The following is a 57,671-nucleotide window of genomic DNA, read 5'->3' as shown; positions in this document are numbered from 1 at the left end:
GAGGGCGGTCACCGCCCTGCTGATGACGCGCATGCGCGCGGCGTTGTCTGCGGCACTCGGCGTTGTGTCCAACGTCGGCTTGTTCATGTCGGCACCCGCACAGAAATCTCCGTGCGCCCCCTTCAGGATCAGTACGCGCCGATCGGAGGCCTCGAACGCCTCGAACGCTTCCGTGAGCAGGCTCCACGCAGTCGCAGGGACGGCGTTCTTGCGTCCCGGGTTGGACATCGTGAGCGTCCTGACGGCGTCTGTATCTGTGAGGGTGAGGAATCCGGCCATGGATCGCAGGGTAATCGACCCTGAGACCGGGTCGCCGGATCGGCCCCGTCCCGTCGATTCCTCTTCGGTGTCCCCCTTTCCTTCGCCGCGCATCGATGAAGCAGGCGCCCTTCGCTCACGCCAGGTCACCGTGCCGGAGCACTATGCTGCCGTCCGTGCCGTCCGTGCCCATCGCCGTGCTGATCTCAGGCAGCGGATCGAACCTGCAAAGACTCCTCGAAAACCAGCACACCAGCACATACCGCGTTGCGGTCGTGATCGCAGATCGAGAGGCGACAGGGCTCCGATGGGCCGAGGAGCACGGCGTCCCGACGGTGCTGCTCCCGTGGAACGACTTCCCGAACCGGCGGTCGTTCACGACTGCGGTGTGCGACGTCATCGACGAGCACGGCTGTGAGTGGGTGATCCTCGCCGGGTTCATGCGAGTCCTTGCGCCGATTGCGATCAGCCGTTTCCCGAACCGCATCGTCAACATCCACCCTTCGCTGCTCCCGGCGTTTCCTGGCGCACATGCGGTGGAAACGGCACTTGCGGCCGGAGTCGAAACGACCGGTGTGACCGTCCATTTCGTCGTCGAGGACGTCGACGCGGGCCCGATCATCGCCCAGCGCACCGTTCCGGTGCTGCCTGGAGACGATGTGGCCCGTCTCCACGCGAGGATCCAGATCCAGGAGCACGATCTCTATCCGGCGGTCGTCGACGCACTGGCCGCCGGACGTATCACTGTCAGCAACAACGAGGTGACCTGGTCATGACCGAACGTATTCCCATCCGCAGAGCTCTGATCTCGGTCTCGGACAAGACGGGTCTCGACCGGCTTGGCTCTGCTCTCGTCGAGGCGGGGGTGCAGGTCGTCGCCTCCGGGGGCACCCGTAGAGCGCTGACCGAACTCGGGGTCCCCGCCATGGCGGTCTCTGAGCTGACCGGATCGCCGGAGATGCTCGATGGACGTGTCAAGACGCTGCATCCGAAGATCCATGGGGCGCTGCTCGCAGACACGAACAACCCCGACCACCTGCACGACCTGGAAACCGCAGACATCGTGCCGATCGACCTGCTCGTGGCCAACCTGTATCCGTTCGCCGAAACCGTCGCATCGGGCAAGGGCGAGCACGAGATCATCGAGAACATCGACATCGGGGGACCTGCGATGATCCGCGCCGCGGCAAAGAACCATGGCCGTGTGGCGGTGGTTACAGACCCGTCCGACTACGAGTTCATCATCGAATCCGTGGCCCGAGGGGGCACCACGAGTGCCGAGCGACGCCGTCTGGCCACGGAGGCCTTCGCCCACACCGGCAGGTACGACGCACTCATTCACGCCTGGTTGAACGGAGAGGGCATGGGCGAGCACCTGCTCCTCGCCCTCGACCGGGTGAAGCCGCTCCGGTACGGTGAGAATCCCCACCAACGAGCCGCACTGTACCGACAGGCAGGAGCAGGGGGCTGGGTCTTCGACGCGCACCAACTCCAAGGCAAGGATCTGTCGTTCAACAACTACGCCGACGCCGAGTCGACGTGGCGCCTGGTCAACCGGATCGACCATCCAGGATGTGTGGTCGTCAAACATCTGAACCCGTGTGGCGTCGCGCAACGCTCCTCCGCCTACGAGGCGTTTGTCGCTGCCAGAGATTGCGACCCGCTCTCGGCGTTCGGCGGTGTCGTAGCGGTCAACGAGGCCCTCGACGGCGACACGGCATCGGAGATGGCCAAGATGTTCCTCGAAGTCGTCATCTGCCCGGCCATCACCGACGAGGCGGCGGCAATCCTGACCAAGAAGAAGAACCTGCGCGTCCTGATCGCCCGTCCTCCCGAACAACCGGTGCTCGACGTGAGAATGATCGGTGGTGGAGCGCTCGTCCAGGACGCGGACCGCCAGGAGATCGGTGAGTGGACGACCGTCTCGGTGACCCGGCCCACTCCCGAGCAGATCGGCCAGCTCCGACTTGCCTGGACGGTCGGAGCACACTGCAAATCGAACAGCATCGTGATCGTGCAAGACGATGCAGCCGTCGGCATCGGTGTCGGCGATCAGAGCCGCGTCGGGGCCGCCAAGCGGGCGGTCGATCAGGCCGGCGATCGGCTTTCGGGTGCCGTCGCCGCCAGCGAGGCCCTCATCCCGTTTCGAGATGGCCTCGACACACTGGCGGATGCAGGAGTCGTCGCAATCGTGGAGACGGGCGGCTCGGTGAACGACCAGGAAGTGATCGATGCGGCCAACGAGCGGGGCATCGTGCTGATGTTCACCGGGCGGAGGCACTTCCGACACTAGGGCCTGCAACATCCACCCGTTCTCGTGACGCTTCACGGGAATAGTCCTGACCAACCGTCACGAGAACGGGAAAAGGGTCGGCGTGCGGGCGTCTCGTGGGTACGATGCGCAAGTGTCCGACCCAATTCTCCAATCCGTCGCCGCCCATCTCGATGAACTCTGCACGGACTACGAGATAATCGACTGCGACCCCGATCTCGCCGACACGGCCGCCTTCTGCGCCCACTACGACTACCCACCCGAGAAGGCCGCCAACACCATCGTTGTCGCATCTCGCAAGCCGGCGGGAGTACACGCCGCCTGTGTCGTTCTCGCCACGACGCGCCTCGATGTCAACCACAAGGTCCGAGACTTGCTCGGCGTGAAGAAGCTCAGCTTCGCTCCCGCCGAGACAACGAAAGAGCTGACGGGAATGCTGATCGGAGGTGTGACACCGTTCGCGCTGCCCGAGACGATGCCCCTCTTCGTCGACGCCCGAATCATGGATCTCGACTGGGCCATCTTTGGCGCGGGGAGCCGCTCGGCGAAGATCAAGACCTCACCCGAGGTGTTCGCCCGGTTGCCCCACGTACAGATCGTGGAGGGTCTCGCCCTCGAGCCGTGACACGACCTACGCGAAGAGAATCTCCGAACCCGGCACGATCTCGCCGATCACCCACGCTTGATGATCGTGCTCGGCGAGCAGGTCGACCGTCCGCCGCCCATCGGCCGGATCGACGATCAGCACGAACCCGATGCCCATGTTGAACGTACAGAGCATCTCGGCCGGTTCCACTCGTCCGCGCCGCGCGATCAGATCGAAGATCGGAGGGACGACCCATGCCGTCGTGTCGATCGTCGCACCGAGCCCTTCGGGGAGTGCCCGGGGAACGTTGCCCGGGATGCCCCCACCGGTCACGTGAACGAACCCGTGTACGTCGACCTGGCCGGCAACGGCGAGCACGGCCGGCACGTAGAGCACCGACGGTTCCAGCAGCACGTCACCCACGGTCTGGTTCGTTCCGGGAACAGGCGACGCAAAGTCCTCCACGTCGAAGATCGAGCGCACCAGCGAGAACCCGTTCGATCGCACGTTGGGGCTTGCCACGCCGATGACCGCATCCCCGACGGCGACAGACGCCGGGTCGGGGATCGCCAACCGCTCGACCACGCCGATCGCGGCACCCGCCACATCGAACTGTGCAGGCTCCAGAACGCCGGGATGGATGGCCGTCTCACCGCCCAACAGGGCGCACCCGGCCTCGCGACAGGCTGCCGCGACCGAAGCGACGATCGCCTCGTCGCGCTCGGGATCGAGCGCACCGACGGCCAGATAATCGGTGAAACCGAGCGGAGCCGCTCCGAGCGCTGCGAGGTCGTCGACACACATCGCGACGAGATCCGTACCGATCCCCTCGAACCTCCCCAAGATTCGGGCGAGTTCGACCTTCGTGCCCACACCGTCGGTCGTCATCATGATGACCGGCTCGTCGTAGCCTGCAGGGATCGTCACTCCGGCGGCGAAGCTCCCGAACGTACCGACGACATTGGCACCCCATGTGGCGCGAACACACGCTGCGATCGTCTCGGCGAAACGATCGCCGGCCGCCACGTCCACACCGGCGTCGGTGTATGAGTTCATGCCTCCTCCCGAACGAACTTGTGGTTCCCGATCGCGGTCGGATAGTCGCCGGACAGACACGCCGTACAGAACGACTGGTTGGCGTTCGGCAGCGAATCGAGGAGACCGTCGAGGCTCAGGTATCCGAGCGAGTCGACCTCGAGAAAGTCCGCGATCTCTTCTTCGGATCGGTGCGCGGCAAGCAGGCTCGAACGATCGGACGTGTCCATCCCGTAGTAACAGGGCCAACGGTACGGGGGTGAGGAAACCCGCAAATGCACCTCGGTCGCCCCGGCACCGCGTACCAACTCCACGAGTTTGCGCGTCGTGGAACCGCGAACGATCGAGTCGTCGACGAGAATCACCCGGCGGCCGTCCAGCGTCTCACGAATCGGGTTGAGTTTCATCCGGATCCCCCGGTCGCGCACGATCTGCTCCGGCTCGATGAACGTGCGCCCCACATACCGGTTCTTCACGAGCCCGTCCCGGTAGGGGATCCCGGACGCCGCGGCAAACCCCTGCGCAGCCGGGATGCCGGATTCGGGAATCGGCACCACGACATCGGCCTCCACAGGGCTTTCTTCTGCCAGTCGGATCCCCATCGCCACCCGTGCACCGTGTATGTTCTGACCGGCGACGACGCTGTCCGGACGGGCAAAATAGACGTACTCGAATACGCACAGGCACGAATCGGCGGGCTCCATGGGGAATCGTGACTCGACTCCGGCGTCGGTGAGCACGATGACCTCCCCCGGTTCGATGTCACGCACGAAGTCGGCACCGACGATGTCGAGTGCAGCGGTCTCGGATGCGACGACGTGGCCGCCGGTCGGCAACCGGCCGAGCGAGAGCGGGCGGAATCCGTGGGGGTCGCGCGCCGCGGCGACGGTGGACTCATCCATCACCACGAGCGTGTAGGCGCCCTCGAACTCCGGCATCGCTTCGGCGATCGCATCGGCGAGCGACAGTCCCGGGTCCTGGAGGATCTTCTGCGCGATCGTTTCTGTCATCAGCTCCGAGTCGGTCGACCCCGGTGCAGACCCCAGCCGGGCGGCGAGCTCGACCGTGTTGATGAGATTGCCGTTGTGTCCGAGCGCGATGCTGCGGTCACTGAGCCCCCGGAACGAAGGTTGTGCGTTGTCCCAGGTGCTCGAACCGGTCGTCGAATACCGCGTGTGCCCGATACCGATCGAACCTTGCAGTCCGGCGAGTTTGCTCTCGTCGAATACCGTCGCGACCAGCCCCATGTTCTTGTACGCCGTCAGCTGTTCCCCGTTGCCGACCGCTATGCCGGCGCTTTCCTGCCCGCGATGCTGCAGTGCAAACAGCCCGAAGTAGATGAGGCCGGCGACGTTGGACCCCGGTGCGAAGGCTCCGAAGACCCCGCAGGCCTCTCCGGGGCGATCGAATGGGCTACCCATGGGCCGCCCCCGTCATCCTTGCAGCGATGGCGCCCGCCCAGGCGTCCCTCAACCGATCGAGAGGCACGCGCGATCCGTCGTCGAACTCCAGGTGATCCGAGACCGAGGTGATTCCCCACATCTCGAAACGACATCCGACATCTTCGGCGATGCGCACGACGTCCTGGACCCGCCGCTCCGGTACGAGGCACACGAAACGATGCGGGTCCTCGCCAAACGCCTCGGCGTACGACGGCGCGCCTATCGCGGCCCCGCTTCCGGCGGGAATGAGCAGCTCTACGAGCGCGACGAGGGCGCCACCGCGCGCCACGTCATGCAGGAGCGCCCCGTCGACCGTATGGGCAATCCGGATCGCCGTCTCGATCGACCGCCGGCCGACCTCCGCGTCGGACGGGATCGGACGGCCGCCATGTGTGCCGAGGACGATCTTTTGAAAAGCCGTCCCGGCGACATTCTCGCTCTGAGGCGGACCACACACGAAGATCGACATTCCGGGCTCGACGCCTCTCGCACGCACCCGAGGCATCGGATCGGCAAGCCCGAGCATGCCGACGATCGGCGTAGGAAAGATGTCCACTCCGTCGGTCTCGTTGTAGAACGACACATTGCCACCGACGATCGGCGTGTCCAGCGCCTCACACGCCTCCGAAAGACCGGCAAGCGTCTCGGTGAACTGCCACATCACCGCCGGGTTCTCAGGGTTGCCGAAGTTGAGGTTGTCGACGATCGCCATCGGTCGGGCACCAAGCACCGCGACGTTGAGCGCCCCCTCCCAGACGAGTCGAGCGGCGCCTCGCCTCGGGTCGAGATGACAGGTCAGACCGTTGCCGTCGGTGGAGACGGCGAGACCTTTCGAGGTCCCGCGGACGCGAATGAGCGAACCGTCGAGTCCGGGCCCGACGACCGTGTTGAGAAAGAGCATGTGATCGAACTGCTCATAGATCCACGACGGGTCTCCGAGAGAGGGATGACCCATCATTGCGACGAGGCACGCTTCCAGCGGGATGCCGGACACCTGATCTTCGTGTGCCCACAGATCGCTCATCCAGTCCGGTCTCGCAACCGGACGATCGAGCATCGGCGCATCATCGGAGAGACTCGAAGCAGGAATGTCGACAACGGTGCGCCCGTGATGCAGGACCCGCAATCGGTCGCCCGGCCGCACCGACCCGACGACGGCGGCCTCGATCTCCCACCGTTGGGCGACGGCAAGTACCTCATCGACGTTGTCCGGCGACACGAAGGCCATCATGCGTTCCTGCGATTCGGACATGAGCAGCTCGGAGGCGGTCATCCCGAGTTCGCGAAGATGGACGGCGTCGAGATCGAGATCCATACCCACCTGCGCCCTGGCGGCAGGCTCGCTCGCAGCACAGCTGAGTCCTGCAGCACCAAGATCCTGTACACCGACGACGAGATCACGCTCATACAGTTCGAGGCAGGCCTCGATGAGCTTCTTCTCTTCGTAGGGGTCACCGACCTGTACGGCGGGCCGTTTCGCGGCCGCCTGCTCGTCGAAACCGGTGGAGGCGAGCACGGACGCTCCCCCGATCCCGTCACGACCGGTCGCCGCTCCAAGGAGAACCGCGATCGACCCTGGGGGACCTGCGGTCCCAAGCACGAGCTGCTCCTTGCGCAGGATGCCAAGACACATCACATTGACCAGCGGGTTTCCCCGGTAACTGTCGTCGAACTCGACTTCCCCGCCCAGTGTGGGCACACCGACGGCGTTCCCGTACCCGGCGATGCCTGCAACCACACCACCGAGCAGATAGCGAGTGTGTGGATCGTCCAACTCGCCGAACCGGATCTGGTTCCACAGCCCCACGGGCCGGGCGCCCATCGTGAAGATATCGCGCAGGATCCCCCCCACACCGGTGGCGGCACCTTGATACGGCTCGACAAATGACGGATGGTTGTGGCTTTCGATCCGCAACGCCGCCAGCCAACCGTCGCCGATGTCGACCACTCCCGCGTTCTCACCGGGTCCAACCACCACCCAGGGCGCCTCGGTGGGCAGGTCCTTCAGATGGAGCCGCGAGGACTTGTACGAGCAATGCTCGGACCACATCACCGAGTACATGGCGAGTTCGGGATCGTTCGGCGGCCGCCCGAGGATCTCGGTGACCCGGTCGAACTCCTCGTCGGTCATGCCAAGGCGCCGATGCAGGTCAGTCATGGGCCGCCTCCGCAAGGCTCAGGAATGATTCGAAGAGCACTCGGCCGTCCGTGGAGGTCATGAAGTCTTCGAAGGCCCGCTCGGGGTGCGGCATGAGTCCGGCGACGTTGCCCGCGGCATTGGTGACTCCTGCGATGGAATCGAACGAACCGTTGGGATTGGAAGCCTCGCCTATCGTCCCGTCCGGACCGCAGTAGCGCAGGATGGTTCTGGGCGCCTCTTCCGCACGAACGTAGTTCCCTTCATAGGAGTTCAGCGGTATGCGCAGCACCTGCCCGGGCTTGGCGGCTCTGGTGAGCACCGAGTCTGTCGCCTCGACCCGCACGTGAACGGGACGGCAGATGAACCGTAGGTCCCGGTTGGCGATCAGCGCCCCGGGAAGCAGTCCCGCCTCGCAGAGCACCTGGAAACCGTTGCAGATCCCGAGGACGGGCACACCGGAGTCGGCGGCATCTGCCACGGCGTCCATCACCGGCGAGAACCGTGCAATCGCACCGGCGCGCAGATAGTCGCCGTGGGCGAAGCCGCCGGGCAGCACGACACCGTCCAAACCATCCAGAGTCGTCTCTCGGTGCCACACGAACTCGGTCTGCGCGCCGAGGAGCCCGAACGCGTGGGCGACATCGTGCTCACAATTCGTACCGGGGAATACGACGATGCCGACGTTCAAGCCACGATCTCGATGTCGAAGTCTTCCATGACCGGGTTGACGAGGAGCCGATCGCACATTTCGCGTGCTTGCGAGATGACCTCGTCTCGATCCAGGCCCTGCAGGTCCAGTTCGATCGTCCGGTTGACACGAACGGCTTGCACATCGGCGAATCCGAGATCGCCGAGGGCGCGGCGGATGGTGCTGCCCTCGGGATCGGCGATGTTCTCACGCCTCCGGATCGTCACGATGGCCTTCATCGCAGATACCCGTCGAACGAGGTCCCGGTGAGCCGCTCGAACGCCTCGACGTAACGGGCCCGGGTTGCAGCCTTGACGTCATCCGGCATCACTGGGGCGGGTGGAGTGTGGTCCCAGCCCGTCGAGTCGAGCCAATCGCGCACGTACTGTTTGTCGTACGAAGGCATCACGGCTCCGATCTCATACTGGTCGGCCGGCCAGTAGCGGGATGAGTCTGGGGTCAAGACTTCATCGATGAGCAGCAGCTCGTCACCGACGAAACCGAACTCGAACTTGGTATCCGCGAGCAGCACGCCTTTCTCGGCCGCCGCGGACGCGGCACGCCGGTACAGGTCGATGGCCACATCGCGAAGGCGTTCGTAGACATCGTCGCCGACCAGTGTTCGTGCACCCGCGACGGTGAGGTTCTCGTCGTGCCCGCTCTCGGCCTTCGTCGCGGGCGTGAACAGCGGCTCCGGGAGTTGCTGGGCCATCTGCAGCCCGGCGGGAAGATGCTCGGTGGTCGGCCCTCCCCCTGCCCGGTACTCGCGCCATGAGCTCCCGTACAGGTAACCGCGCACGACGCACTCCATCGGGATCACGTCGGCGCGGCGCACGATCATTGCCCTGCCGGTGAGTTCCGCCACTTCATCATCGGAGAGACCGATCCCACCGAGGTCCGTGGTCAAGAAGTGGTTGGGCGTTTCGAGGAAGTCGAACCAGTACAGGGACAGACCCGTGAGTACCCGTCCCTTGTCGGGAATCATGTCGGGAAGCACGACGTCGTACGCGGAGATGCGGTCGGTGGCGACGAAGAGCAATCGCTCCTCGTCGACTTCATAGATCTCGCGAACCTTGCCCGAGGCCACGTGTTTGAGCGCCAGCACGGGGCGATTGTAGAAGAACGAATCCGTGACCGCTGCTATTGGATGTGAATCTCCTTGAAGGACTCTGAAGCCAGGGTTTCACGGTACGACACGAGACGTTCCGCGAGGGCGGAATCGTCGAGCGCAAGGATCGAAATCGCGAGGAGCGCGGCGTTCGCCGCCCCGTCGATGCCCACCGTGGCCACCGGCACTCCGGTCGGCATCTGCACGGTCGCCAACAATGCGTCAAGCCCGTCGAGAGAGGCGCTCAGCGGGACACCGACGACCGGGAGCGTCGTTCGCGCGGCCACCACCCCGGCGAGATGCGCGGCCTTGCCGGCCCCGGCGATGATCACCCCGATGCCGCCGGCTCGTGCCTGGCCGGCGTGCGCCAGCACCCGATCGAGGCTCTTGTGCGCGGACATCACCAGCAGGTCATACGGCACACCGAAGCGCTCGAGGACTTCGGCGGCCTTCTCCATCACCGGCAGATCCTTCTCGGACCCCATGAGCACGGAAACACTTCTCATCCAGCAATGTCCTTTCGATACCGGCAACCGTCGAAACCGATCGTCGCGACCCGATCGTACGCTCGGGCACGGGCCGACGCCACGTCCGCTCCAAGTCCGATCACGCTCAGCACCCGGCCTCCGGCAGTGACGAGCCTGCCGTCGTCCTCACGCGTACCGGCGTGAAAGACGAGGGTGTCGTCCTGTTCGGAATCGAGACCGGTGATCTGATCTCCGCCAACGGGAGCCTCCGGATACCCGGCGGCCGCCAGAACGACGTTCACGGCAGCCAGGTCATTCCAGCGCGGTGCAACGTTGCCGGCGGTGCCGTCGATGCACGAGCCGATGAGCTCGAGCAGGTCGCCGTCGAGGGTCGGCAGGATGGCCTGGGTCTCCGGATCTCCCAACCGGCAGTTGAATTCGAGCACCTTCGGTCCCTCGGGAGTCAAGACGATCCCCGCATAGATGAATCCGACATACTCGATGCCGTCCTCCGACAGAGTCCCGAGAACCGGTTTGATGATGCTCTCGACGATGCTCTGCACCCAGGCGTCGTCGAATCCTTCGACAGGAGTGAAGGAGCCCATTCCTCCTGTGTTCGGGCCGGCGTCGCCTTCTCGGAGGCGCTTGTAGTCGCGGGCGGGACGCAACCCGATCACGTCGGTACCGTCGGTGAGCCCGAACACGCTGATCTCGTCGCCCGGCAGGTACTCCTCGATCACGACGGTCGAGCCGGCATCACCGAACCGTCCATCGAAACACGCCCGGACCCAGTGCCGGGCCTCGGCGATATCTTCGGTCACCAGGACACCCTTGCCGGCCGCCAGACCATCGGCCTTTACGACGAACGGACCGTCGATCCGCTCGAGATGCGCCAACGCTCCCCGGTCCTCGGAGAAGGTCTCGGAAGATCCCGTCGGCACGCCCGCCCTGGCCATGATCTCCTTCGCGAACGACTTCGAAGTCTCCAGCCGGGCGGCGGCACGATCCGGACCGAACACCGCGACGCCGGCTGCTCTGAGAGCGTCGGCGACCCCTGCGGCCAGCGGTGCTTCCGGCCCGACGACGACGAGGTCGACCTTCGCCGATCGGGCAAACGCCGTCACCGCCGCCGGATCGGAAGGGTCGACGCCGGTCTTCACCTCCCCGAGTCGAGCGAGACCAGGGTTTCCGGGAAGTGAGATCAGCCGCCGCAGACGAGGACTCCGGGACAGCTTCCATCCGATGGCGTGTTCACGGCCGCCTTTGCCGAGGAGGAGCACATTCATCGGGACAAGAGCATACCGGCTCGCTGCTCGGCCGCCTGCCTGCCACCGGCGCTCAGGATCCGCGCGCCCACTCGGCCCCGCCGTCCCAGAACTCCTTCTTCCAGATCGGAGCCCGGACCTTCAGCTCGTCGATGATGTATCGGGCAGCCTCGAAGGCCTGATCCCGATGAGCCGAAGAAACGGCGACCGCCACCGACGCCTCCATGAGATCGACGGCACCTGTGCGGTGGTCGACCGCGACTCCGAGCACATCCCAGCGGTCCCCGGCCTCCCCGACGATCGTCGCGATCGCATCCTCGACCCGTTCGGCGTACGCTTCGTATTCGAGATGCGTGACGCCCGTCTTCCCCTCGGAGTGGTCCCGAACGGTGCCGACGAACAGGACCGAGGCTCCCGCCGCGGGCGAGGACACAAAGGCCATCAGTTCGCCGTAATCGATCGGGTCGGGCAGGACCCGCACTCGTACGCGTACTCCGGTCATACAATCAGACTCCTATGAGTGATCGTACCGTCCCCCGAGACGAAGATCCGAGGGTTGCTCCACCACGGCCTCCCCTGCCGCCGGAGCAGCCGGTCCGGACTCTTGTCGCGCGCCGGCGCGGTGTCCTTCCGGCGGCGATCATCGGCGGCATCCTCGGAGCGACCATCGCCATGGCCGCCCTCTTCGCGATCGGCGTCCTTCCCCCTCAGGAAACGTTCATGACATCGACAGCGACGACACTCCCCTCGATCGCGCCGGCTCAGGCATCCTCACCTTCGACCGCGGTGGCGACCATCGCCGCCAGGGCGATTCCTTCGATCGTCACGGTCCAGATCGGAGAGGGCAACGGCCGCACCGACCCGGCCTCCGCAAGCGGCTCAGGGGTCGTGTACACGGCCAACGGATTCATCCTCACCAACAACCACGTGGTGGAAGACGCCGGTTTCGTGAGGACCGTGCTCTCCGACGGCCGCATCTACCAGGCCACCGTCGTCGGTACGGACCCGGTGACCGACTTGGCGGTGATCTCGATCGATGCGCCCGATCTCACACCGCTCCAGCTGGCGAACCCGTCCAGCTATCGCATCGGTGATCTCGCAGTCGCCATCGGCAACCCGCTCGGTCTCTACGGAGGACCATCGGTGACTTCCGGCATCATCTCCGCCTTCAATCGCGAGTTGGAGGTCACCGCGAACGAGAGACTCTTCGGCCTCCTCCAGACCGACGCTCCCATCACCCGCGGGTCCAGCGGCGGCGCCCTTCTCGACGCAACCGGTAGGCTCATCGGCATCACGACCGCCATCGGCCTCAGTGACGTGGGCGCAGAGGGTCTCGGCTTCGCGGTACCGGTCAGCATCGTCCAGGGGGTAGCGAACGATCTCATCCGTGACGGCGTCGTGCACCATGCGTTCATCGGCGTGCAGGTGGAACCGGCATTCGAGGACATTGGAGGCGCCCAGGTCCCGGAAGGCGCCCGTATCGTCTCGTTCGAAGGAAGCACGGGCATCCAGGACACGGAGACCAAAGTCGGAGACATCATCACCGCCATCGACGGCACCAGCGTCATCGGTGTCAACGACCTCATCGCCCTGCTCCGCACACACAGGGCCGGCCAGACGATCACGCTTTCACTGCTGCACAACGGGAATCCGATCGAAGTCGACGCCGTGCTCGGCGAGCGGCCGGACCAGCCATGAACGAAGACCTCTTCTCGCAACTGTTCGACCTGTTCAACCAACCGGGTCCGGTGAACTGGAAGCTGGCGGCCGAGCTCACCGGCCACCTCGCAGGCGGCAGGGAACCGATCGAGCCGCGAATAGCCGAGGAATACCAGCATCTGAGCCGTCTCGCCCAACTGCAGATCACCGGAGAGACCCCCCTGGATCCGGGAGCGTTCTCCGACGCGATCCCAACGGACCGGCGCGGTTGGGCAGATTCGCATCTGATGAGTTTTCGGTATCTGGTCGAACCGATCGCACCCAAGTTCGCAGAGGGGGCCATGCCCGGTCCTCTCGCCATGCTCGGTCCGGCACTGCTGGGTCTGCAGATGGGCATCATGGTCGGTTTTGTCAGCCAACGGACGCTCGGCCATTTCGATCTCGGTCTCCCAAGCGTGGAGGCCATGGATATCTCGTTCATCGTTCCGAACATTGAGGCGTTTGCCACCGAGAACGGCCTCGACCGCCGACAGGTGCGACTCTGGGTCGCCCTACGCGAGATCATGCACACCGCGCTCTTCTCGAAATCGTGGGTCCGGCCTCACTTCCTCGAACTGGTCGAGCGGTATCTCGACGGCCTCGAACTCGACCCCGAGGCACTCGCAGGGCGCCTCCAGGGATTCCAGGACCCCGAGCAGTTCGAGCAGCTCGTCGGCGAGTCCGGCGGGTTTTCCGGTCTGCTCACCACCCCGGAACAGCAACCCGACCTCGAGGCGCTCCAGGCGTTCGTGGCGATCATCGACGGTTACGCCGAATACTTGATGAACGGGGCGGCGGCCAGGCTGCTGCCCGACCTGGCCCGGATGCGGGAAGCGCTGAACCGCCGCCGATCCGAGCCCGCCCAGGGCGAGGAAGTCCTCACGACGCTGCTTGGTCTCGAGGTGCGGCCGAACCAGGAGATCGGTACGGCAAGTTTCTGTGACGAAGTCGCTCGCCGCTGGGGCGAGGACGCACTGACAACGCTTTGGGAGCAGCCGGCAAATCTGCCGACTCTGGCCGAACTCACCGATCCGGTCGGATGGGCTGCTCGAGTTCTGCTCCCCACCGAAGACCTCTGAACCCAGGGCTCGCAGGGGTCGTGACGACCCCCCTGAGCCCAGGGTTCACTGGAACGGGGTAGCGTTCGCGAAAAAGGAGGTCACCGTGTCGGCAACCATCGGCCAACCCGCGCCATCATTCGCCCTCGAGGATCAGGACAACAACGAGGTCACCTTGGAGTCACTGCGGGGCCGCAAGACCCTCATCGTGTTCATCCCTTTCCCCTTCACAGGGAACTGCGAAGCCGAGCTGTGTGCCATCCGGGACCATCTTGTCGACTTCAACGAGGTCGACGCCAACGTCGTGGCCATCACCTGCGACACCCGCCATGTCCATAAACACTGGGCGGACGAGCAGGGCTACACGTTCCCCATCCTCTCGGATTTCTGGCCACACGGTGCCGTGGCGAACGCATATGGATGCTTCGACGAGAATCTCGGGTGTGCCACTCGCACCACCTACGTTCTCGATGCCGATGGGATCGTTCGAGAGATCGTTGCCTCCGCCGGCCTTGGCATCACTCGGGACATCGCCGACTACGACACCGCCCTGGAGCACCTGTAAACGACGAAGGAGCGGACGGCCCAAACCATCCACTCCTTCAAGACCTCCTCAGAGGTCTAGGAATCTTCGCCGGAGTTGTCCTCGGGCTTATCCGACGCACCCTCGTCGAGACCCCGGCGGAACTCCTTGGCGGAGGCACCGAGCGAACGAGCGAGATCCGGTAGTTTGCGGGCTCCAAAGAGGAGCAATAGGACAACGAGGATGATGATCAACTCAGGCCCGCCGACTCTTCCTCCGAACATGTTTCACCTTCCGTATCAGAAGCTGATCCTACTTCATCTCGGCGACGACCTTACCGGCGGCTCGCCAAGACTCCCGATCCAGTCGGAGAACGACCTCGTCGACGCCCCGTAGCCGCCGAGCAAGCTCGCCCGACGTCAACGCGACCATGGTGGCGGTGATCCCCTCGCCTCGGCCATCGATCAATACGGCTCGTCGCAGCAGCGCGGGGTCCCTTCCGGCGTCACGACACGCCTGGTCGACCGTTTCGACCAGCGCCTCGTACTCCCCGGCGCACGTCGCCAACCACCCGTCGACGCCGGCCGCCAGGCCAAGTGCCCGTGTCCAGATCGGCATCCGTTCTCGTATCGGAGCCGGCAGCACCGGGGCATCCACGACCCGGAAGTGAGCACCGTCGTAGTTGACTCGATCGCCACCGAGCATGACTCGCATGAGCGCAGCGTCACCGGCGGTCTCGACCAGGACCCGGCTCCTTCCCCCGTTGAGCGCATCGAGAGACGCGACGGACTTGGCGGTGACAGGCGTCGGGGCGTCAAGAGCGACGACCAGTTCCGTTCCGGTGGTCGCCTTCGAAGCGGCTGACGCCAGCACGATCGGATCCCAGTCGGTCTCGTCGAGCCCGAACCACAGACTTGCGAAACCGGCTCTCTCGAGCGTGGCCATCTCCTCCGGGAACGCAGGATCCGGAGCGCCGGAGACCGCGACGCCGAAGCGCACGGTCACTCCAGAGAGAACGAGTCGATGAACTTCTGGAGGCGTTCCCGAGTCACGAACCGCACCCTCGGTTCTCTCTGCTCCAGGTTGTAGATGCTGAAGGGGGCAAACTTGGCGCTGACGAGCAGGCCCCTGTCGGCGCCGGCATTCAGAAACTCGACCATGAACGAGCGGATCGTCCCTTCGTCGAGTTCCGGATAGTCGCCAGGCCGGTAGACGTCCTCGCGCACGTACGTCGTCGTCCCCGCCTTCGTCGCCGTGTACACGGCGGGATCCTTACCGGGAGAGATCGAGTATCCGAACAGGCGCAGTATGCCCCGAACCATCTCGGCGGCAGTCATCGAACCCGGGTCGATGCCTTGGGCGCGAAGTCCGATGTCGAGGGCCTTCGGGATCCGCAACTCCTCACCGATCGGCCTGAGAGTGTTGCTCGCCGTGACCGCCACGAGCTCCGGAGGTGCGGTGGCCGGCTCCTCCTCGAACTGTTGATCGAGCGCGTCGAAACCGATGCTCGTCAGACGCAGGTGCGGCACGACCGGCAACGGAGGGAGCAACCCCGGCTCGGCGAGCGGCAGCTCCCCGACTCTGCGCGGCTCTCCTTCGCGTCCCGCGAAAACGACGACCTTGGTGACATCGTCGATGGGCAACGAATGCTGCTTCTCGTGCACGACCTCCAAGGCTTCGGAGAGGAGGAGTTCGACCAGGACCGGGTCGGTGTCACCAGGAGGCAGGGGAACATCGAACGTGACTCGAGCCTCTTCCCCACGTACATGAAACGCCGTAACCCGGGGACGGGGCCGGTCGAGATCGAGCTCGGGTGCCAGAGCACCATCGACCTTGAGCTGTTCCTTGAGCGCCTTCGTCCGGCGACTCAGCATCGTGCCCACGATCGCGAGAAAGACCGCCACCACCAGAAGAACCACACCGATGAACCCGAGTCCTTCCACCGTTTCTCCTCACCTCTGGATGGCATTCATGCTACCGCTGCCGGCTACCGAGCGAACCGCTCCGTTCAGGAGACTCTGCGTATCTTCGCCGCGCGTTCCTTGCGGATGCGCCGTCGCTCGCGTTCGGAGAGGCCACCCCAGATACCGAACTTCTCGCCCTGCTGGATCGCGAACTCGAGACATTCGAGACGAACCTCACAGGCACCGCAGATGGATTTGGCCTTTCGGGTCGATGCTCCCCGTTCCGGGAAGAACAGGTTCGCGTCGCCCCCCCTGCAGTTCGAGTAATCCTGCCAGGACAGATCTTCGACGGCGAGCGCCTCGATGAGACTCCTGTACAAGACCGCCCTCCAAGCGCCAAACGTGTAATTACATACATGTAATCAAACCCCGCGCGCGCTGTCAACCCCGAATCCACAAACAGCATGAAATACCGGAATCTCCAATGGTTTCGACGCGTCGGCAAAAAGCCTTCGAATCGAGGAGCGAGACCCTGCGGTGCTAGCCTCGCCGCGACCACTATCCCACTGTGCTGAGGAGGTTCGGAGTGACGACCACCCAACAAGGCACGGGCAAGAGGACGCCCAAACGGTACCGGACGTTCTTTGGCGAGTTCTACGGCTCGGATGTCGGGAAGAAGTGGGTCATGGCGGTAACGGGCATCCTCTTCCTGACGTATGTCCTCGCCCACATGATCGGGAATCTGAAGATCTTCCTCGGCGTAAATGCCGAAGGTGTCTACCACCTCGACGAGTACGCCGAGTGGCTGCGTTCGATCCTTCAGCCGTTCCTCCCCCACACCGTCTTCCTCTGGCTGTTCCGCATCGTGATCGCAGCGGCGCTCGTGCTCCATCTCCATGCGGCCTACTCGCTGACCGTCACAAACTGGAAAGCAAGGGGGTGGGCCACCAAACCCGTCCGTTACCGGACTCCGAGGGAGTATCTGGTCGCGAACTACGCGTCCAGGACGATGCGCTGGTCTGGCGTGATCATCCTGGCGTTCATCGCCTGGCACTTGATGGACCTGACCTGGGGCAACGTAAACCCCGACTTTGTGCGCGGCGCGGTGTACGACAACGTTGTGGCCAGCCTCTCCCGCTGGCCGGTGGCAACGTTCTACATCATCGCCAACATCCTGTTGGGCTTTCACATCTACCACGGCGCATGGAGCCTCTTTCAGAGTCTTGGGTGGAACAACACACGGTTCAACCCATGGCGACGATGGTTTGCCACGGCCTTCGCCCTGGTGATCGTGATCGGCAACGTCAGCATCCCGCTCGCGGTGCTGACCCATGTGGTCGGGTGAGCGGAGGGACATCATGATCAAACTCGATGCAAAGATCCCTGAGGGGCCGATCGGGGAGAAGTGGACGAACTATCGCTTCCACACGAAGCTCGTCAACCCGGCCAACAAGCGCAAGTACAAGATCATCATCGTGGGTGCCGGCTTGGCGGGTTCTTCGGCGGCGGCGACACTCGGCGAACTGGGCTACGACGTCGAGGTCTTCACGTACCACGACACGCCGCGACGAGCCCACAGCATCGCCGCCCAGGGCGGTATCAACGCCACCAAGAACTACACGAACGACGGCGACTCGGTGTTCCGGCTGTTCTACGACACGGTCAAGGGTGGCGATTACCGTTCCCGCGAGGCCAACGTGCATCGCCTGGCCGAAGTGGCCGACAAGATCATCGACCAGTGCACCGCTCAGGGGATCCCGTTTGCCCGTGAGTACGGTGGCACCCTGGCGAACCGGTCGTTCGGCGGGGCGCTCGTGTCACGAACGTTCTATGCGCGGGGCCAGACCGGCCAGCAGTTGCTGCTCGGCTCCTACCAGGCGATGGCCAATCAGATCCGCGCCGGCAAGGTCACGCTGCACACCCGAATGGAGATGCTCGATCTGGTCGTCCACGACGGCAAGGCGGTCGGCATCATCACTCGAAACCTGCTCACCGGCGAGATCGAGGGCCACTCCGCACATGCGGTCGTGCTCGCCACCGGCGGGTACGGCAACGTGTACTACCTGTCGACCAACGCCATGGCGAGCAATGCGACGGCCATCTGGCGGGCACATCGGCGAGGGGCGGCGTTCGCCAACCCATGTTTCGTACAGATCCATCCGACGTGTATCCCGCAGAGCGAGGAGTTCCAGTCGAAGCTGACACTCATGTCGGAGTCGCTGCGCAACGACGGGCGGATCTGGGTACCGAAGGACCCGAACGAGACTCGTCCTCCCAACGAGATTCCCGAAGAGGACCGGGACTACTACCTGGAGCGGCGGTATCCGTCGTTCGGCAACCTGGTACCCCGTGACGTCGCCTCTCGCAACGCGAAGAAGATGATCGATGAGGGACGGGGAGTCGGCCCGCGCAAGAACGGCGTCTACCTGGATCTCACCGACGCCATCAAGCGGCTGGGCAGGGAGACGATCGAGGAACGCTACGGCAATCTGTTCGAGATGTACGAACGCATCACGGACGAGAACCCGTACGAAGTGCCGATGCGAATCTATCCCGCGACGCACTACACGATGGGCGGCCTCTGGGTCGACTACGAATTGATGAGCACCATCCCGGGGCTGTTCGTGATCGGGGAAGCGAACTTCTCCGACCACGGCGCCAACCGTCTCGGAGCGAGTGCGCTGATGCAGGGCCTGGCCGACGGCTATTTCGTGCTCCCCTACACGATCGGCAACTATCTGGCCCCGTTGTTGGGAACCGAACCGATGGATGTCGCCGGCGAAGCCTTCACCAAGGTCGAGCGAGAAGTTCGTGATCATCTCGATCGTCTGCTCTCGGTCGACGGCTCACGGACCGCCACCTGGTTCAATAAGGAGCTCGGCAAGATCCTCGTCTCACACGTCGGCATGGAACGCAGCGAAGCCGGCCTCACCGAGGCCCTGGAGATGATCCGGAAACTTCGCGAGGAGTTCCATTCCGACCTGAAGGTGCTCGGCACGAACGAGAGCTTCAACCAGGCGCTGGCCAACGCCGGTCGAGTCTGGGACTTCTTCGAGCTGGCGGAGCTGATGGCACTCGACGCACTTGACAGGCGAGAGTCGTGCGGCGGTCATTTCCGCGTCGAGAGCCAGACCGAAGAGGGCGAAGCACTCCGCAACGACGAAGAGTACTCGTATGTCGCCGCCTGGGAGTTCAAGGGTATCGGCCACGAGATCGAGGAGGTTCTCCACAAGGAGCCGCTCGAGTTCGAGTACGTGGCACTCTCGCAAAGGAGCTACAAGTAATGGACGTCACACTCAAAGTCTGGCGCCAGGACGGGCCCGAAGCTCCCGGCAGATTCGAAACGATCCCCGTGCAAGACGTCAGCGAGCACATGTCGTTCTTGGAGATGCTCGACGTCGTCAACGAACGACTGACCACCAAGGGTGAAGAGCCGGTGGCCTTCGACAGCGACTGCCGCGAAGGCATCTGCGGGATGTGCGGCATAGTGATCAACGGCCATCCCCACGGACCGCAGGATGGAACGGCAACCTGTCAGCTCCACATGCGCAAGTTCAACGATGGTGACACCATCGTCGTCGAACCGTGGCGAGCGAAAGCGTTCCCGATCGTCAAGGATCTCGTGGTGGACCGCAGCCCGCTCGACCGCATCATCGAGGCCGGCGGATACATCACCATCCGAGCGGGCAGCGCCCCGGATGCAAACCTGATTCTGGTGCCGAAGCCTGCATCGGACGCAGCCATGGATGCCGCGGCCTGCATCGGATGTGGTGCCTGTGTGGCCGCGTGTCCGAACGGTGCGGCACAGCTGTTCACCGCTGCCAAGGTGTCGCATCTGAACCTGCTGCCGCAGGGCCAGCCGGAGCGCTGGACCAGGGTCGAGGCGATGGTCGACGAGATGGAGCTGTACTTCGGCTCCTGCACAAACCACGGCGAGTGTGAGGCGGCATGCCCGAAGAGCGTCTCGATCGACTTCATCGCGTTGATGAACCTGGATTACGTCAAGGCGAAGCTCAAGAACCGCAAACGGATAGGCCAGACGGTCCAATAGCCGCCGTCGAACCGGAGAGGGGCCCCGATCGGGGCCCCTCTCGTCTTTCGAACCCGTCGGTGCCGGCGATGGAAACACGGACGGGCCTGGCGTCGCCGGCGCTGCAAACGGACACAACTGCGCTTCTCACGGTCATCGCTCTTCCACCGGATCCCCCGAGATATCGCGCGCCTCGAGACATTGATCGCCAACTCCGATACCCTTCGCATGACCCCTTGCGGTCAACCGCCTATTGCAGTACTGTCACCACATAGAGTAGTGGTTTCCATCGGGGGGAATGTGCATGATCCGCACCCTGCCAACCGAATGAAGGACGACCACGGTGCAACCCTCATCGAGTTCGCCATCGTCTCGGTACTTCTCATTACCGTCCTGTACGGCATTATGGAATTCGGCCTGGCTTTCAAGGACTGGCTCTCGATCAGTCACGCGAGCAGGGAGGGTGCTCGGATCGGGGCCGTGGCAGGCAACGATTCGGCAGCAGATATCGCCATCCTACGATCGGTCGAACGCGCCCTCACCGCCTCGATGATGGGCGATATCGTCGACGTCACGATCGACGACCCCGATCACATGTCGGAGACGACCACCTACCGGTGGGACGGCACCACACCCTGCCGCTGGACCCCGTGTCCCGATCCGGACGACCTCTCCTATGTCCCACCCAACTGGCTTCCCTCCGGGAGAAAGATCGACACACCGACAGAGCGGATCGAGGTCACCGTCCGATTCCAGCACCACTGGCTCACGACGATGTATAACGATGGTATCTCCAACTGGACCAAGGCGGTCATCATGCGCATCGAGCCTCAGGTTTTTGGATCATGACCCGAAAACGGATCGGTTCCGAGCGTGGCGTCAGCCTGATCGAGACCGCCCTCGTACTGCCCATGTTGCTGATCCTCGCGCTCGGTGTCGCCGAGTTCGGATTCGCGTTCATCGACTGGCTGTCCATCTCCAACGCGGCGCGCACCGGAGCGCGTATCGGCTCGGCAGCCGGAACCACCGCCACGGCAGACACGATCGTCCTCAACGCGGTGGAACAGGCCGTGGCAGATATACATTCGTCTACGATCCAGGCGGTCTGGATCTACAAAGCCGACAGCAATGGAGATCCCGCCGACGCCACTCTGGGATGCGCCGTCGGCAGTGAAGGACTGTGTTCCACCAGCAATGTGTATATCCCCAAGGCCGGCGGGGGCTGGATGTGCATGGCGGTCAACGGCTGTCCCTGGACGCCCGCGCTCCGTGACAATCGCCTGCCGGGCCTGGATGAACTCGGTGTGCGAATCATCTTCGACCACACCTGGTTGACGAACTTCATGCCGCTTCCGGGCGGCCCGTGGTCCGACGACAGCGTGTTCCAGCTCGAGCCTGCACAGGGAGTGCCCTGATGAAGCAGCCGCAGACCGAACGCGGAGCCGTTCTCCCGCTGGTGGGCATCATGCTCGTCGTTCTGCTCGGGCTGTCGGCCTTCGCCACCGACCTCGGTTGGTTCTACCTCAACGCAAGCCGGGCTCAGCGCGCGGCAGACGCGGCTGCACTGGCCGGCGTAATCTACATGCCCGAGAAGTTCGCGACCGACGCCTCCAATACCGCACGGCAGGTCGCCACCGCCAACGGCTTCACAGACGGCGTCGGCGCCGCCGTCGTCACACCGGCCAGAGTCCAAGATGTCTCTGGCGCGAACGCGCCCTACGAACTGAGAGTCACGGTCTCGGTGACCGTCCCGACGTTCTTTCTCAAGGTGTTCGGCAAGGCCTCCCAGAAGATCACGCGATCGGCAATCGCCGAGTTCGTTCCCCCGCTGCCGATGGGAAGTCCCGGCTCGACCTTCGGGAACGATCCTCAGAGCGGCACCTGGGTCGGCTTCTGGGCCAACATCCACGGCAAGTACACGGACACGCGCATGGGTGACGCCTACTCGTCATGGTGTCCCGACGGAGCCGGCAGCGGCGCGAATTGCAGCACATCCCCCAATCCGTCGTGGCGGGACCGCGGGTACCTCTACGGCGTGGACGTGGCTGCCGGAACGTCGTCGTTCACCGTCAACACCCTCGACCTGGCCCTGCACACCCCCGGCGGCGATCATGAGCGCACCGGAGACCACAACGTTTGCGGCGGATGCGGCGGAGCGGGCCATACCGTCATCGCGACGCTCTACTACCCGGATCCCACACCGCTGGATATCTCCGACAACACACCGGTCCCCGGATGCAGCGTGACCAAGCCCCCCGAGCCGGAGCTCGCCGCCGGTGCCCCCTATGTTTGGGAATCGCTCTGTACGGTCGCCAATCCTGCACCGGGCATCTATCCGCTGGAGATCCGGGTCGACACACCGAGGCAGCAGGACGATACGGGCCTCAACCGCTACTCGCTCAACGTGACCGGTGTCGGAGCGACGCCGCGCCTCTACGGGATCCGTGACATCTCGATCTTCAACAACATCTCGGCGACGAGCGCCGACTTCTACCTCGCCGAAGTGGCTTCTTCGTACCGGGGAAAGACGTTCGTCGTCGAGCTCTACGACCCGGGCGACGCGCAGAACAATGTCAGCAACATCATCTCCTTCCTCGGTCCCGACGGAAGCCCGTGGTCCGGCGGGTGTCGCGTAAGCATGCGAAACGAGGTGACCGACAGTTGGTCGGCGCTCACCACCCACCCCTCGGGGACCTCATGCACGATCGACGCAACCAGACCGGCCCACGACTACAACGGCAAGTGGCTCAAAGCAGAGTTCGATCTCCCCGCCACCTATCCGGGCGGCTGGTGGAAAGTGCACTACGCGTATAACGGAACGACCCAGGACACGACGACGTGGCGTGCCTACATCATCGGCAGTCCCCTTCACCTCGTTCTGGGGAAATAGGGTACAGACGAACCCCTTGCCCGAGACCACGGACAGTGATATTCTGAACGCCTGACGTGGTTGTCATGTATGGGACCGGAAGGCCCGGAAAGCGCCCTCGCGAGCAGAAAAGGGATGAGGTCGTGATCAGCCTGCAGATCTCCCTCGACTCTTCTATTCCTTGGCATCACACTGCGTACGCGTCGCTGTCCGGTGGAAGGCGGCGATATCATGAGATCTCGTGACGACCGGGACATCGCCGTCCTCCGGTTCGCAACCACGTTCAAGGCCTTCGCCGTTGCAGTTCTCATCGCGTCGTGTAGATTCCATGGCTGGGCCAGTGGCGCGATGATGCCGCCACGCTGGGAGACAGCCCTGGGAGGAAACGAGTGAGACCTCTTCGCGGGCAAAACCGTCGCCAAGACGGAGCGACGCTCGTCGAGTTCGCCTTGGTCATGCCGCTCATCATGCTCCTCTTCATCGGAATCATGGAGTTCGGCATGTCCTTCTACGACTTCCTCACCGTCGAACAGGCCGCACGCGAAGGAGTCCGCACAGGCGCGTTCGTGGGGACGGCGCCAGACGCCGACTGCCAGATCATGACAAGCATCGTCGATTTTCTCCCCAACGGCTTCCTCGATCGCGTCGACCGCTTCGAGATCTACGAGGCGACCTCCGATGGTGACCAGATCGCGTCGCGCACGAACACATGGACCTACACGGGCGGCGATCCGGATCCGTGCGCCAATCCTCTCCTGAACTGGAGCGTCGTCGAACAGTGGCCCTCGTCCACGCGACAGACCGCTGCCGGTTCACAACCACTGGACATCATCGGCATCCGCATCCAGATGACGCACAATTGGATCACCGGCTTCCCGCCCTTCACCGGGAGCTACGTCATCGACGAGAGCACCATCCTGCGCATGGAACCGGAGGCGTTCGAATGAGGTCGCGACTGCGGAAACTCCTGCGACTCGAGACATCCGAGAACGGAGCCGTCCTCGTATGGGCGGCCGGTTCGCTCGTCGTGCTCCTCGCATTCGCAGCGCTCTCCGTCGACCTCACATGGCTGTACCTCAACTCGTCCAGACTGCAGAACGCCGCCGACTCAGCCGCACTCGCAGGGGTGGTGAACCTGCCCGGTTTCCTGGATCAGGCCCAGAACGACGCCGACGCCGCCGCGGCCGCCAACGGGTATCCGGGAGGAGGCGTCCAACTCATCCCACTCGCCGACAACAGCCTCCAGGTGGTGCTGACCACCACCGTGCCCACCTATCTCCTGCGCATCATCGGGTTCGACCAGTTCACGATCACCAGAACGTCGACCGCCCAATACATCAAACCCGTGCCGATAGGCAGCCCCGACAACTGCTTCGGCGAAGCGCCGGTCAATCCCCCGGGCACCAACTGCACCGGTGGAGATCCGAATTTCTGGGCCGCGATCTCCGGTCGTCTCACCAACAAGTTCAACGGGGATGCATTCGCGACCGAATTCTGGGATGACCCGTGGTCCGGAAGCCACTTCAACAACTCCCAGTACCGGCCGGCCGGCTACTACTACGGCATCGAAGTGGCACCCGGCTCTTCAAACCTCAAGGTTCACATCTACGATGCCGGGTTCTACGAACGAGGCAACTTCAGCTATCAGACGGGCGATCGCGCCCAAGACGATGGTGGAGGAACCGATACCCACTTCGAACTGTACGAGCCGGATACCACGCCACTCGACCCGACCGACAACCTTCCCATCGCCGGCTGCCGGTTCGACATCCCCAGCGGCTCCTATGCCTCCACCTACAAGAACCGCTGGGCAGAGCTCTGCGATGTCGGCGGCACGTTGACACCGGGCATCTATGTCCTGCGAGTCTGGACCACCGGAGATCTCGGCGGCACGAACCAGTACTCGGTCCATGCCTCGGTTTCCTCGGGATCGAACCCACACGTCTACGGCATCAACGACATCTCGATCTTCACCAATCAACCGGGCGCCACCGGGATACTGAACCTGGCGAAAGTCGAACAGCTCCATGCGGGCAAGAGGCTCGAGCTGCACTTCTACGACCCGGGCGAAGACAACGGCAACGCCTACATGACCGTCAAGATGCCCGATGGTACGACGGCCCAGTGCTCATGGTTCTCCGAGGATGAGAACGGCACCATCACCGGAAGCAGCAGCAGCGGGCCGTGCAGGATTCAGACCTCGGACGGCAGCCCCATCTTCAACGGCCAATGGGTCACGGCAAACGTCGAGATTCCGTCGAGCTACACGTGCTCATCCGATTGCTGGTGGTACATGGAAATCGAACTCAACCAGCCACACGACAGAACGACCTGGATGGCCCGGATCATCGGCAACCCGGTCCGACTGATCCCGAACCCTTGATGACACGATGAAGCGGATCCGCAACGAACAAGGCGTCGCCGTCATCGAAGCCGCATTGATCCTCAGCCTGCTGCTGCTCGTGGCCCTTGGGAGCGTCGAGTGGGGCATGGGGCTTCGCGACTGGCTGAGTGTCACGGCCGGCACGCGCGAAGGCGCTCGGGTTGGGGCGGCCGCCGGTGACGAGTCCGGTGCCGACTGCGCCATCCTCGAAGCGACCGCCGGGGCGATTCGTGACATCAGTGGCGCGGTCGTTGAAGTGTGGATCTACAAATCCGACGAATCCGGCACGATCGGACCCCGCCAACGATACCGTCCGTTCGTGAGCGGGGACGACGGAGCGTTCCTCCGCTGCGGCACATGGTTCGCGCTGGAGGAGAACTGGCCTGAGGCGGTGCGAGACAACGACGGATCCGACAGGGACTGGCTCGGAACCCGTGTGGTCTTCGACCATGACTGGCTCACCGGTTTCGCGTGGTTCTCCGGCTCCGTGTGCAACAGAGACCCTGTCGTCAACACCTGCTGGGCTGCGGACACGGTGATGCACATCGAGCCGGACCCGACTCCCTGAGCCGACAGGACGCTGTCCGAGAACACGCGAGGATCGGACCCTGGGACATCCTCGAGCCATTCGTTCCGGTGCGTCTTCGCCAGGTAGTAGCCTCACGCCGATGCAACCACCCCGCCTGATGCCTGCGCTCGTCACACCGTTCACTCGAACCGGTGATCTGGACCTCGATGCCCATCGACACAACCTGACCACACTCACCGAGCGGAAGATCAAAGGCTTCCTGATCGCCGGTTCGACCGGTGAAGGCCCCTACCTGGAACCCGGAGAGCGCCAGGCCCTTCTCGACACTGCACGGAACGCGCTCGGCAACAAGACCTTTCTGCTGTGCGGCATCGCCGCGGAAACGGTTCGAACGGCCGTCCGGCAGACCGCCGAGGCCGTCGAAGCCGGTGCCGACGCCATCCTCGCCATGACCCCGACCACCCTTGCCCGAGGCAACCATGCTGCCGTCCGCCGGTTCTTCCTCGCCCTGGCCGACGCCTCTCCCCTGCCGGTGATGATCTACTCGGTCCCTCCGTGGACCGCCTACGAGATCCCCACCGACCTGGTCGTCGAACTGTCACACCATGCCAACATCGTCGGCATGAAAGACTCCGGAGGCGACGTCGCGCGGATGGCCCGCCTCGTGCAAGAGACTCCGGTGGACTTCCTGTTGTTCACCGGAGCGACCCGGTCCATCACCTTCTGCGTGACTGCGGGTGCCTACGGCGCGATCACTGCCTCGTCCAACTACCTCACGGCCACGGTCCTCGACGTCATCGCAAAGACACGTCGGTCTCCCAGGAGCGCGCTGTCGGATCAGGCGGAACTGACCAGGATCGCCTCGGCGGTCGAGGCCTACAGGATCCCCGGCGTGAAGGCCGCCGCCGAGATGGTCGGGCTCCGACCCGGCTACCCACGGGTACCGCTCGCAAAGCTCGGCGCCAGAGATGTCAAGAAGATCAAGCGAGCCCTTCTGCCGATCCTGGGTGATTGACCAACCGAAGCACGCATGGGCTTCCATCTCATCGTCCGCACCCGGTTCGACCATGTCCGTCGATGGATGAGTGAGATCGTCCGGACACCGACTGCTTGCAATCGCAAGCACCGGGCCCGAACCCTGCTAGCCTGGCAACAGGGAGAAAGAAAGGAAGCCATGGCATTCACATTCCTCACCGACGAATGGGCCGCTGCCGTCACCGAAGCACTCAAGGCGAGCGACGCTTTCACCTCGGCGGCCAACATGAGCCTCCAGTTCGTCGTTACCGATGCACCCGAAGGCGAAGCGAAGTTCTACATGGACGCCACCGGCGACACGCCGGTACAGAGAATCGGCGCTATGGAGAACCCGGACGTCACGATCACATCCAGCTACGAGACCGCGTCGAAGATCTTCAAGGGCGATCTCAACACGCAGATGGCCTTCATGACCGGCAAGATCAAGGTGGCCGGCAACATGGCCAAACTCATGACCCAGCAGGCCGCCCTCGGCCATTACGCCTCGGCCACCGCCGGCCTGGACGTCGAGTACTGAGAGCCATCTGAACCCTGGGTTCGTAGGGGTCATCACGACACCCCTGAACCCTGGGTTCGCAGCGGTCATCACGACACCCCTGAACCCTGGGTTCGCAGACACGGAACAAGGAAGTGGGCGACCCCCGGGGGTCGCCCACTCCTCGCGCTTGCCGATCGCCTACTTGCGGCGTTTGGCGACCTCGTCCTTGAGGCCCTTCCCCGGGTGGAACTTCGGGACGAACTTGGTCTTGATGTACAGACTCTCACCCGTCGCCGGGTTCAAGCCCTTCCGGCCCGGTCGCTTCACCGATTCGAAGCTCCCGAATCCGGTCACCTGTACTCGATCACCCTTCTTCATGGCCTTGGTGATCTCACCGAACACCGTCTCGACCGCCGCGTGGGCAGCCTTCTTGCTGATGCCTGCGGCATCGGCGACCTTCTCTACGAGGTCTCCCTTGTTCATACGACCGCCTCCTGGCAGAGAACTACAATATTGTGATTCTGGCAGGACCACACCCCGATTACAACGAAAGCCCCCGCACATCGGGGGCTTTCGTTCCTTCCCGTGTGGTCACAGAGCGATGCTGTGCAAGTCTTCGATCTTGGCCTTGACCGCCACGGCGGCCTCTCGCAGTGCCTCCAACTCGGAGTCGGTGATGTCCAGTTGGACGATCTCCTCGACGCCCTTGGCTCCCAGCTTGGCAGGAACACCCAGGTACACGTCCTCGACACCGTACTCGCCAGACGTCCACGCGCACACCGGCATGACTTCGCCCGTGTCCTGCAGAATCGCCTTGACCATGTGTGCGGCCGCCGCAGACGGGGCGAAATAGGCGCTCCCGGTCTTCAGCAGCCCGACGATCTCCGAGCCACCTTTGCGGGTACGCTCGACGATCGCCTCGATCTGCTCCGGTGTCAACACCTCGGTCAGCGGCTTGCCTGCAACCTTCACCTGTGACGGCACCGGCACCATCGTCGGTCCGTGACTGCCCAACGTGAGCGCCTCGATCTCGAGCACGTCGACACCACTCACCTCCGAGACGAAGTGCACGAACCGTGCCGTGTCCAACATGCCTGCCTGACCCATGACCTTGTTGTGCGGCAGACCGGATACCTCGGCAGCCAGTGTCGTCATGTGATCGAGTGGATTGGTGACCACGACCAGCGTCGCCTCCGGTGAGTAACGGACGATCTGCTCGACGACACTCTTGACGATCTTGGCATTCACCTCGAGCAGGTCCATCCTGCTCATGCCCGGCTTACGGGGAAGCCCGGCGGTGATCACCACGACTTCACTGCCTGCGGTATCTGCGTAATCGTTCGTCCCGACGACCAACGTACGGTATTTCTCGATCGGCCGGGACTCGTTCATATCGAGGGCAAGCCCCTGTGGAAGACCCTCGACGATGTCCGTCATGACGACTTCGTCGGCAAGATCCATCTGGGCGATGCGCATCGCCGTCAGCGACCCGTACTTGCCCGCCCCGACAACCGTGACCTTTCTCATAGTGCCAACTCCTTGGCTCGCGACCTCTCACTCAAGGCTAGTGCAATCAGAACCTGTCTCAGCCGGACACAGACAACGCCCGAGCATGCTCTCGATGGCATCGATCAATCCCCGCCTGCATCTACCATCTGCCACCGTGCGACGCCTTCTCATCCTCATCTTCGCAACCATGGTCGTGGCCTGTGGGGCCCCGGTCACGACGAGCTCGACCACGGCTCCGGGATCATTCGACCTCAACGATACCGACCTGCTCACCCGCCTCGGATCGCCTCCGTTCACCGACGTCGTGTGGCAACGCACGGTACACGACCTCACCGTCGTCGGGTCACGGCCACATCCCGATCCGGCCGAACTCGAGCTCCTCGACGCCGCACTCTCCGATCTGCCCGAAGCACTCTGGGAGATTGGCGCCCCACGATCCATCATCCGTATCGGATCGGCTCCGGAAGAAGAGCACGTCGGCAACGCCGTCGCCTTCACGAGTGGACCCGACATCTACCTCGTCGACCGGACGTTCGAACCCAACAGGGGCCGCACCACCCGCCTCGACCTCGCACGCGCCCTCGCCCACGAATTCGCGCACGTGGCACAGTTTCGCGCCCTCGACCCCGCCTACATCCAGGCCGCACTCGACGGCGACATCGCCCGCGTCGACCCCGCCGACGGATCGGACCTCGTCATCTCCTTCGCCGGCCGGACCGGCTGGATCAACGAATCCGCCGATCCCCTCCACGCGGACTGGCGACTCGAAGGTCGGGCGGCGACCGAGTACGGGCGAACCGGACCGGCCGAAGACATGGCCGAATCGGTTGCCATGCTCGTGCTGGGTCGAGCCAACTGGATTCCACCGGACCATGGCGAATGGGTGGCGAAGTGGCTCGACACGTCGATCAGGCGACTCGCCGCCGGCAACCCGTGGATCCCTGCCGGTTCCGCCGAAGTCGCCGCCGACAAGGACCTCTACGACAAACAGGCCGCAGACAAGGCGGCACCGCGTGCCACCCACACCGAGGCCCATTACTTCACGCTCCCCGCAAGCGCTCCGAGCCATGTCGCCCTCGGCGCCGACATCGAGCGCAAACTCCTCCAGCGAGGCTTCGGAGGCAGCTTCACCCGGATCAACGATGACCGGCTCCCCCACTACCAGGGCAGTTTCTCCCGCCCCGACGGTGTCCGGTTCTGGGTCGAACTGTGGGACTTCCGGGAAGCGACCGGCTTGTCGTCGACACCCGCCGTCCCCATCCTCGTGTACGTCGAACTCTGGTAGCCCAGCCGGCGGCAGATCTCTGCGAACCCAGGGCTCAGGGGGGTCGCCACGACCCCTACGAGCCCAGGGTTCAATGAGGTGCGGCTGATCGCCGACCACCAGGTCTTACAAACCTCGAACATCTCGCTCACAGTGAGCACACAGCCGCATCCGATCCTGTCTTCAGATGATGAAAGGAGACAGAATGCGATCGAGAGCCGGCCTCTGGGCCACCGTCGCCGTAGGCGGCGCCCTGGCATTGACCGCTTGTGGGCCGATCACCGGACCGCAGGCCGTCGCAGGGACCTCCGCCGCCACGACGCAGTCCCAGCCGGCCGCACCAACTACGAGTAACCCGGCCACCGTGACCACGCAACCCGATGGAGCGGAGACGGCAACCACGCAACCAGCGGGAGCGGCAACGGCGGAAACGGCGACGACGCAACCCGCGGGAGCGGCAACGGCGGAGACGGCAACCACGCCTACAACCACGACCACGGCAGCACAACTGACCGAGGAAGACGTCACTGTCGACCTGAGCGACATCGATGACATGCTCACAGACCTGGATCGCCTCTTCGGCGACCTGGACTCCAGCTTCAACCAAAACGAAGGAGATGCAACCCCATGATCAAGAGAACCATCACTGCAGCCGTGGCACTGAGCCTCGTGCTCGCCCTGCCAGGCGTTGCCATGGCAGAGACCGCCGGTGAACCGGCCTCCGGCGGAACGGTCGCCGAGCAAACGGTGGACACCCAGCGGCCCGGCGTCGTCGACAGGATCAAGGCACGCGCCCAGCGGGCCATCGACAGACGCTTTGAGACGATCGACAGGCTACGGAGGGCCCTCAACGAGAGAGGGCACACAACCACCCGCCACAAGGCGGACCTGTTCGTCGATCTGAACCAGGCCGAAGCAGGGCTCCGGACTCTCTCGAGAGAGATCCAGGCGGCGACCACGGTCGATCAGCTTCAGGTCCTCGTGCCCAAGATCGCCACCGACTTTCGGATCTATCTGGTCGTTGCACCGAAGATCCGCGAAGTGATCGCCGGTGACACGGCCGTCTGGGCAGTCAACAACCCGGCAACGGACGCGTACGAGAGGATCTCTGCAGCCGTCGACAGGGCCGATCAGGCCGGCTACGACGTGACCGAGGCCCAGGCCGCGCTTCAGGAAATGATGACACACATGACCAAGGCCGAAGCGTACGCCGGCCCGGTCCCGAACCAGGTCATCGGCCTGCAGGCGAGCGACTGGGAGAACCCGGCCAGGACGCTGCTCAGACAGGGACGGGACAGTCTCATTCAGGCGAGGGACGAACTCCGGGCGGCCAGGGATTCCGCCAAGGCGGCGGTTCAGGCGCTGCGCGACGCGATCCGTGACGCGTCGACCGACGCCGCTGCGTAACCGCACCCGAAACCGGAATGTGTTGAGCCCCCTTCAATGGGGGCTCAATGCTGTACGGTTGCTCTGAGAGGTGTTCCATGGATGCAACGCATCGCAGGTTCGCGACCGAATGCTTCAACGCAGCGTGGGACCTGCTCGAGAAGCCGGACCGCACTCCCGAGGAGGTCGATGAGATGCTCGATCTCGCCCATGCCTCCCGTTGGCACTGGACTCAGACCAAGGATTGCACCCCGCGAGACCTCGCGGTCGGGGCGTGGCAACTCTCGAGGGTGTATGCGGTTGCAGGCCGTCCGGACGAGGCACTCCATCATGGACAGGTTTCACTCCGTCTGTGTCAGGACAACGACCTCTCGGCCTTCCATGAAGGCTATGCATACGAGGCGCTCGCCCGGGCTGCATCCGGCGCCGACCGGGCACGATACCTCGCCGACGCTCGCGACCTCGCGTCGAGAGTGGAGGACCAAGAGCACCGCGAAGCACTGCTGGCGGATCTGGCAACCGTGTAGACGCCGAGACGCAAGCCACTTCCCCCGCCACGGGAGGCAAAGTCGGGAAGGCGCCTTCACGCCTCCCCGAGAACGTTTCTACATCCGTTCGACCATCGCCTGCGCGAACTCGGATGTCTTCACCTTCGTCGCGCCGTCCATGAGACGGGCGAAGTCGTAGGTGACGATCTTGTCGGCAATTGCGGCCTTGAGGCCTTTGACGATCAGATCCGCCACGTCATCCCAGCCGAGATACCGGAACATCATCTCGCCGGACAGGATCAGCGACCCAGGGTTCACCTTGTCCATACCGGCGTACTTCGGTGCGGTTCCGTGGGTCGCCTCGAACAGTGCGATCCCGTTCTCGTAGTTGATGTTGCCTCCCGGGGCGATCCCGATCCCACCGACCTGCGCGGCCAGCGCATCCGAGAAATAGTCGCCATTCAGATTGAGCGTGGCGATCACCTCGTACTCCGCCGGTCGGGTGAGAATCTGCTGAAGGAACGCGTCGGCGATCACATCCTTGACGAGCAGCTTGTCGCCGGGCTCACCCCCACAGTCTTCCCAGCTCACCGCGACGTCGGAGAACTCGTCCTTGACGAGCTCGTAGCCCCACGTGCGGAACGCGCCTTCGGTGAACTTCATGATATTGCCCTTGTGGACGAGCGTCACCGACGTACGATTGCTCTCCAACGCATAGTTCATCGCCGCCCGGACGAGACGCTTGGACGCCGTCTCGGACACCGGTTTCAGGCCGAGGCCGCTGTCGGGGCGGATATCCCAGCCGAACCGGGACTTCATGAACTCGAGCAGACTCTTCGCTTCCGGCGAGCCTTCTTCGAGTTCGCGGCCTGCGTAGACGTCCTCGGTGTTCTCACGAAAGATCACCATATCGACGAGTTCGGGATGCTTCACCGGCGAGGGGACACCGTCGAAATACCGTACGGGCCGCAGGCACACGTACAAATCCAGGGTCTGCCGGAGCGCAACATTGAGGCTTCGAATTCCACCGCCAACCGGTGTCGTCAACGGACCCTTGATACTGACCAGGTACTCGCGGAACGCGTCCACCGTCTCCGAGGGAAGCCACTCGCCTGCCTCGTCGTACGCCTTCTGACCGGCAAGTACCTCTTTCCACCCAATGCGGCGATGACCGCCGTAGGCCTTCTCCACCGCCGAGTCGAAGACAAAGCGGGATGCCCGCCAGATGTCGGGGCCGGTACCGTCACCCTCGATGAAGGGGATGATCGGATTGTCGGGAACGACGAGTCCGTCGGGTCCCATCGTGATCGGTAGCGCCATGTTGATCTCCTTTCAGACGGATTATCCCACGTGCATTCGGGCCGCAGTCGCGGTGTTGCGCATCAGCATGGCAACGGTCATCGGCCCGACCCCTCCAGGGACCGGGGTGATCCATCCCGCCACTTCGGCGACCGCGTCGAAATCGACATCGCCGACGAGTCCTTCTTCGGTGCGGTTGATTCCGACGTCGATGACGGCGGCCCCAGGTTTCACGTCGTCTGCGCCGATCATCTTGGCTCTGCCGACCGCAGCAACGAGGATGTCTGCCTCCCGCGTGACTTCGCTCAGGTTGCGAGTTCGGGAGTGCGCCATCGTGACTGTGGCATCGGTGCCCTTGAGGCCCAGCAGGAGACCGAGCGGACGTCCCACAAGAAAGGACCGCCCGACGATCACCGCCCGAGCACCCGACGTCTCGATGCCGTAGTGATCGAGGATGCGCATCACACCCTGAGGTGTGCACGGCACCAGTCTGGGCCGTTCCAGGGCGAGAAGGCCAAGGTTGTAAGGATGGAGCCCATCGACGTCCTTGCCGGGGTCGATCAGGGAAGTGATCCTCTGCTCGTCGAGATGGTCGGGCAAGGGAAGCTGCACGATGATTCCGTCGACGGCGGTGTCGGCGTTGAGCCGGGACACGAGCGCCTCGAGATCATCCTGGGTGACATCTGCGGGGACCTCGTTGTGAATCGAAGTGATGCCTACCTTGCCCGCGATCCGCCGCTTGCTGCGGACGTACACATGAGACGCCGGATCGTCGCCTACCAGCACCGTGGCCAGCCCCACTTCTTTCGGTATCGTCGCAACCATCTCGGCGACCTCTTCCCGAACGGCCGCCGCCACTTCTTTTCCGTCGAGTATGCGGGCACTCAATGGGGATACCCCCCTCCTAACCGTAGGCCCGTGCATCTCCACGGGCGTGCTCTCGATTGCTCAGAACGAAACGGCCTGCATGAGCCTGGTCTCGATCTTGTCCAGAAAGGAGGCCGGCTCCGGATCGATGGCGGCTCGGAGCGGAGACGCGTAGTACGCATCGGTGAGCGCGCCGATCCCGCCGGGCTCATCCGTCGAGACGATCCAGACGAACTTGTTCTCCTCGGGAATGGTCCACACCCCCACGACGTCGAATCCGACGCTGCGACGGGCTTCGACAACCGCTGGAAAGATCGCCAAGAACTCGCTCATCTTCCCTTCGGCCACCTCGTACATGCGGAGCTGGTATTCCTTGGCCATTGCCTCTCCTTACTCCTTGTGAGCCTAACCGCGACGTCGGTGGCCGAATCCGTGTCGACACGAGGCGGCGCGTGTATAGGCTCCCTGGATGCCCAAACTGCTGACGAGACGCTTCACCCTTGCGTGGCTTGCGAATCTCTCCCAGGCGATGGCATGGGCACTGTTCATCCACTTCCCCGGATTCCTGCTCGGGCTCGGGGCGAGCGAGGTCGAGATCGGTCTGCTGATAGGACTCACCGCCCTGGCGTCGGTGGTCGTTCGCCCGTGGGTGGGCCGGGCCATGGACGTCTACGGACGTCGTCCTGTGATCATCGTCGGAAACCTGGGCAATATCGCCACGCTCACCCTGTATCTGACGGTGACCGGTCTCGGCCCATGGATCTATGTGGTACAGATCCTTCACGGCTTCGCGACAGCTCTGCTGTTCACGTCACTGTTCACCTATGGGGCAGACCAGGTACCGTCTGCGAGAAGGACGGAAGGGCTCGCCCTCTTCGGGGTCTCCGGGCTCCTGCCGATCGCCCTCGGCGGTCTGCTCGGCGATATCATCCTCGGAGCCGGACCCTTCACCCACCTGTTTCTCACCGCACTCGGATTCGCCGGGTTCGCTCTTCTCCTCTCTCTCCCGCTTCACGATGCTCCCAGAGGCACGTCGGTCCCTCTGCGCTTCTGGGCATCGGTGACAGCCCCCGACCTGCAGCCGCTGTGGTGGCTGACCTTCGTGTTCGCGGTGGCGCTCACCGCCTATTTCACATTCCTGAAGACGTTCGTGGTCGAGACCGGGATCGGATCGGTTGGCGCATTCTTCGCCGCCTACTCGGGTATCGCAATCGCGCTGCGCCTCTTCGCGGGCTCCCTACCCGATCGTGTGGGCCAGATGAAGGTGCTGTACCCGGCGCTCGCCTCGGCAACGATCGGCTTCGTCGTGCTCGCACTCGCCGGCAGCGGCACCGCGGTCGTCGTCGCCGGTCTCCTGTGTGGAACAGGACATGCGTACGCGTTCCCCATCATGCTCGCCCTGGTCGTGACCCGTTCCCGAAAAGCCGACCGCGGCTCTGCCATCGCCATCTTCACCGGTCTCTTCGACCTGGGTGCCCTCATCGGCGCGCCTGCACTCGGCGCGGCGATCCACTTCGGTAGCTACCAGACGATGTTCTTCACCGCGGCGGCCTGGACGCTGCTGGGCACGGCCGTGTTCGCCCACTGGGATCGGAGACGGGAACGTGCTCGGCCCTCCACGTCGGCACCGACATGACGTCGTACGGCCGGCAGAAATGAGTTTCCTGTCAATGCAAGCGTCGGCATTCGACGCCTGCATTGACAGGAAAGCGGGTGTCACCAGGCGCCGCCGCCACCACCCCCGCCGCCGCCACCTCCGCCGCCGCTGAAACCCCCTCCCCCGCCGGACGACGAGGGTGCGGCGAACGCACCGCTCAGAGCACTCCCAACAGCGGCGAGCGCGTTGGTGCTGTGTCCACCGGAGTACCCCTGGGTTCCGTACCAGTACAGACTGCTCTGCTGCTCCAATTCCGGGGGCGCCTGCAACCGGGCCGCCTTCAGGACGTCCTCGGCGACTCCGAGCGCCACCGCGTAGACGAGGTAACGATCCCATAGAGTCAGGGAGATCGCCGGCGCTTCCTCGAGACGACTGAAGTCCTGCAGATACCGCCGGAACGCCTCCCAACGAACCGCCAGTTGCGCACCCGCGCCGGTGCGCTTCACCCAACCCTTCCTGGCGACGGCAAACACGCCGAGGATGGTCGAGTTGACGAAGAATGCCAGCAGCAGACCCGGAACGAGGACCGACCCCCACCTGCTCTCCGACAGTGGGGCAAGCGCGAACATCCCGATGAAGATCAGCCCGAACATGACACCGCCGATGACCCACATCGGCTTGGTGCCGGAGGTGTCCAGCAGCCTTCGACGGATCAACGCCTTTCTGGCTTCCTTCTGGAACACCTTGTATGTCTCGGCATTCGCCGCAGCGTCCTCTCTGATCAGATCTCTGAACTCGGTCAGCGGCTGGGGACCCGAGGCAAGGACTCTCTTCATCACCGTCACAACGGGGCGCTCTGCGGCGGTCAGTGCCATGCTCGTGTCACCAAGTCCGATCTCCAGGTCGGAGATCTGCTCGGTTCGCAAGCCACCCCACGTCTTGCGCTCGATCGTGACGGGCCTCGCAGTCAGAACACCTTTACGGATCAGATCGAACATGGTTGCGGTGAACTCCGGGATACCGACCGTTCCCTGGGAGAGAAGCCCACCGACGATCACCGGCGGATCGTCCGATGGCGGTTCCTGCTCATACTCACGGTCATAGTCGACTCGCGGCTCTCGACCGTAGCGCAGGTAGAGCCAGGCGACGGCGCCCAGTGCGGGTACGAACGTGATGGCCACGAGGGCGATGGCCAAGAAGCGCATCGCGGCTCGATCGCGAGAAGCGCGAGCTGCTTCGGCCTTCTCCTCCGCGAGGATCTGTGGCAAGCCGTCCCCTGCGATCTCGGTCGCGCCGGATGTCGAGCTCAAGGCGGATCGTGGGAACACGACGCGCATCTCGACGAACTGTTGGGCCGGGATTCCGCTCGCCTCGAGTGTGGGCGAGGCGCCGCCCGCGCCGAGAGAGGTTGAACCGTTGACACTCGCTGGATGCCCCCACACCCGGACATCGGACGGCGTATCGGGCAGGGTCATCGTCGCAGTGAGCGAGTCGAGTCCGCCTTTCCACTGGTCGCCCCACACCTGGAGGTTGACATCGACGACATCGTCATAGGCTTTGGTCAGCCCGAGAAAGCGATATGACACCGTGAACGTACGCTGCTCGTTGGCTGCGGCATAGTGCCAGACGATGCGTACGAGGTTGCCCTGCCGTACGACGCCGAATGTGTCGGGAGCGCCGGCGGAACCGAGTTCTGCGGACGCACCAGGTTGATAGACGGTGCCGTCTTCCGACACCGATACGTCGACGATCTCCTCACCGGGGCCGAGGGGAATATCGCGATAGGCGCCGCCGAATGCGCCGTCGAAGTCGAAGGTGATGCGTTCGGTCACGAGAAGGGATCCATCGGTCTGCACCTGCACCTCGACGACGGCGCGCGTCGTGTCGAATCCTCTGGCCGCGGCGGGACCGGCAAGGACGGCGACGGCAAGGGCCGCCAGAAGTGTGACGACACCGATTCGGCGCACGATCAGAAGCTCACCTGAGGGGCCTGGTCGGCCTCATCGGGTGCATCGAAGTACTCACGCGTCTCGAACCCCGCAATTCCGGCCACGATGTTCGACGGAACGGTCTGAACCCGGTTGTTGAGGCTCAGCACCGAGTCGTTGTAGATCTGGCGAGCAACCGCGATCTTGTTCTCCGTGTCGGTGAGTTGGGCCTGAAGCTCGGAGAAGTTCACACTCGCCTTGAGTTCCGGGTACGCCTCGGCGAGCGCGAACAGTTGCCGCAGGGCAGCGGTCAGCATGTTCTCGGCCTGGGCCTTCTCTTGGACACTGCTCGCGGCCATTGCCCGGTTGCGGGCGGCGACAACCTGTTCAAAGGTGGATTTCTCGTGAGCGGCATACCCCTTGACCGTCTCGACGAGGTTGGGAATCAAGTCGTACCTACGTTTGAGCTGCACGTCGATCTGCGCCCACGCGTTGTCGGTGCGGTTCCGGAGCTTGACCAGGCTGTTGTACATGCCGAAGAACCACACGGCAAGCGCGACAACGATGATGATGAACACGGTCACGGTTTCCCTCGCTTTGGTGACGTTCCACGAGTCTACGAGAACCCCCTTCAAGATTCTCGTCAATGGACGCGTCGCCATTCGACGCCGGCATTGACGAGAAAAGAGAGGCTGAATTCCCGTCAATGGACGCGTCGCCATTCGACGCCGGCATTGACGAGAAAGGAGGGTATCTACCATGCGCCGGTGCTCAGAGCAATCACCCACGTTCGATCGTTCACGCGTGATTCGCGCTGGTTCCTCGTCGCCGCGACGCTGTGGGGTTTCTCGTTCAGCGTCACCTGGCTGCTGCTGAACTTCCTGTTCGAGGGCCTCGGTTTCTCCCAGACCATGGTCGGCATCGCCAACGCCGTGCCCAACCTCGTCGCCCTCATACTCGCCCTCCCCGTGGCTCGCCTCTCGGAACGCACCGGGTACGTGCGCATGATGCGGATGGGAGCGTTCGCCGCCGGTCTGGGTCTCCTGGGGCTGTCCCTTTCACACAGCATCGTGCCCGCGATGATGTCGATCTTCCTGATCGGGCTCGGCGGCATGGCCTTCTGGGTGGTGCCGAGCCCACTGATGACCGCACTCGAACCGCAGGCGAACCGCACGTACCTGTTCTCGGCGCAGTTCGCGGCAAACCTCGTCGCCGGGTTCTTCGGCAGCCTCGCGGGTGGCTGGCTCCCGTCGTTCTTCGCCAGGATCGGCGGCTTCGATCCGAAGAGCCTCCAGGCAATTCAGTGGACGGTCATGGTCGCCGCAGTGCTCTACCTGATCACCGCGCTCCCCCTCTGGAAGCTCACCGAAGTCAGGCCGGCGGAACCGATAGGGGGCAAGCTGTGGCATATTCCTCGCCCCGCCAGGAGGATCATCCTGATCCTGCTGGTGCCAAACATCTTCATCGGTCTCGGTGCAGGGTTGATCATCCCGTTCCTCAACATCTTCGTCGAAGGCAAGTTCGGAGTGTCCTTTGCAGCCCTCGGTGCCGTCTTCGCATGGTCCCAGCTGGGCATGGCCGTTGCCGTGATGCTCCAACCGATCGTCGCAGAGCGGTTCGGCAAGACTGCGAGCATCGTGATCGTCCAAACGCTGTCACTGCCATTCATTGCGATGCTGGGTTTCTCCGGCAGCTTCGCTGCGGTCGCCATAGCGCTGTTCGTCCGGTCGGCGTTGATGAACGCAGCCAACCCGATCTACGCCGAGTTCACGATGGGACAGGTCAAGGAGGCTTGGCGTCCGTCGCTCGCGGCAGCCGAAGCGATGGTCTGGACGGCCGGGTGGACCGTCGGACCGTTGTTGTCGGGCTGGATCAGAAGCAAGCTCGGTTTCGGGCCGGGATTCGCCGTGCTGTTCGTGGCGATGTTGATCCTTTACGGCACCGGCATCGCATACACCTGGTTCGTGCTGCGCCCGATCGAGAATGCCTGACCCGTTCTCGTGACGCTGGACAGGAATAATCCCGCCGAAGCGTCACGAGAACGGGTGAATCAGGATCCGAGCAGCTCCTTCATGGCCACACCGATCATCGTCGGATCGTCGAGAACGGTGACACCGACGGCCTGCAGCGCCTCCATCTTGGCGGCCGCGGTGCCCTTGGAACCGGAGATGATCGCCCCCGCGTGGCCCATCTTCTTGCCCTTTGGCGCCGTGACCCCGGCGATGTAGGCAGCCACCGGTTTGGTGACGTGCTCTCTGATGAACTCGGCAGCCTGCTCCTCGGCATCTCCGCCGATCTCGCCGATCATCACGATCCCTTTGGTATCCGGGTCTTCCTGGAACAGGGCCAGGACATCGATGAACGTCGTGCCGGGCACCGGGTCTCCTCCGATGCCGATGCAGGTCGTCTGGCCGAGCCCGTGCGTTGTGAGCTCATGCACCGCCTGGTACGTGAGCGTGCCGGAACGCGACACGACTCCGATGTTCCCTGGCGCGGTGATCGAATCGGGCATGATGCCGACGTTCGACTTCCCAGGTGAGATGAGCCCGGGGCAGTTCGGACCGATCAACATCGTGTCCGGCATCGTCTCCTTCAGATAGTTGAAGACCTTTGCCTCGTCCTGGGCGGGAATGCCTTCGGTGATACACACGATCACATCCACGCCCGCAGCGGCGGCCTCGAGGACGGCGTCTGCAGCGAACGGCGGCGGAACGAAGATCAACGACGTGTTCGCACCCGTTGCCTCAACGGCCTGGGACACGGTGTCGAAGATCGGGATGCCGGACACTTCCTCGCCGCCCTTGCCGGGGCGGGTTCCGGCGACCACATTCGTCCCATAGTCACGGTTGCGTAGCGCGTGGAACTGACCTTCCTTGCCGGTCAGACCCTGCACGACGACCTTGGTGCTTTCATCGATGATGATCGCCATCAGCCCACCTCCCCGCCTGCGAGTTGCACGGCTTTCTCGGCTGCCTCCCGCATCGTCGCCGCGGGAACGAGCTTGTCGGACTGCACTCTGCCAAGGATCTTTCGCCCTTCTTCGGCGTTCGTCCCGTCGAGACGGACAACGATCGGCCACGGAAGATCGAGCCTCTCGAACGCTTCGAGGACACCCTGGGCGACGAGGTCACAGCGGGTGATCCCACCGAAGATGTTGATCAACACGATCTTGACCGACGCGTCCTCCATGAGGACTTCGAGGGCGTTCGTGATCGTGTCGGCACCTGCACCGCCACCGACGTCGAGGAAGTTCGCAGCCTTGCCGCCGACGAGCGACACGACGTCGAGAGTCGACATCACGAGACCGGCGCCGTTGCCGATGATGCCCACATCACCGTCGAGCTTGATGAAGTTCAACCCGCGTTCCTTCGCCATTCGCTCGACCGGCGGGATGACGTGCTCCTTGGCGAACGCCGGAAAATCCTTGTGTCGAAAGAAGCCGTTCTCGTCGAGCGTCACCTTCGCGTCGAGCGCCATCACCTCGCCATCCTCTGTCAGAATCATCGGATTGACTTCAACGAGATCACAGTCGAACTCGACGAACGCCTGGTAGAGCTTCTTCAACAAGGCAATGGCACCGCGGGCGGCCCCCGGGTCGAGTTTGGCGCGGTAGACCATCTCGGTGGCAAGCCAATTCGGCAGACCCATGACCGGGTCGATGTGCACTTTGACGACCGCGTCCGGTTCGGTGGCAGCGACCTGCTCGATCTCCACGCCACCCTTGGCGCTGATCATCCCGAGATGCTTCTTGGCCGAACGGTCCAGCGTGAACGACGCGTAGTACTCGGCCTTGATCTTCGAAGCTCGTTCGATCCACACACGATGGACGGTGTGACCTTTGATGTCCATGCCGAGGATCTTCTCGGCCCGCTCATACGCCTCATCGGGAGTCTCGGCAAGCTTGATACCGCCTGCCTTGCCTCGTCCGCCTACCTGCACCTGCGCCTTGACCACCACGGTTCCGCCGAGCTCACGGGCGGCATCCCGTGCCTCCTCGGCGGTGGTGGCCGCCCGGCCATCGGGGACGGGTACCCCGATGCGGGCGAACAAGGACTTCCCCTGGTATTCCAGAAGGTCCACGAATCTCTCCTCGTCAGTGTTCTTGTATGTTGCTCGCTACCCAGTCGGTGATCTCGGACAGCGGTGTGCCCGGTGTGAAGATGCCGGACAGACCGGCGTCTTTCAGCTTGGCGATGTCATCATCGGGGATGATGCCGCCACCGAACACAACGATGTCGTGGATACCCTGCTCGGCGAGAAGTTGCACGACGCGTGGAAACAGCGTCATGTGGGCACCGCTGAGGACCGACAAACCGATCGCGTCGACGTCTTCCTGGATGGCGGTATCGACGATCTGCTCGGGAGTCTGGTGCAGACCCGAGTAGATCACTTCGTTGCCGGCATCGCGAAGCGCCCGAGCGATCACCTTGGCCCCCCGGTCGTGCCCGTCGAGGCCGGGCTTTGCGATCAGGATCCTGCGTGGCATTGCGAACCGAAGGTTACTGCATGACGCCCCGAGCCCCGCATTGTGATCGGTGAAAGTGACAGCTCACACCGACTGTCGGCGGGCTCGCTCGTGGCCGACACTCCTCCACCACGCTCGCAGGGACGCCCGGGCACTGAGCTTCGGCGCCCCCACGCGTTCGATCACACCCGCCTCCGCGAACCAGCGGAAGACGTCTTCGATCGTGTCGCGAGTCGGACGAGGCATGTACCCGAGCGTCCTCGTCGCCTTGGCGTGGTCGATGTGACGGTAGGTGCGCAGGGCCCGGACCGACTCCGAGGTGAACAATGGGTTCCTCCCCAGGCGGTGATCGACGAATCCGACGAGGGGAGCGCCGAATCTGGCGATACCCATCGGGATGACCGGCGGAAGGCGCGCTCCGGTCACCGCGGCGACCAGCTCCGCGAGCTCGCGCATCGACTGCCAGTGGCCGGCCGCGATGTAGGACTCGCCAGATCTCCCTTTTGTCTCGCCGAGCAGCAGCGCCTCGGCGACGTCGCGCACGTCCACCCAGTTGAACCCGCCGTCGGGAAGGACCGGCAGCCGCCCGGCTCGCAACATCAGCAGGACTCGGCCCATGCGCGACGGCTGGAAGTCGTACGGCCCGATCACGCCGGTCGGATTGATGGTCACGGCATCGAGACCTCGTTCGACCACCTTGCGTAACTCGATCTCACCGGCTGCCTTCGATCGGTCGTAGGCGGCACGCCCGCCGTTCGAGGGACGGGCGCGGCGCTCGTCGACGGCTCGGCGCAGCGGCAGCGGGTCGAACGCGTGAATGGACGAGCAGTGCACGAATCGATTCACCCCTTCGGCCAGGGCGGCTTCCGCGGCGTTGCGGACTCCTCCGACGTTCACGGCGACGACTTTGCCACCGTAGCCGCCCTCGATGGAGATGATGCCTGCCAAGTGAAAGACCGTGCCGGCGCCTCGGAACACCTGGCGCAGCGACTCCTCATCGAGTACGTCGCCCGTGACACGTTCGATGTCGAGTCCTGCGAGAGCCGGAGCGGGATCGTCCGGAAGCAGCACCACCCGAACCGGGCGCCCATCGGCGACAAGGCGCCGAACGAGGTTGGCGCCCAGATGACCGGATGCTCCGGTGACGACGGCGAGGTTGTTCAACGGTTTGGCCTTTCCCTAACAGTTTAGACCACGGTTTGGCATACGAACCGGACCAGAGCCGGCCATGAGACTCGATCCTCGAGGATGGAATCGACCGAGGCGACCCGGGCCCGGCACCTGTCGATTGGATCGCCGAACGGTTCGACGACGTGCAGGACCGGGTCGCCGAGCACCTCAATCGATACCCCGCACACGCATGGAACAAGCGGTGGCCCGCTACCGTTGGACCAACACGACCGATCCGGAGCCATCATGTCATCACGTCTGCACGCCGTCGCCGCCCAGGGTCAGAGCATCTGGCTCGACTCCATATCCCAAGAGCTCCTCAAACCCACCGGCCTGCCACGAATGATGGACGACGACGCGATCACCGGCGTCACCTCCAATCCGTCGATCTTCGCCGCGGCGATCATAGGATCGGCCGACTACGACGGACCGCTTGGTGACATGGCCGGTCGTGGTGCATCGACCGACGAGATCTACACGGCCCTCGTCACCGGCGACATCCAGGCCGCCTGCGATGTGATGCGTCCCGTGTTCGACCGCACCGACGGTGTCGATGGATACGTGTCGGTCGAAGTGTCACCGGACCTGGCCCACGACACCACTGCAACGGTCGCCGAGGCGCGCGGGTGGGTGAAGCGGGTCGACCGCCCGAATCTGCTGATCAAGGTGCCCGCGACCGTCGAAGGCATCCCCGCCGTCCGGAAACTGATCGCAGAAGGAATCTCCGTCAACGTGACCCTGATCTTCGCCCTCGATCGATACGGGGAGGTTGCGGAGGCATACCTGGGCGGCCTCGAGGGCCTTGTCGCCGTCGGTGGCGATGTGTCGCGTGTCGCGTCGGTGGCATCGTTCTTCGTGTCCCGGGTCGATACCGAGGTCGACAAACGGCTCGAGGGCATCGGAACCGATGACGCCCTGGCGCTGCGCGGCAAGGCTGCGATCGCCAATGCCCGGGCCGCGTACGGCGCGTTCCTCGAGACATTCTCGGGAGATCGCTGGCAGGCGCTCGTGGCCAAGGGTGCCCACATCCAGCGTCCGCTCTGGGCAAGCACCTCGACCAAGAATCCCGCCTACAGCGATGTCATGTACGTGGAAGATCTCGTCGCCCCGAATACGGTCAACACCGTGCCCATCTCCACGATCGAGGCGTACCAGGACCACGGCAACCCCGATCCCAAGGTGTTCACGAGCACCGATATCGCCGCTGCCGTCAAGACGCTCGATCAGCTCGCGACGGTCGGTATCGACTACGAGGACGTGGTACAGGTTCTCGAGGACGAGGGCGTGCGCAAGTTTGCCGACGCCTATCACAAGCTCCTCGCCTCGATCGACGAGAAACGGTCGGCGCCGGCCTCCTAGCCCGTTTTCCTGTCAATGCAGGCGTCGCATACCGACGCTCCCATTGACGAGAAAAGGGGAGGGTGTTTTCCTGTCAATGCCGGCGTCGCATATCGACGCTCCCATTGACGAGAAAACCGGTTACTCCTTCTTCAGCGGCGCCCAGGCGAGCAGCAGGCGCTTCTCGCCCATCCCGTCGAAGGCGACCGTCGCTTCTGCCCGGTCACCGGAGCCGACGATTCGCCGCACCGTCCCCGACCCCCACTTGTCGTGGCAGACCCGGTCGCCGATCACGAGATCGAGCACGCCGACCGTCTCACGAGGCCTGATCTGCTTTCGATCAGGCCGCCGCCGGCCCCGCTTGATCGTCTCGGTCAGTGAGTCGGGGATCTCGGTCAGGAACCGGCTCGGCGGGTTGTAGTTCGTCCCGCCCCACAGCATCCGACTCCAGGCGTTCGTGACGAACAGACGGTCCTTCGCACGGGTGATGCCCACATAACAGAGCCTGCGTTCCTCCTCGAGCTGGTCCGGGTCACTCAGCGATCGGGCATGCGGAAACACGCCGTCGTCCATGCCGATCAGGAAGATCACCGGAAACTCGAGACCCTTGGCCGTGTGCAGCGTCATCAGCGTTACGGCCTCGGTACCCTCGTCGAGTTCGTCGAGATCCGTGACGAGGCTGATCGACTCGAGGAACAACTCAAGTCTCCGAAGCCCCGGCAACTCGTCCCACTCCTCCTCATCCACAAGCGTCCCCACGGCACCCGCCTCGTACTCTTCGACGACCGACACCAGCTCCCGCAGGTTCTCGACCCGCCCGAGCGCTTCGATCGTTCGCTCCGCCTCCATTTCGGCCAGATACCCGGTCTCGGCCAGTACCGCTTCCAACGCAGCCTTCGCCCCATCCGCGGCATGTTCGCGCAGCATGCCGAGTAGCGCGACAAACTCCTTGATCTGTCTGCGGGCCCGGACCGCCAGGTGTGGCTCATCGTCGACGGCGACAAGGGCGTCGTGGAAGCTGATCCCGCGGCCTTGAGCGAAACGATCGACGTGAGCGATCGAGGTGGAGCCCAGACCCCGTTTCGGAACGTTGATGATCCGCTTGAGGGCCACCTCGTCGTCGGGGTTGACCAGCACCCGCAGGTACGCGAGGACATCCTTGACCTCCCTGCGTTCGTAGAACTTCACGCCGCCGACCACCTGGTATGGGAGGGCGTAGCGAACGAACACCTCCTCGAGCACCCTGCTCTGCGCATTGGTCCGATAGAACACCGCGACATCGGACGCCGTGTACCCGGCCTCTTCAAGGGAACCGATCTGCTCGGCGACAAACGCCGCCTCGTCGTGTTCATCCTCCGCCTGGTAACGCACGACCGGTTCTCCCCGACCGCGGTCGGTCCACAGATGCTTCGGCTTGCGGGCGACGTTGTTGGCGATCACCGAGTTCGCCGCCTCGAGGATCACCTCGGTGGAGCGGTAGTTGCGATCGAGGACCACGACCTTCGCGTCCGGGTAGTCCTTCTCGAAGTCGAGGATGTTGCGGATGTCCGCGCCCCGCCACCCATAGATCGATTGGTCGCTGTCGCCGACGACACACAGGTTCCGGTGACCGGCGGCGAGCTGCTTCACCAGCATGTACTGCGCTCGATTCGTGTCCTGATACTCGTCGACCATCACGTACTGCCAGCGGCGCTGATAGTGCTCGAGCACCTCGGGAAACGCTCCGAACAGCTCGACGGTGACCATCAAGAGATCGTCGAAGTCCATTGCAGAGGCCTCCAGCAGTCGCTGCTGGTAGAGGCGGTAGACGTCTGCAACCTGTTCGTGATAGAACCCGGCACCCTGCGCCTTGTGGGTTTCAAAGTCGATCATCTCATTCTTCGCGTTCGAGATCGCCGCTCGAATGCTCCGCGGAGGGAACCGCTTCGGATCCATGTCGAGATCGCGTATGCACATGGTCGTGAGCCGCAAGGCGTCGGCGCTGTCGTAGATGGAGAACCCCGACCGATAGCCGAGCCGATGTGCCTCCCGACGCAGGATTCGGGCACAGGCACTGTGGAACGTCGAAATCGTCATCGCCCGCACACGGGATCCGACCAGTACCTCGGCCCGATCGCGCATCTCACCCGCAGCCTTGTTGGTGAACGTGATCGCAAGAATCGACTGAGGGGGTACACCCATATCGTGGATCAGATGGGCAATCCTGTAGATGAGCACCCTCGTCTTGCCCGACCCGGCACCCGCCACGACCAGCACCGGGCCTTCGGTGGCCGCGACCGCATCACGCTGCACCGGGTTCAGGTCGTCGAGCAGCGATGAGTCGGTCAGGGAGTGCTCGCGCATGGTGCCGATGGTACCCGTGCTCTGTGACAGTCCGACCGGCGACAGGTGACACCGACCCGAAGGTCGCTTCAGTGACCTTCGTGGGCGGACCGCAGTTCGTCCGGATGACGGACCGAGGCCTCCGCTCCATCCTCCGGGACACCGGCCAACGCGATGGTGAAACAGAATCTCGATCCGGTCGGAAACCGGTGCTCATACCACAGGTCCCCGCCCATCGCCTGCGCCAGCTGCAGGGCAATCGGAAGCCCGAGACCGATCCCCTGATCCGATCGTGCGTCTCCCTTCGACCTTTGCTCGAAACGGACGAACATTCGGTCGACTTCTTCGTCCTGGATGCCGGGACCGTTGTCGGACACGACGACAAGGAAGCGACGCCCGTACGGACTGCCTTCGATGAGCACCTGATCGCCGCCGTACTTCACCGCATTCTCGAACAGATTGCGAAGCACCTGAAACACCCGCCTCCGGTCGGCGTTCACCATGACCCCGCCCGGGATCGCAACGGCTGCCTCCCGCTTCGCCCCAGGAGGGCTCACCAGACTGACCACCTCGTGAGCGAGCGGCGCGAGTTCGAACTCCTCCGGGTGCAGGGGCAGCCTTCCCGCCTGGAGACGAGGAAGCACGAGGATATCTTCCACCAATTCGTGCAGGTGCTGCGCCTGGTTGCGGATGATGTCGAGGAACTCGTCGACCTCTTCCTCCCTGCTCGTACGCCAGGATTCTCTGAGGGCTTCTGCGAAGCCGGCGATCGATGTCAGCGGCGTTCGTAGCTCGTGACTCACCATCGACACGAACTCGTCCTTCATCTGTCGGGCTCGTTCGGCCGACTCTTTGGCCGCAGCCTCTCGTGTGCGGGCCGCCGCGTTCGACCGGAGTGCCCAGATGACAGCCGCGATCGAGAGAACGACCGCCGTTCCCGCAACGAAGTTCAGCATCTCCCTACACGCCTCATGAGTGGGTTATCGACGGGAAACAGGCCCCGATTGAGGGAAAAGAAAGATGGACGCCGCCCCGGCAGTCTTCCCGGCCTCATGGAGTGTCACCGAGAAGCGCTCGAGGCATCTACCCTTGGAGGTCTCCGTAGAGGGACGACAGGCTGAGCCGCGCCTCTTGCTCCAGGAGTTTCTGGTGATACGAGGCCGAGTCGACCACGGCCGCAATGGGAAACTCCACCATTCTCAGCGTTCGGGCCACCTGCGGTGTGAACTCGCCGGCACGCCGGGAAGCGAGGGCCAGAATCCCCAGAACCTCCCCACGGGAGCGAAGGCCCATCGCGAAGAACGACGGCCAACCCTGCCCGGAGTCCGTCCAGCCGAACCCCGGCGGCTCGGCGAACCAGACCCCCAGTTCGTCCGGGCTCACCTTCACCGCCGACAGCTGATCGAGATGCCCTGCCACGAGACGCTTGAACTCGTCGAACTCGCCCCGCGAAAGTGTGCTCTCGAGGCGTGCCGCCATCCTCTTCTCCGAAGCAAGCGCGATCGCGGCGACGTCGAAACCGACGAAACGCCGAAGAATCTGCAGCAGTTCGCCGAGGGTTCCGGCGAGGTCCCCCGGACGGGTCGCCATCGTAACGATGTCGTTGATGATCGTCGCGTCGAACAGCTTGCGGTCCAGAAGATCCGTAACTCTCGCCAACACGTCGACGGTGTCGAGCTGCTTGGGCTCCTGATCGCGATTCAGTTCCGAGAGGGCTCTGGTCGCTCTCGCCGATCGGATGGCCCCCACCAGATCCTGCCCGAGCGATTCCTTGGTCAGATAGCCGTCCGCACCGGATTTCTCGCTCCAATAGCGATCTTCGGCGGAATCCAGGGCCGTGAGAATCAGCACGGGGATGTGTGCGACCGTGTAGTCCTCCTTGATGAGACGACAGACCACGTAGCCGGTCATCTTCGGCATCTTGATATCCAGCAGTACGAGATCTGGAAGCTCGGCGTAGAAAGCCTTGATCGCCTCGAAGCCATCACTCGCGGTGACGACTTCGAACCCGGCCTCGGAGAGAAGCGAGGTGACTACCGCCCGAATGACCGGACTGTCGTCGGCGACGAGTACCTTCACGGACGAACCTCCAAAGAACTCCCATTCCTCAGTGCGAGAAGAGAGGCAAGTGTCGACACGAGCAACCCCTGACGAAGGTCGGATTTGTCGAGATAGGCGTCGACGCCCGCTTCCCACGCCCTCGACTGGTCGGCCGCGGTCGCCACACCGGAGATCATGATGACCGGAAGCGCAGGGAGGCGCCTGCGAACCGCCTTGACGAGTTCCACACCGTCGGGTCCGGGCATCGCAAAGTCGACCACCAGCGCATCGAACGCCTTGGCTTCGAGCTGCTCCAGGCCCTCTTCGGCGTTGCGGGCAACGACAACGTCATACCCCTGGCTGCCGAGGACCGCGGCGACCAGCTGACGGACACCTTTCGAGTCGTCGACGGCCAACACGCGCGGCCGCTGCCCGTCGGGAATCGGGAGCGCCCGAATCTGATCTGCGAGTCGATTCGGATCGACGATTGCGACGACCTCACCGCCGCCCAGCACGGCTGCTCCGGTGAGGTACGGTGCTCCCGCCAGCAGCGGACCGAGGCCCTTGACGGCGACCTGGCGTCTCCCGAGCACCTCAGGGACGGTGACCGCCGCCCTCCCTGCCCGGGTGGCCAGCACGACGACTTGCTCCGTCTCTTCAGGAAGCCCCGCACCGATTGCAGCGGCAAAGGAACTGATCGGGACACGTTTCCCCTGGTAGATGAGCTCCATGCGATCCTTGCTTGGCCGAACGTCCGCCCCGGCAGTCGGCACCGTGGCGATGACCGCGGCCGCCGGGATCCCCCAAACTCTCCCCTCTGATCGAAGGAGAACGAGGTCCTGGAATGACCACGACAACGGCAGCGTCAGCAACAGCGATGTACCCTTGCCAGGACGCGACTCGATGGTGATACCACCATTGACGCGGTCTGCGAGTTCGGCAACCAGGGCCAGACCCGCTCCGTCTCCACTCAGATCGGATGGCTCCACAACGGTCGAGAAACCCGACCGGAACAGCAGGCCGGAGAGATCGGATCCGACCTCACCCGGGTCGATCTCGTGAGCGATGGCGGCATTGCGAACCGATCCCCAGTCGATTCCGCGACCATCGTCCTCCACAGAGATGCGCAGCTGACCGTCCGAAGCTGCAGCTCTGACGACGACATGGCCGGTCGTCGGCTTCCCCGCCTCCGCGCGCTCTGCCGCGGACTCGATCCCGTGGTCGACCGCATTGACCACGAGGTGCCGGAGGGGCTCGCGTAGATGTTCGAGGATCTGACGATCCACCTCCACCTCTGCACCGGTGAGCTCCAGATGAACCTCCTTGCCGGTTCGGCGAGCCAGATAGTGGACGAACTGCGGGAAGGTCGACGTAACCACCCCGAACCGTTCGGAAACCAGCTCCAGGGCGCGATCCTGCAGATCCCGGACTGCATCGTCCACCGACTCGACCGCCGACTCCCATCGGGCAGCGAGGGATGCGATCTCTCTCGGGTTGCCGGCGGTGAGTCGAAGCGCTCGTACCGCATCGGAGAGGGCGTCCGCATCCAGCCTCGCCTCCGCGGCCCGGTTGATCATCCGATACAGCTTGTTCGTGTCGACCCGCGTCGCCGTACCGATGAGTCCCCGTTCGACTGCCGACAGAAGACCTCCGAGATCAGCAGGTGTGGAAGGATCGACTGCAGGAGCGTCCTCCGCATCCGAAGGCTCGGGCTCCGGAACGCTGACCGGTTTCTTGACGGCTGCAATCGCTGCTCGAAGCTGGGGAGTACCTCCGACCGGATCAACATCGAGGGTCGGAATCAGCAACGATGCTGCCTTTTCGAGAGATGCCGCAAGGTCGGCGATGGCACCACTCTGAGAGCCATCTCCGATGGATCGCCATGCGAACTCGAGGACCTCGCCGGCTTCGCCGAGCGCATCGAAGCCCATCATTCTCGATGATCCCTTGACGGTGTGGGCGTCACGAAAGAGGTCGGAGGCGTGCCTGGGGTCGACACCGCCGGACCGCAGCAATCGCGCTCCCTCAACCAGATGTCCGGCCCGCGAGACGAGTTCCTCACGAAAGATGGCCAGCAACTCGGCGTCGCCGCTCAACTCCACTCCAACACCTTCTTCTCGATCATCACGCGTATCGGCGTGCGCAGACACCTACTTGAGGCGCGTGTCGGGAACTTCGGCAACTGTCGGCCGTCGGGGCGCAGAACCGAAACAAGGCCATCTGAACCGCGGACAAGAGGATCTGGATACATGTCTCGCCGGAACCGGGAACTTCACTCCCACTCGATCGTCGCCGGCGGTTTCGAGGAGATGTCGTAGGCGACCCGGTTGACTCCCGGAACCTCGTTGATCACACGGGACGAGATCCGTTCCAGCACCTCGTAGGGCAGACGCGCCCAGTCGGCCGTCATAGCGTCGTCCGACGTCACCGCTCGCACGACGATGGGGTACGCATAGGTACGTCCGTCTCCTTGCACCCCGACGGTGCGCACCGCAGGCAGCACGGCGAATGACTGCCACAGCTCCCGATACATCCCCGCCCGACGCACCTCCTCGATAACGATCGCATCGGCAGCCTGCAGAACCGCCAGACGCTCGCGGGTCACCTCCCCGATGATGCGCACGGCCAGGCCGGGTCCGGGGAACGGCTGTCGCCACACGATCTCCTCCGGCAGCCCGAGTTCGGCGCCGATCGCTCGCACCTCGTCCTTGAACAGGTCCCTGAGCGGCTCGACCAGCTCGAATTGCATATCCTCGGGCAGCCCTCCGACATTGTGGTGACTCTTGATGCGCGCAGCGTCTTTGGTCCCCGACTCGATGATGTCCGGATACAACGTCCCCTGGACGAGAAACGGCGTGTCGGTGAGATCCGCGGCGACTTCCTCGAACACGCGGATGAACGTCTCCCCGATGATCTTGCGCTTGGCCTCCGGGTCGGTGATCCCTGCCAGGCGGTCGAGGAACCGGTCCTGGGCGTCCACGTGAATCAGATTGATCTGGAAGGCTCCCCGAAACGTCTCGTCCACCTGCTCCGCCTCGCCCGCTCGCAGCAGGCCGTGATCGATGAACACACAGGTCAGCTGATCGCCGACCGCATGGTGCACGAGCGCTGCGGCGACCGAGGAGTCCACGCCGCCCGAGAGCCCGCAGATCACCTTCTCGTCTCCGACCTGGGAGCGGATGGCTTCGACCGACTGTTCGATGATCGAGTGGCTCGTCCAGGACGGTCGGGCACCGCAGACGTCGAACAGGAACCGCTTGAGCATGTCGGTGCCCCGAGGGGTGTGCCCGACCTCTGGATGGAACTGCACACCGAACAGGCGATGATCCTCGGACTCCATCGCGGCTACCGGCGACCCCGGGGTCGAAGCCGTCACCCGAAACCCCGGCGGAGCTGCGACAACGGCGTCGCCGTGGCTCATCCACACATCCTGATGATCGGGGAGCCCGGTGAACAGCAGTGACCGATCCGTGATTTCGAGTGCCGCCTTGCCGTACTCGGCCGTACCGGTTCTCGCCACTTCGCCACCGAGCGTGGAGGCGATGAGTTGATGCCCGTAGCAGATGCCGAGGATCGGAACGTCGAGGTCGAAGATCTTCGGATCGATGTCGTAGGCATCCTCCGCGTACACCGAGGCCGGACCTCCCGAGAGGATCACCCCGGTCGGGGCCCGCGCGACAATCTCGGCCGCGGTGATGTCCCTCGGAACGATCTCCGAGAAGACGTGGGCCTCACGGACTCGTCTGGCGATCAGCTGGGCATACTGGGCCCCGAGATCGACGATGAGCACCCTGTCGAAATCACCGGTGGATGCCTGGCCGTACTCCCGCTGCAAGGTCAACCCATTCCCACCTGCTGGGATCGCTGCAGCGCCTTGCCTTCGGTCTGCAGGGACGGAGCGATCATCACTTCTGCCTTCTGGAATTCCTTGAGATCCCGGTAGCCGGTCGTCGCCATCGAGACCCGCAGGGCGCCGAAAAGGTTCCTGCGGCCGTCATTCTCGTACGCAGGGCCGATGAGGATCTCCTCGAGGGTGCCGAGGGCGCCGACTTCGACGCGTGCCCCGCGGGGCAGCGTCGGGTGGAACGTCGCCATACCCCAATGGAAGCCCCGCCCGGGCGCCTCCGTCGCTCCTGCCAGTGGGGAACCGATCATCACGGCGTCGGCGCCACATGCGATGGCTTTCGCGATGTCGCCGCCGCGGCGCATTCCCCCGTCGGCGATCACATGAACGTAGCGGCCGGTCTCGTCGAGATATCGGATCCTCGCTCCGGCGGCGTCGGCGATCGCTGTCGCTTGCGGGACACCGATGCCGAGCACACCTCTCGTCGTGCAGGCGGCACCGGGACCGACACCTACGAGAATGCCGACCGCGCCGGTGCGCATGAGATGCAGGGCCGTCGAGTGGGAGGCGCATCCTCCGACGATCACCGGAAGGTCGAAGTTGGCGATGAACTCACGCAGGTCCAGCGGCTCCGAGCGGGTCGAGACATGCTCGGCAGAGACAACGGTGCCCTGGACCACGAGCACGTCGAGCCCGGCGTCCACGGTCAGCTTCGCGTAGTCGCGCACTCTCTGCGGGGTCAGGCTGGCGGCCGTGATGCCGCCGGAAGTGCGCATCTCCTCGATTCGCCTTCCGATCAGTTCCGGCTTGATCGGTTCTGCGTAGATCTCCTGCATCCTGCGCGTCGCCGTGCCGGCGGACAGCGTGGCGATCTCTTCGAACAGCGGTATCGGGTCCTCGTGCCGGGTCCAGAGACCTTCGAGGTTGAGAACCCCGAGTCCCCCCAGCCTGCTGATCTCTTTCGCCGTCGCAGGGCTGATGGCCGAATCCATCGCCGAACCGAGCATCGGGAGGTCGAAGTTGAACGCGTCGAACTGCCAGGAGATATCGACGTCTTCGGGATCTCTCGTCCTGCGACTGGGAACGATTGCGATGTCATCGAAGCTGTACGCCCGCCGCCCCGATTTTCCGATGCCGATCTCGATCTCCACGTCTCTCCCTCTGCCAGATGGAGCAGGGTACCAAAGCGGTCGCCAGTCGCCGATTGCCGGTGCCGGTTGAAGCACAGCCCTCGGCGATCGGCTGCAGAATCCTGGAAGCCGGTTGCAGAGCCGACGGTCAGTTGACGGACCGGAGCGCTTCGGCAGGATCGATCCGAGTGGCTCGGAATCCCGGCGGCAGGGCCGAGAGAATACCGATCACGACTCCGGCGCCAACGGCGAGACCCGTGGCTGCCGGGTCGACGATCGGGTTCCAACCAAGCCGCGCCGAGACCGCGATCGCACCGACGACGCCCAAACTCGCTCCGACGAGACCGCCGAAGAACCCCATGGTCGCGCCTTCGGCGATGACCATCGCAAGGATGTCGCCTGCCCGTGCACCCAGCGCCCGCCGAAGTCCGATCTCGGCGGTACGCGAGAGGATCGAGGTGGCGATGGTGCTGCTGATCGTCATCGCTCCGATCAATATCGCCACACCAGAGATCGCGAAGAGTCCCTGCTTGATATCACCCTCGAAACGCCGGCGGAACTGTTCGGGGTCGGGTGGAGCGATCGCGGTGACGGCTTCGGGATTGTCGGGGCGAAGCGCCAGAGGGGCCTGCTCGGCCACCTGGGCTGCGCCGCCGCCGACGGTCTCGATGATGATCTCATCCGCCACCGAGTGCAGGCCGAGCGTGGCAGCATCCCGATCGAGTACCACGATCCCGTCGAGGATCTCACGTCGCCGGCCGACCGAACGGATGATGCCGCGCACGACGGCCGGGTTGCCGTTGATCCAGATGGACTGCACTCCGTCGACCGTGTCGATGCCGAGGGCAGCCGCGACACGGCCGCCGAGCAGCACCGTTGGTGTCTCTCCGGGCGTCGGCTCCATCCTGGATCCATCGATCACGGCGGCGATTGCTCTCGGCCCATCATCATCGACGCCCCAGGCGCGGGCGGACAGGCTGGTGCCCAGGTCCGGCCGTTCCGGCACCGAGGTGGAGATGGTCACACTGTCGAGGTCGGTGAGCTTCTGCGCCGTGACGACGGCCGACATCTGCGCCAGGCGCTCGAGATAGTCGGCGGGAATCCAGTCACCACCTCCCGTGTCGCTCGAGACGCGAACCTCGGTCGCTCGGAACGCGTCGAAACTCGCAGAGATCTGCTGCCCGGCGGTGACGTTCAACGTCCATGCGGCCACAAACAGTCCAATCCCGAGGGAGGTCGCCAGGCCCGCACCGATGAGACGCCGGGGTTGCGCCAGCAGACCCCAGGTCGCCTCGCCGATCGCCTGGACAAGACGCCTCATGTGACCGGGTGGCCGTCGACGAGCCGGACGGTGGCATCACTCTCTCGTGCCACCATCGGGTCGTGGGTGGCCACGACGACGGCGATACCCTCGTGTGCCATCCGTCGCAGAACCTCAACGACCTTGCGGGTGTTCTCGGAGTCCAGGTTGCCGGTCGGTTCGTCGCACAGCAACAGCCGCTTGCCGCCGATGACGGCGCGTGCAATGGCGACACGCTGTTGCTCACCCCCCGAAAGGGTTGGGGGCATGGCGGTGACACGATGCGCGAGACCCAGTTCGTCGAGCACATCGAATGCTCTTCGATACCGTTCCCGACGACGGATGGCACGGTAGGAGGCGCCGAGCACGACGTTGTCGATGACGTTCTTGGCCGCCAGCAGATGGTAGGACTGGAACACGAACCCGAGGAACTCGGCGCGCGCTCGTGCCGCCTCCCCGGCCCGAAGCCCGGTCACATCGTTCCCATCGAGTCGATAGCGTCCGGTGGACGGTGTATCGAGGAGCCCAAGAATGTTCAGCAGTGTCGACTTGCCGGAACCGGAGGGTCCTTCGACGGCGACGAACGCACCCTCCTCGATCGCCAGGTCCACGTCGGCAAGCGCCGTCACCTCCTCGCGGGGTCCGAAGGTGCGGCCGACCCCTTCCAGCCGAGCGACTTCGCTCATGACCCGCCGGTCTCCGCCACGGTCCCGACCCGAACCTTGCCTCCCTCGTGGAGGCGACCGTCGGGGGACTCGACGGCAACGAAACCACCGACGGCCAGGCCGGCGGTCACCGGTACTCGGTCGAACTCCTCCGGCGCGGTCTGCACGTCCACATAGGTGCCGCCGTCGGCTGCGGATCTGATCGCGGTCACCGGGACCACCAGCACCGGCCCGCCAGTCGAGGTGGCGCCGACCAACACTTTTACCGTCTTGCCGGCCTGATCGGCAGGAAGAGGAGCATCGGGGGCGATCGTCACAATCTGGGTGAGGCCCCCGGCCTCCTCCGCGGTGTTCTCCTCGATGGACTGCACCCGTCCCGGCAGGTCGTCCTGACCGCCGCCTCGACGGATCAGCACGGAATCTCCGGTATGGAATCGCTTCGCGTCGGTGGGGTCGACCCGCACGACGACAGCCGGGGCGGCTCCGGCGAAGTCCATGAGCACATCGGCGGCGGCAACGATGTCACCCCGATGCGCCGAGACGTCGATGACCCTGGTCGGCAGCGAGGACACGAACAGGACCTCCGCCGACGGGAGCGGCGTGCCACCGGCCGTCGCGCGGCCCGACAGCGGCTCCGATGCGGTCGGCGGGCGAAATCCGATCGACTCGTACAGCCTGCTCACCGCCCACTGTGTCGCCGGACCATACCTGCCGTCCACCTCGAGCGTGTAGAGCCCGAGTCGGGTCAGGGACTGTTGAAGTTGCGTCACCCACGAGCCGGTCGCACCAGGTTGGAGGTCGTCGATCAGCGGCAGGTCACCGCGGAGCATGACGATCGGTCGGTCGTCGAGCACCGCGGCGACAGTGCCTTCGGTAGTCGTGTCGCCGGCTTCCACCGGAATGTCGACGACCACACCCGCTCGTGGGGTGGCGAGTGGGACGACATCGAGCGTGACTTCTCCGAGGAACACCTCGGCAGCTTCGAGGGTCCGCCGTTCAACCGTGGCAGTGATATCGGCCGGTGCAGGCGGTGCGGCATGTGCGATCGCCTCCGCAGGCGTGTCGGCTCTCCGTCCGAACTGGTAGGCGGCCACAGGAAGCACGACGAGGACGACGATCCAGGCGGTGAGTCGAACCCAGCCGTGTCGACGTCGCCACGCGAGGCGCCAAGGGCGGGACGGGTCGCTCATGAGCCTGCACCGGCCGGTTCATCGAGGGCAGCATCGAGCCTCGCCTGAATCTCGAGAAGCTGCGGGAGCTGCTCGTTGACGATCTGCTCACGCAACACGAG

Annotated in this window: 59 protein-coding genes (1 of these 59 running past the window's edge); 25 read left to right on the top strand and 34 right to left on the bottom strand. The window is 64.1% G+C overall.

Annotated elements, in window-relative coordinates; genetic code table 11:
• Nucleotides 1-279 carry the 5' end (the start) of an enoyl-CoA hydratase gene (locus GXP34_11965; protein NOY56688.1) on the bottom strand. Its footprint begins 504 nt before the window's first position, so only the first 279 of its 783 coding nucleotides appear in the window; the start codon lies at nt 277-279; the stop codon falls past the left edge of the window.
• A gap of 143 nt (nt 280-422) precedes the next feature.
• Here GXP34_11965 and GXP34_11960 point away from each other — a divergent pair, with 143 nt between their 5' ends.
• The 3 genes from GXP34_11960 (at nt 423) to GXP34_11950 (ending at nt 3,155) form a co-directional block, all read left to right on the top strand.
• Nucleotides 423-1,034 (top strand): phosphoribosylglycinamide formyltransferase, encoded by a 612-nt coding sequence (locus tag GXP34_11960; protein NOY56687.1) that lies wholly within the window; start codon nt 423-425, stop codon nt 1,032-1,034.
• A complete protein-coding gene (gene purH, locus GXP34_11955) occupies nt 1,031-2,551 on the top strand; it encodes a bifunctional phosphoribosylaminoimidazolecarboxamide formyltransferase/IMP cyclohydrolase (GenBank protein NOY56686.1) in 1,521 nt (506 codons plus the stop codon). The genes GXP34_11960 and purH overlap by 4 nt, the downstream gene beginning before the upstream one ends.
• A gap of 112 nt (nt 2,552-2,663) precedes the next feature.
• Complete coding sequence (locus tag GXP34_11950) at nt 2,664-3,155, top strand: hypothetical protein (GenBank protein NOY56685.1); 492 nt, start codon at nt 2,664-2,666, stop codon at nt 3,153-3,155.
• 6 nt (nt 3,156-3,161) lie between these two features.
• On the opposite strand, the gene GXP34_11945 is transcribed toward GXP34_11950, so the two are convergent.
• Genes GXP34_11945 through GXP34_11905 form a run of 9 tightly spaced genes read right to left on the bottom strand, consistent with a single transcriptional unit; the run spans nt 3,162 to nt 11,763 of the window.
• Nucleotides 3,162-4,172 (bottom strand): phosphoribosylformylglycinamidine cyclo-ligase, encoded by a 1,011-nt coding sequence (locus GXP34_11945; protein ID NOY56684.1) that lies wholly within the window; start codon nt 4,170-4,172, stop codon nt 3,162-3,164.
• Nucleotides 4,169-5,572 (bottom strand): amidophosphoribosyltransferase, encoded by a 1,404-nt coding sequence (gene purF, locus GXP34_11940; GenBank protein ID NOY56683.1) that lies wholly within the window; start codon nt 5,570-5,572, stop codon nt 4,169-4,171. The genes GXP34_11945 and purF overlap by 4 nt, the downstream gene beginning before the upstream one ends.
• Nucleotides 5,565-7,751, bottom strand: a complete 2,187-nt coding sequence (gene purL / locus GXP34_11935) for a phosphoribosylformylglycinamidine synthase subunit PurL (GenBank protein ID NOY56682.1) — start codon at nt 7,749-7,751, stop codon at nt 5,565-5,567. Before purL ends, purF begins: the two co-directional genes overlap by 8 nt.
• On the bottom strand, nt 7,744-8,421 hold the full coding sequence (gene purQ / locus GXP34_11930; GenBank protein ID NOY56681.1) for a phosphoribosylformylglycinamidine synthase subunit PurQ: 678 nt from the start codon (nt 8,419-8,421) through the stop codon (nt 7,744-7,746). The genes purL and purQ overlap by 8 nt, the downstream gene beginning before the upstream one ends.
• On the bottom strand, nt 8,418-8,660 hold the full coding sequence (purS, locus tag GXP34_11925; protein NOY56680.1) for a phosphoribosylformylglycinamidine synthase subunit PurS: 243 nt from the start codon (nt 8,658-8,660) through the stop codon (nt 8,418-8,420). Before purS ends, purQ begins: the two co-directional genes overlap by 4 nt.
• Nucleotides 8,657-9,526 (bottom strand): phosphoribosylaminoimidazolesuccinocarboxamide synthase, encoded by an 870-nt coding sequence (locus GXP34_11920; GenBank protein NOY56679.1) that lies wholly within the window; start codon nt 9,524-9,526, stop codon nt 8,657-8,659. The genes purS and GXP34_11920 overlap by 4 nt, the downstream gene beginning before the upstream one ends.
• A gap of 35 nt (nt 9,527-9,561) precedes the next feature.
• Nucleotides 9,562-10,035: a 5-(carboxyamino)imidazole ribonucleotide mutase gene (gene purE, locus GXP34_11915; GenBank protein ID NOY56678.1), complete on the bottom strand. Its 474-nt coding sequence runs from the start codon at nt 10,033-10,035 to the stop codon at nt 9,562-9,564.
• On the bottom strand, nt 10,032-11,282 hold the full coding sequence (gene purD / locus GXP34_11910; GenBank protein NOY56677.1) for a phosphoribosylamine--glycine ligase: 1,251 nt from the start codon (nt 11,280-11,282) through the stop codon (nt 10,032-10,034). The genes purE and purD overlap by 4 nt, the downstream gene beginning before the upstream one ends.
• Nucleotides 11,283-11,334: 52 nt before the next feature.
• Complete coding sequence (locus tag GXP34_11905; GenBank protein NOY56676.1) at nt 11,335-11,763, bottom strand: molybdenum cofactor biosynthesis protein MoaE; 429 nt, start codon at nt 11,761-11,763, stop codon at nt 11,335-11,337.
• A gap of 14 nt (nt 11,764-11,777) precedes the next feature.
• Here GXP34_11905 and GXP34_11900 point away from each other — a divergent pair, with 14 nt between their 5' ends.
• The 3 genes from GXP34_11900 (at nt 11,778) to GXP34_11890 (ending at nt 14,582) form a co-directional block, all read left to right on the top strand.
• Nucleotides 11,778-12,959 (top strand): PDZ domain-containing protein, encoded by a 1,182-nt coding sequence (locus tag GXP34_11900; protein NOY56675.1) that lies wholly within the window; start codon nt 11,778-11,780, stop codon nt 12,957-12,959.
• The gene (locus tag GXP34_11895; protein NOY56674.1) at nt 12,956-14,038 is read left to right on the top strand and encodes a zinc-dependent metalloprotease; all 1,083 of its coding nucleotides are present in this window, start codon (nt 12,956-12,958) and stop codon (nt 14,036-14,038) included. Before GXP34_11900 ends, GXP34_11895 begins: the two co-directional genes overlap by 4 nt.
• An 85-nt stretch (nt 14,039-14,123) precedes the next feature.
• The gene (locus tag GXP34_11890; GenBank protein NOY56673.1) at nt 14,124-14,582 is read left to right on the top strand and encodes a redoxin domain-containing protein; all 459 of its coding nucleotides are present in this window, start codon (nt 14,124-14,126) and stop codon (nt 14,580-14,582) included.
• 56 nt (nt 14,583-14,638) lie between these two features.
• Here GXP34_11890 and tatA read toward each other — a convergent pair whose 3' ends face one another.
• From tatA to GXP34_11870, 4 genes are all read right to left on the bottom strand, one after another.
• Nucleotides 14,639-14,824 (bottom strand): twin-arginine translocase TatA/TatE family subunit, encoded by a 186-nt coding sequence (gene tatA, locus GXP34_11885; protein ID NOY56672.1) that lies wholly within the window; start codon nt 14,822-14,824, stop codon nt 14,639-14,641.
• 28 nt (nt 14,825-14,852) lie between these two features.
• Nucleotides 14,853-15,539, bottom strand: coding sequence for an LLM class flavin-dependent oxidoreductase (locus GXP34_11880; protein ID NOY56671.1), 687 nt, complete (start codon nt 15,537-15,539; stop codon nt 14,853-14,855).
• A gap of 2 nt (nt 15,540-15,541) precedes the next feature.
• On the bottom strand, nt 15,542-16,483 hold the full coding sequence (locus GXP34_11875; protein ID NOY56670.1) for a hypothetical protein: 942 nt from the start codon (nt 16,481-16,483) through the stop codon (nt 15,542-15,544).
• Nucleotides 16,484-16,548: 65 nt separating this feature from the next.
• Nucleotides 16,549-16,824, bottom strand: a complete 276-nt coding sequence (locus GXP34_11870; GenBank protein NOY56669.1) for a WhiB family transcriptional regulator — start codon at nt 16,822-16,824, stop codon at nt 16,549-16,551.
• Between the two features lie 206 nt (nt 16,825-17,030).
• Between GXP34_11870 and GXP34_11865 the strand changes: the two genes are divergently transcribed.
• The 12 genes from GXP34_11865 (at nt 17,031) to GXP34_11810 (ending at nt 27,807) form a co-directional block, all read left to right on the top strand.
• Entirely contained in the window at nt 17,031-17,789 is a 759-nt protein-coding gene (locus tag GXP34_11865) for a succinate dehydrogenase cytochrome b subunit (protein NOY56668.1), read from the top strand.
• Complete coding sequence (locus tag GXP34_11860; GenBank protein NOY56667.1) at nt 17,776-19,728, top strand: fumarate reductase/succinate dehydrogenase flavoprotein subunit; 1,953 nt, start codon at nt 17,776-17,778, stop codon at nt 19,726-19,728. Before GXP34_11865 ends, GXP34_11860 begins: the two co-directional genes overlap by 14 nt.
• On the top strand, nt 19,728-20,495 hold the full coding sequence (locus GXP34_11855) for a succinate dehydrogenase/fumarate reductase iron-sulfur subunit (GenBank protein ID NOY56666.1): 768 nt from the start codon (nt 19,728-19,730) through the stop codon (nt 20,493-20,495). Before GXP34_11860 ends, GXP34_11855 begins: the two co-directional genes overlap by 1 nt.
• A 306-nt stretch (nt 20,496-20,801) precedes the next feature.
• Entirely contained in the window at nt 20,802-21,323 is a 522-nt protein-coding gene (locus GXP34_11850) for a pilus assembly protein (protein NOY56665.1), read from the top strand.
• On the top strand, nt 21,320-21,889 hold the full coding sequence (locus tag GXP34_11845; GenBank protein ID NOY56664.1) for a pilus assembly protein: 570 nt from the start codon (nt 21,320-21,322) through the stop codon (nt 21,887-21,889). The genes GXP34_11850 and GXP34_11845 overlap by 4 nt, the downstream gene beginning before the upstream one ends.
• Complete coding sequence (locus GXP34_11840) at nt 21,889-23,364, top strand: hypothetical protein (GenBank protein ID NOY56663.1); 1,476 nt, start codon at nt 21,889-21,891, stop codon at nt 23,362-23,364. Before GXP34_11845 ends, GXP34_11840 begins: the two co-directional genes overlap by 1 nt.
• 210 nt (nt 23,365-23,574) lie before the next feature.
• Nucleotides 23,575-23,736: a hypothetical protein gene (locus tag GXP34_11835; protein NOY56662.1), complete on the top strand. Its 162-nt coding sequence runs from the start codon at nt 23,575-23,577 to the stop codon at nt 23,734-23,736.
• Complete coding sequence (locus tag GXP34_11830; protein NOY56661.1) at nt 23,733-24,290, top strand: pilus assembly protein; 558 nt, start codon at nt 23,733-23,735, stop codon at nt 24,288-24,290. The genes GXP34_11835 and GXP34_11830 overlap by 4 nt, the downstream gene beginning before the upstream one ends.
• Nucleotides 24,287-25,726 carry a hypothetical protein gene (locus GXP34_11825; protein NOY56660.1) on the top strand — a complete coding sequence of 480 codons (1,440 nt, stop codon included), beginning with the start codon at nt 24,287-24,289 and terminating at the stop codon, nt 25,724-25,726. The genes GXP34_11830 and GXP34_11825 overlap by 4 nt, the downstream gene beginning before the upstream one ends.
• A gap of 7 nt (nt 25,727-25,733) precedes the next feature.
• Nucleotides 25,734-26,294, top strand: a complete 561-nt coding sequence (locus tag GXP34_11820; GenBank protein ID NOY56659.1) for a hypothetical protein — start codon at nt 25,734-25,736, stop codon at nt 26,292-26,294.
• Nucleotides 26,295-26,394: 100 nt separating this feature from the next.
• Nucleotides 26,395-27,270 carry a dihydrodipicolinate synthase family protein gene (locus tag GXP34_11815; protein ID NOY56658.1) on the top strand — a complete coding sequence of 292 codons (876 nt, stop codon included), beginning with the start codon at nt 26,395-26,397 and terminating at the stop codon, nt 27,268-27,270.
• A 159-nt stretch (nt 27,271-27,429) separates the two neighbouring features.
• Nucleotides 27,430-27,807, top strand: coding sequence for an SCP2 sterol-binding domain-containing protein (locus tag GXP34_11810; GenBank protein ID NOY56657.1), 378 nt, complete (start codon nt 27,430-27,432; stop codon nt 27,805-27,807).
• Nucleotides 27,808-27,966: 159 nt separating this feature from the next.
• On the opposite strand, the gene GXP34_11805 is transcribed toward GXP34_11810, so the two are convergent.
• A complete protein-coding gene (locus GXP34_11805) occupies nt 27,967-28,251 on the bottom strand; it encodes an HU family DNA-binding protein (protein NOY56656.1) in 285 nt (94 codons plus the stop codon).
• Nucleotides 28,252-28,359: 108 nt separating this feature from the next.
• Entirely contained in the window at nt 28,360-29,295 is a 936-nt protein-coding gene (mdh, locus tag GXP34_11800) for a malate dehydrogenase (GenBank protein ID NOY56655.1), read from the bottom strand.
• Between the two features lie 136 nt (nt 29,296-29,431).
• On the opposite strand from mdh, the gene GXP34_11795 reads away from it, so the two are divergent.
• The 4 genes from GXP34_11795 (at nt 29,432) to GXP34_11780 (ending at nt 32,454) form a co-directional block, all read left to right on the top strand.
• Nucleotides 29,432-30,562 carry a DUF4157 domain-containing protein gene (locus GXP34_11795; protein NOY56654.1) on the top strand — a complete coding sequence of 377 codons (1,131 nt, stop codon included), beginning with the start codon at nt 29,432-29,434 and terminating at the stop codon, nt 30,560-30,562.
• A gap of 184 nt (nt 30,563-30,746) precedes the next feature.
• Entirely contained in the window at nt 30,747-31,172 is a 426-nt protein-coding gene (locus GXP34_11790; GenBank protein ID NOY56653.1) for a hypothetical protein, read from the top strand.
• The gene (locus tag GXP34_11785) at nt 31,169-31,948 is read left to right on the top strand and encodes a hypothetical protein (protein NOY56652.1); all 780 of its coding nucleotides are present in this window, start codon (nt 31,169-31,171) and stop codon (nt 31,946-31,948) included. The genes GXP34_11790 and GXP34_11785 overlap by 4 nt, the downstream gene beginning before the upstream one ends.
• Before the next feature lie 77 nt (nt 31,949-32,025).
• Nucleotides 32,026-32,454 (top strand): hypothetical protein, encoded by a 429-nt coding sequence (locus GXP34_11780; GenBank protein ID NOY56651.1) that lies wholly within the window; start codon nt 32,026-32,028, stop codon nt 32,452-32,454.
• A gap of 78 nt (nt 32,455-32,532) precedes the next feature.
• On the opposite strand, the gene icd is transcribed toward GXP34_11780, so the two are convergent.
• From icd to GXP34_11765, 3 genes are read right to left on the bottom strand one after another with little or no spacing between them, the layout of a single operon-like run.
• Nucleotides 32,533-33,735, bottom strand: a complete 1,203-nt coding sequence (gene icd, locus GXP34_11775) for an NADP-dependent isocitrate dehydrogenase (protein NOY56650.1) — start codon at nt 33,733-33,735, stop codon at nt 32,533-32,535.
• Nucleotides 33,736-33,756: 21 nt separating this feature from the next.
• Nucleotides 33,757-34,602, bottom strand: a complete 846-nt coding sequence (folD, locus tag GXP34_11770) for a bifunctional methylenetetrahydrofolate dehydrogenase/methenyltetrahydrofolate cyclohydrolase FolD (GenBank protein NOY56649.1) — start codon at nt 34,600-34,602, stop codon at nt 33,757-33,759.
• 60 nt (nt 34,603-34,662) lie between these two features.
• Nucleotides 34,663-34,962 (bottom strand): hypothetical protein, encoded by a 300-nt coding sequence (locus GXP34_11765; protein ID NOY56648.1) that lies wholly within the window; start codon nt 34,960-34,962, stop codon nt 34,663-34,665.
• Nucleotides 34,963-35,050: 88 nt separating this feature from the next.
• Between GXP34_11765 and GXP34_11760 the strand changes: the two genes are divergently transcribed.
• On the top strand, nt 35,051-36,217 hold the full coding sequence (locus tag GXP34_11760) for an MFS transporter (protein ID NOY56647.1): 1,167 nt from the start codon (nt 35,051-35,053) through the stop codon (nt 36,215-36,217).
• 80 nt (nt 36,218-36,297) lie between these two features.
• Here GXP34_11760 and GXP34_11755 read toward each other — a convergent pair whose 3' ends face one another.
• On the bottom strand, nt 36,298-38,145 hold the full coding sequence (locus GXP34_11755; protein NOY56646.1) for a DUF2207 domain-containing protein: 1,848 nt from the start codon (nt 38,143-38,145) through the stop codon (nt 36,298-36,300).
• Nucleotides 38,146-38,147: 2 nt separating this feature from the next.
• The gene (locus GXP34_11750; GenBank protein ID NOY56645.1) at nt 38,148-38,768 is read right to left on the bottom strand and encodes a LemA family protein; all 621 of its coding nucleotides are present in this window, start codon (nt 38,766-38,768) and stop codon (nt 38,148-38,150) included.
• Between the two features lie 105 nt (nt 38,769-38,873).
• On the opposite strand from GXP34_11750, the gene GXP34_11745 reads away from it, so the two are divergent.
• On the top strand, nt 38,874-40,097 hold the full coding sequence (locus tag GXP34_11745; protein ID NOY56644.1) for an MFS transporter: 1,224 nt from the start codon (nt 38,874-38,876) through the stop codon (nt 40,095-40,097).
• 59 nt (nt 40,098-40,156) lie between these two features.
• Here the strand turns inward: GXP34_11745 and sucD are convergent, their stop codons facing one another.
• The 4 genes from sucD to GXP34_11725 form a co-directional block, all read right to left on the bottom strand.
• A complete protein-coding gene (sucD, locus tag GXP34_11740) occupies nt 40,157-41,035 on the bottom strand; it encodes a succinate--CoA ligase subunit alpha (protein ID NOY56643.1) in 879 nt (292 codons plus the stop codon).
• Entirely contained in the window at nt 41,035-42,186 is a 1,152-nt protein-coding gene (gene sucC, locus GXP34_11735; protein ID NOY56642.1) for an ADP-forming succinate--CoA ligase subunit beta, read from the bottom strand. The genes sucD and sucC overlap by 1 nt, the downstream gene beginning before the upstream one ends.
• Nucleotides 42,187-42,199: 13 nt before the next feature.
• A complete protein-coding gene (locus GXP34_11730) occupies nt 42,200-42,592 on the bottom strand; it encodes a cobalamin B12-binding domain-containing protein (protein NOY56641.1) in 393 nt (130 codons plus the stop codon).
• A gap of 63 nt (nt 42,593-42,655) precedes the next feature.
• A complete protein-coding gene (locus tag GXP34_11725; protein NOY56640.1) occupies nt 42,656-43,735 on the bottom strand; it encodes an NAD-dependent epimerase/dehydratase family protein in 1,080 nt (359 codons plus the stop codon).
• 252 nt (nt 43,736-43,987) lie between these two features.
• Between GXP34_11725 and tal the strand changes: the two genes are divergently transcribed.
• Nucleotides 43,988-45,100, top strand: coding sequence for a transaldolase (gene tal, locus GXP34_11720; protein ID NOY56639.1), 1,113 nt, complete (start codon nt 43,988-43,990; stop codon nt 45,098-45,100).
• A 120-nt stretch (nt 45,101-45,220) separates the two neighbouring features.
• On the opposite strand, the gene pcrA is transcribed toward tal, so the two are convergent.
• The 9 genes from pcrA to GXP34_11675 form a co-directional block, all read right to left on the bottom strand.
• Nucleotides 45,221-47,422 carry a DNA helicase PcrA gene (gene pcrA / locus GXP34_11715; GenBank protein NOY56638.1) on the bottom strand — a complete coding sequence of 734 codons (2,202 nt, stop codon included), beginning with the start codon at nt 47,420-47,422 and terminating at the stop codon, nt 45,221-45,223.
• Between the two features lie 68 nt (nt 47,423-47,490).
• On the bottom strand, nt 47,491-48,357 hold the full coding sequence (locus GXP34_11710) for a HAMP domain-containing histidine kinase (protein NOY56637.1): 867 nt from the start codon (nt 48,355-48,357) through the stop codon (nt 47,491-47,493).
• 127 nt (nt 48,358-48,484) lie between these two features.
• A complete protein-coding gene (locus tag GXP34_11705) occupies nt 48,485-49,480 on the bottom strand; it encodes a response regulator (protein NOY56636.1) in 996 nt (331 codons plus the stop codon).
• Nucleotides 49,477-51,543 (bottom strand): response regulator, encoded by a 2,067-nt coding sequence (locus GXP34_11700; GenBank protein ID NOY56635.1) that lies wholly within the window; start codon nt 51,541-51,543, stop codon nt 49,477-49,479. Before GXP34_11700 ends, GXP34_11705 begins: the two co-directional genes overlap by 4 nt.
• Before the next feature lie 170 nt (nt 51,544-51,713).
• Nucleotides 51,714-53,282: a glutamine-hydrolyzing GMP synthase gene (gene guaA, locus GXP34_11695; GenBank protein NOY56634.1), complete on the bottom strand. Its 1,569-nt coding sequence runs from the start codon at nt 53,280-53,282 to the stop codon at nt 51,714-51,716.
• A complete protein-coding gene (locus GXP34_11690; GenBank protein ID NOY56633.1) occupies nt 53,279-54,436 on the bottom strand; it encodes a GuaB3 family IMP dehydrogenase-related protein in 1,158 nt (385 codons plus the stop codon). Before GXP34_11690 ends, guaA begins: the two co-directional genes overlap by 4 nt.
• A gap of 127 nt (nt 54,437-54,563) precedes the next feature.
• Nucleotides 54,564-55,736, bottom strand: coding sequence for an FtsX-like permease family protein (locus GXP34_11685; protein ID NOY56632.1), 1,173 nt, complete (start codon nt 55,734-55,736; stop codon nt 54,564-54,566).
• Nucleotides 55,733-56,401 (bottom strand): ABC transporter ATP-binding protein, encoded by a 669-nt coding sequence (locus GXP34_11680; GenBank protein ID NOY56631.1) that lies wholly within the window; start codon nt 56,399-56,401, stop codon nt 55,733-55,735. Before GXP34_11680 ends, GXP34_11685 begins: the two co-directional genes overlap by 4 nt.
• Entirely contained in the window at nt 56,398-57,570 is a 1,173-nt protein-coding gene (locus tag GXP34_11675; GenBank protein ID NOY56630.1) for a hypothetical protein, read from the bottom strand. The genes GXP34_11680 and GXP34_11675 overlap by 4 nt, the downstream gene beginning before the upstream one ends.
• Nucleotides 57,571-57,671: the final 101 nt, after the last annotated feature.

This window comes from Actinomycetota bacterium, from assembly GCA_013152275.1.
GTDB lineage: Bacteria > Actinomycetota > Acidimicrobiia > Spongiisociales > UBA4744 > BMS3Bbin01.
Note: the sequence above shows the minus strand (reverse complement) of the source record. Positions and strands in the feature narration are given on the sequence as shown.

Excerpts from the sequence above, each read along its gene's own strand:
- GXP34_11960 (NOY56687.1), top strand. The coding sequence starts at position 423 with ATGCTGCCGTCCGTGCCGTCCGTGCCCATCGCCGTGCTGATCTCAGGC.
- purH (NOY56686.1), top strand. The coding sequence starts at position 1,031 with ATGACCGAACGTATTCCCATCCGCAGAGCTCTGATCTCGGTCTCGGAC.
- GXP34_11945 (NOY56684.1), bottom strand. The coding sequence starts at position 4,172 with ATGAACTCATACACCGACGCCGGTGTGGACGTGGCGGCCGGCGATCGT.
- purF (NOY56683.1), bottom strand. The coding sequence starts at position 5,572 with ATGGGTAGCCCATTCGATCGCCCCGGAGAGGCCTGCGGGGTCTTCGGA.
- purL (NOY56682.1), bottom strand. The coding sequence starts at position 7,751 with ATGACTGACCTGCATCGGCGCCTTGGCATGACCGACGAGGAGTTCGAC.
- purS (NOY56680.1), bottom strand. The coding sequence starts at position 8,660 with ATGAAGGCCATCGTGACGATCCGGAGGCGTGAGAACATCGCCGATCCC.
- purE (NOY56678.1), bottom strand. The coding sequence starts at position 10,035 with ATGAGAAGTGTTTCCGTGCTCATGGGGTCCGAGAAGGATCTGCCGGTG.
- purD (NOY56677.1), bottom strand. The coding sequence starts at position 11,282 with ATGAATGTGCTCCTCCTCGGCAAAGGCGGCCGTGAACACGCCATCGGA.
- GXP34_11905 (NOY56676.1), bottom strand. The coding sequence starts at position 11,763 with ATGACCGGAGTACGCGTACGAGTGCGGGTCCTGCCCGACCCGATCGAT.
- GXP34_11900 (NOY56675.1), top strand. The coding sequence starts at position 11,778 with ATGAGTGATCGTACCGTCCCCCGAGACGAAGATCCGAGGGTTGCTCCA.
- GXP34_11895 (NOY56674.1), top strand. The coding sequence starts at position 12,956 with ATGAACGAAGACCTCTTCTCGCAACTGTTCGACCTGTTCAACCAACCG.
- tatA (NOY56672.1), bottom strand. The coding sequence starts at position 14,824 with ATGTTCGGAGGAAGAGTCGGCGGGCCTGAGTTGATCATCATCCTCGTT.
- GXP34_11860 (NOY56667.1), top strand. The coding sequence starts at position 17,776 with ATGTGGTCGGGTGAGCGGAGGGACATCATGATCAAACTCGATGCAAAG.
- GXP34_11855 (NOY56666.1), top strand. The coding sequence starts at position 19,728 with ATGGACGTCACACTCAAAGTCTGGCGCCAGGACGGGCCCGAAGCTCCC.
- GXP34_11850 (NOY56665.1), top strand. The coding sequence starts at position 20,802 with ATGAAGGACGACCACGGTGCAACCCTCATCGAGTTCGCCATCGTCTCG.
- GXP34_11845 (NOY56664.1), top strand. The coding sequence starts at position 21,320 with ATGACCCGAAAACGGATCGGTTCCGAGCGTGGCGTCAGCCTGATCGAG.
- GXP34_11840 (NOY56663.1), top strand. The coding sequence starts at position 21,889 with ATGAAGCAGCCGCAGACCGAACGCGGAGCCGTTCTCCCGCTGGTGGGC.
- GXP34_11835 (NOY56662.1), top strand. The coding sequence starts at position 23,575 with ATGAGATCTCGTGACGACCGGGACATCGCCGTCCTCCGGTTCGCAACC.
- GXP34_11825 (NOY56660.1), top strand. The coding sequence starts at position 24,287 with ATGAGGTCGCGACTGCGGAAACTCCTGCGACTCGAGACATCCGAGAAC.
- GXP34_11820 (NOY56659.1), top strand. The coding sequence starts at position 25,734 with ATGAAGCGGATCCGCAACGAACAAGGCGTCGCCGTCATCGAAGCCGCA.
- GXP34_11815 (NOY56658.1), top strand. The coding sequence starts at position 26,395 with ATGCAACCACCCCGCCTGATGCCTGCGCTCGTCACACCGTTCACTCGA.
- GXP34_11810 (NOY56657.1), top strand. The coding sequence starts at position 27,430 with ATGGCATTCACATTCCTCACCGACGAATGGGCCGCTGCCGTCACCGAA.
- GXP34_11805 (NOY56656.1), bottom strand. The coding sequence starts at position 28,251 with ATGAACAAGGGAGACCTCGTAGAGAAGGTCGCCGATGCCGCAGGCATC.
- mdh (NOY56655.1), bottom strand. The coding sequence starts at position 29,295 with ATGAGAAAGGTCACGGTTGTCGGGGCGGGCAAGTACGGGTCGCTGACG.
- GXP34_11790 (NOY56653.1), top strand. The coding sequence starts at position 30,747 with ATGCGATCGAGAGCCGGCCTCTGGGCCACCGTCGCCGTAGGCGGCGCC.
- GXP34_11785 (NOY56652.1), top strand. The coding sequence starts at position 31,169 with ATGATCAAGAGAACCATCACTGCAGCCGTGGCACTGAGCCTCGTGCTC.
- GXP34_11780 (NOY56651.1), top strand. The coding sequence starts at position 32,026 with ATGGATGCAACGCATCGCAGGTTCGCGACCGAATGCTTCAACGCAGCG.
- icd (NOY56650.1), bottom strand. The coding sequence starts at position 33,735 with ATGGCGCTACCGATCACGATGGGACCCGACGGACTCGTCGTTCCCGAC.
- GXP34_11765 (NOY56648.1), bottom strand. The coding sequence starts at position 34,962 with ATGGCCAAGGAATACCAGCTCCGCATGTACGAGGTGGCCGAAGGGAAG.
- GXP34_11760 (NOY56647.1), top strand. The coding sequence starts at position 35,051 with ATGCCCAAACTGCTGACGAGACGCTTCACCCTTGCGTGGCTTGCGAAT.
- GXP34_11750 (NOY56645.1), bottom strand. The coding sequence starts at position 38,768 with ATGGCGACGCGTCCATTGACGAGAATCTTGAAGGGGGTTCTCGTAGAC.
- sucD (NOY56643.1), bottom strand. The coding sequence starts at position 41,035 with ATGGCGATCATCATCGATGAAAGCACCAAGGTCGTCGTGCAGGGTCTG.
- GXP34_11730 (NOY56641.1), bottom strand. The coding sequence starts at position 42,592 with ATGCCACGCAGGATCCTGATCGCAAAGCCCGGCCTCGACGGGCACGAC.
- tal (NOY56639.1), top strand. The coding sequence starts at position 43,988 with ATGTCATCACGTCTGCACGCCGTCGCCGCCCAGGGTCAGAGCATCTGG.
- pcrA (NOY56638.1), bottom strand. The coding sequence starts at position 47,422 with ATGCGCGAGCACTCCCTGACCGACTCATCGCTGCTCGACGACCTGAAC.
- GXP34_11710 (NOY56637.1), bottom strand. The coding sequence starts at position 48,357 with ATGCTGAACTTCGTTGCGGGAACGGCGGTCGTTCTCTCGATCGCGGCT.
- GXP34_11685 (NOY56632.1), bottom strand. The coding sequence starts at position 55,736 with ATGAGGCGTCTTGTCCAGGCGATCGGCGAGGCGACCTGGGGTCTGCTG.
- GXP34_11680 (NOY56631.1), bottom strand. The coding sequence starts at position 56,401 with ATGAGCGAAGTCGCTCGGCTGGAAGGGGTCGGCCGCACCTTCGGACCC.
- GXP34_11675 (NOY56630.1), bottom strand. The coding sequence starts at position 57,570 with ATGAGCGACCCGTCCCGCCCTTGGCGCCTCGCGTGGCGACGTCGACAC.